53 protein-coding genes and 1 tRNA gene (1 of these 54 only partly in view) are annotated in these 57012 nt (G+C 64.7%); 21 read left to right on the top strand and 33 right to left on the bottom strand.

The genetic code is table 11. The features are described from left to right. From CKO23_RS11465 to CKO23_RS11500, 8 genes are all read right to left on the bottom strand, one after another. Positions 1-348 (bottom strand): helix-turn-helix domain-containing protein (locus tag CKO23_RS11465; protein WP_200331156.1); only part of this gene is annotated, 348 nt, incomplete at its 3' end. A 333-nt stretch (positions 349-681) separates the two neighbouring features. Next, complete coding sequence (locus CKO23_RS11470; RefSeq protein ID WP_200331158.1) at positions 682-1548, bottom strand: hypothetical protein; 867 nt, start codon at positions 1546-1548, stop codon at positions 682-684. 24 nt (positions 1549-1572) lie between these two features. Then, entirely contained in the window at positions 1573-2769 is a 1197-nt protein-coding gene (locus CKO23_RS11475; RefSeq protein WP_200331160.1) for a hypothetical protein, read from the bottom strand. Continuing rightward, the gene (locus tag CKO23_RS11480) at positions 2766-4283 is read right to left on the bottom strand and encodes an FtsK/SpoIIIE domain-containing protein (protein ID WP_200331168.1); all 1518 of its coding nucleotides are present in this window, start codon (positions 4281-4283) and stop codon (positions 2766-2768) included. Before CKO23_RS11480 ends, CKO23_RS11475 begins: the two co-directional genes overlap by 4 nt. Further along, a complete protein-coding gene (gene dndD, locus CKO23_RS11485; protein ID WP_200331170.1) occupies positions 4276-6327 on the bottom strand; it encodes a DNA sulfur modification protein DndD in 2052 nt (683 codons plus the stop codon). Before dndD ends, CKO23_RS11480 begins: the two co-directional genes overlap by 8 nt. Next, positions 6324-6545 carry a hypothetical protein gene (locus CKO23_RS11490; RefSeq protein WP_200331172.1) on the bottom strand — a complete coding sequence of 74 codons (222 nt, stop codon included), beginning with the start codon at positions 6543-6545 and terminating at the stop codon, positions 6324-6326. Before CKO23_RS11490 ends, dndD begins: the two co-directional genes overlap by 4 nt. A 69-nt stretch (positions 6546-6614) precedes the next feature. Continuing rightward, entirely contained in the window at positions 6615-7655 is a 1041-nt protein-coding gene (dndC, locus tag CKO23_RS11495; RefSeq protein ID WP_200331174.1) for a DNA phosphorothioation system sulfurtransferase DndC, read from the bottom strand. A gap of 304 nt (positions 7656-7959) precedes the next feature. Then, positions 7960-8274 carry an FmdB family zinc ribbon protein gene (locus CKO23_RS11500; protein ID WP_200331296.1) on the bottom strand — a complete coding sequence of 105 codons (315 nt, stop codon included), beginning with the start codon at positions 8272-8274 and terminating at the stop codon, positions 7960-7962. Between the two features lie 127 nt (positions 8275-8401). Between CKO23_RS11500 and CKO23_RS11505 the strand changes: the two genes are divergently transcribed. Further along, on the top strand, positions 8402-9268 hold the full coding sequence (locus CKO23_RS11505; protein ID WP_242482375.1) for an SDR family oxidoreductase: 867 nt from the start codon (positions 8402-8404) through the stop codon (positions 9266-9268). A gap of 73 nt (positions 9269-9341) precedes the next feature. Here CKO23_RS11505 and greA read toward each other — a convergent pair whose 3' ends face one another. The 4 genes from greA to trxC form a co-directional block, all read right to left on the bottom strand. Further along, positions 9342-9818 carry a transcription elongation factor GreA gene (gene greA / locus CKO23_RS11510; protein WP_200331176.1) on the bottom strand — a complete coding sequence of 159 codons (477 nt, stop codon included), beginning with the start codon at positions 9816-9818 and terminating at the stop codon, positions 9342-9344. 118 nt (positions 9819-9936) lie between these two features. Continuing rightward, entirely contained in the window at positions 9937-13146 is a 3210-nt protein-coding gene (gene carB, locus CKO23_RS11515; protein WP_200331186.1) for a carbamoyl-phosphate synthase large subunit, read from the bottom strand. A 237-nt stretch (positions 13147-13383) separates the two neighbouring features. Next, positions 13384-14538, bottom strand: a complete 1155-nt coding sequence (carA, locus tag CKO23_RS11520) for a glutamine-hydrolyzing carbamoyl-phosphate synthase small subunit (RefSeq protein WP_242482376.1) — start codon at positions 14536-14538, stop codon at positions 13384-13386. Between the two features lie 159 nt (positions 14539-14697). Next, a complete protein-coding gene (gene trxC / locus CKO23_RS11525) occupies positions 14698-15132 on the bottom strand; it encodes a thioredoxin TrxC (protein WP_200331197.1) in 435 nt (144 codons plus the stop codon). A 171-nt stretch (positions 15133-15303) separates the two neighbouring features. Here trxC and trxA point away from each other — a divergent pair, with 171 nt between their 5' ends. Then, positions 15304-16167, top strand: coding sequence for a thioredoxin (gene trxA, locus CKO23_RS11530; RefSeq protein ID WP_200331199.1), 864 nt, complete (start codon positions 15304-15306; stop codon positions 16165-16167). 34 nt (positions 16168-16201) lie between these two features. Here the strand turns inward: trxA and tilS are convergent, their stop codons facing one another. The 3 genes from tilS to CKO23_RS11545 form a co-directional block, all read right to left on the bottom strand. Further along, a complete protein-coding gene (gene tilS, locus CKO23_RS11535; protein WP_200331207.1) occupies positions 16202-17599 on the bottom strand; it encodes a tRNA lysidine(34) synthetase TilS in 1398 nt (465 codons plus the stop codon). Positions 17600-17626: 27 nt separating this feature from the next. After that, on the bottom strand, positions 17627-18583 hold the full coding sequence (locus CKO23_RS11540; protein WP_200331209.1) for an acetyl-CoA carboxylase carboxyltransferase subunit alpha: 957 nt from the start codon (positions 18581-18583) through the stop codon (positions 17627-17629). Positions 18584-18882: 299 nt separating this feature from the next. Then, a complete protein-coding gene (locus CKO23_RS11545; protein ID WP_200331211.1) occupies positions 18883-19650 on the bottom strand; it encodes a metal-dependent hydrolase in 768 nt (255 codons plus the stop codon). Between the two features lie 322 nt (positions 19651-19972). Between CKO23_RS11545 and CKO23_RS11550 the strand changes: the two genes are divergently transcribed. The 3 genes from CKO23_RS11550 to CKO23_RS11560 all read left to right on the top strand — a co-directional run bounded on the left by CKO23_RS11550 (position 19973) and on the right by CKO23_RS11560 (position 22473). Continuing rightward, positions 19973-20863 (top strand): carbon-nitrogen hydrolase, encoded by an 891-nt coding sequence (locus CKO23_RS11550; protein WP_200331213.1) that lies wholly within the window; start codon positions 19973-19975, stop codon positions 20861-20863. A 159-nt stretch (positions 20864-21022) separates the two neighbouring features. After that, entirely contained in the window at positions 21023-22144 is a 1122-nt protein-coding gene (locus tag CKO23_RS11555) for an anthranilate phosphoribosyltransferase (RefSeq protein WP_200331215.1), read from the top strand. Continuing rightward, complete coding sequence (locus tag CKO23_RS11560; protein WP_200331217.1) at positions 22144-22473, top strand: non-heme iron oxygenase ferredoxin subunit; 330 nt, start codon at positions 22144-22146, stop codon at positions 22471-22473. Before CKO23_RS11555 ends, CKO23_RS11560 begins: the two co-directional genes overlap by 1 nt. A gap of 31 nt (positions 22474-22504) precedes the next feature. Here CKO23_RS11560 and CKO23_RS11565 read toward each other — a convergent pair whose 3' ends face one another. The 3 genes from CKO23_RS11565 to CKO23_RS11575 all read right to left on the bottom strand — a co-directional run bounded on the left by CKO23_RS11565 (position 22505) and on the right by CKO23_RS11575 (position 24723). Next, positions 22505-23302: an FRG domain-containing protein gene (locus CKO23_RS11565; RefSeq protein ID WP_242482377.1), complete on the bottom strand. Its 798-nt coding sequence runs from the start codon at positions 23300-23302 to the stop codon at positions 22505-22507. Between the two features lie 41 nt (positions 23303-23343). Next, entirely contained in the window at positions 23344-24132 is a 789-nt protein-coding gene (locus CKO23_RS11570) for a DUF2726 domain-containing protein (protein WP_200331221.1), read from the bottom strand. A 162-nt stretch (positions 24133-24294) separates the two neighbouring features. Then, a complete protein-coding gene (locus tag CKO23_RS11575) occupies positions 24295-24723 on the bottom strand; it encodes a hypothetical protein (protein WP_200331223.1) in 429 nt (142 codons plus the stop codon). Positions 24724-24938: 215 nt separating this feature from the next. Between CKO23_RS11575 and CKO23_RS11580 the strand changes: the two genes are divergently transcribed. Continuing rightward, entirely contained in the window at positions 24939-27299 is a 2361-nt protein-coding gene (locus CKO23_RS11580) for a hypothetical protein (RefSeq protein WP_200331225.1), read from the top strand. A 92-nt stretch (positions 27300-27391) separates the two neighbouring features. Here the strand turns inward: CKO23_RS11580 and mepA are convergent, their stop codons facing one another. Both mepA and ffh read right to left on the bottom strand, forming a co-directional pair. After that, entirely contained in the window at positions 27392-28267 is an 876-nt protein-coding gene (gene mepA, locus CKO23_RS11585) for a penicillin-insensitive murein endopeptidase (RefSeq protein ID WP_200331227.1), read from the bottom strand. A 171-nt stretch (positions 28268-28438) separates the two neighbouring features. Then, positions 28439-29833, bottom strand: a complete 1395-nt coding sequence (ffh, locus tag CKO23_RS11590) for a signal recognition particle protein (RefSeq protein ID WP_200331229.1) — start codon at positions 29831-29833, stop codon at positions 28439-28441. A 327-nt stretch (positions 29834-30160) separates the two neighbouring features. Here ffh and CKO23_RS11595 point away from each other — a divergent pair, with 327 nt between their 5' ends. From CKO23_RS11595 to CKO23_RS11610, 4 genes are all read left to right on the top strand, one after another. Next, positions 30161-30973, top strand: a complete 813-nt coding sequence (locus tag CKO23_RS11595) for a cytochrome C assembly family protein (RefSeq protein WP_200331238.1) — start codon at positions 30161-30163, stop codon at positions 30971-30973. A 283-nt stretch (positions 30974-31256) separates the two neighbouring features. After that, a tRNA-Ala gene (locus tag CKO23_RS11600) sits at positions 31257-31332 on the top strand. 279 nt (positions 31333-31611) lie between these two features. Continuing rightward, on the top strand, positions 31612-31998 hold the full coding sequence (crcB, locus tag CKO23_RS11605) for a fluoride efflux transporter CrcB (protein WP_200331240.1): 387 nt from the start codon (positions 31612-31614) through the stop codon (positions 31996-31998). Positions 31999-32033: 35 nt separating this feature from the next. Continuing rightward, entirely contained in the window at positions 32034-32360 is a 327-nt protein-coding gene (locus CKO23_RS11610) for a DUF190 domain-containing protein (protein ID WP_200331242.1), read from the top strand. Positions 32361-32408: 48 nt separating this feature from the next. Here the strand turns inward: CKO23_RS11610 and CKO23_RS11615 are convergent, their stop codons facing one another. From CKO23_RS11615 to CKO23_RS11625, 3 genes are read right to left on the bottom strand one after another with little or no spacing between them, the layout of a single operon-like run. Then, entirely contained in the window at positions 32409-33674 is a 1266-nt protein-coding gene (locus CKO23_RS11615; protein WP_200331244.1) for a ribonuclease H-like domain-containing protein, read from the bottom strand. Next, complete coding sequence (locus CKO23_RS11620) at positions 33646-34101, bottom strand: hypothetical protein (RefSeq protein WP_200331246.1); 456 nt, start codon at positions 34099-34101, stop codon at positions 33646-33648. The genes CKO23_RS11615 and CKO23_RS11620 overlap by 29 nt, the downstream gene beginning before the upstream one ends. Before the next feature lie 19 nt (positions 34102-34120). After that, positions 34121-36514 (bottom strand): DEAD/DEAH box helicase, encoded by a 2394-nt coding sequence (locus tag CKO23_RS11625; RefSeq protein ID WP_200331248.1) that lies wholly within the window; start codon positions 36512-36514, stop codon positions 34121-34123. A 259-nt stretch (positions 36515-36773) separates the two neighbouring features. Here CKO23_RS11625 and CKO23_RS11630 point away from each other — a divergent pair, with 259 nt between their 5' ends. The 4 genes from CKO23_RS11630 to tsaB all read left to right on the top strand — a co-directional run bounded on the left by CKO23_RS11630 (position 36774) and on the right by tsaB (position 40926). After that, positions 36774-37763: an adenosine kinase gene (locus CKO23_RS11630; RefSeq protein WP_200331250.1), complete on the top strand. Its 990-nt coding sequence runs from the start codon at positions 36774-36776 to the stop codon at positions 37761-37763. Positions 37764-38088: 325 nt separating this feature from the next. After that, a complete protein-coding gene (locus tag CKO23_RS11635) occupies positions 38089-39018 on the top strand; it encodes a transposase (protein WP_242482378.1) in 930 nt (309 codons plus the stop codon). A 375-nt stretch (positions 39019-39393) separates the two neighbouring features. Next, a complete protein-coding gene (locus tag CKO23_RS11640) occupies positions 39394-40242 on the top strand; it encodes a hypothetical protein (RefSeq protein ID WP_242482379.1) in 849 nt (282 codons plus the stop codon). 6 nt (positions 40243-40248) lie between these two features. Then, complete coding sequence (gene tsaB / locus CKO23_RS11645; protein WP_200331254.1) at positions 40249-40926, top strand: tRNA (adenosine(37)-N6)-threonylcarbamoyltransferase complex dimerization subunit type 1 TsaB; 678 nt, start codon at positions 40249-40251, stop codon at positions 40924-40926. Between the two features lie 62 nt (positions 40927-40988). Here the strand turns inward: tsaB and CKO23_RS11650 are convergent, their stop codons facing one another. Continuing rightward, on the bottom strand, positions 40989-42944 hold the full coding sequence (locus tag CKO23_RS11650) for a choice-of-anchor X domain-containing protein (protein ID WP_200331256.1): 1956 nt from the start codon (positions 42942-42944) through the stop codon (positions 40989-40991). An 86-nt stretch (positions 42945-43030) separates the two neighbouring features. Beyond that, complete coding sequence (locus tag CKO23_RS11655) at positions 43031-43285, bottom strand: hypothetical protein (protein ID WP_200331258.1); 255 nt, start codon at positions 43283-43285, stop codon at positions 43031-43033. Positions 43286-43524: 239 nt separating this feature from the next. Between CKO23_RS11655 and CKO23_RS11660 the strand changes: the two genes are divergently transcribed. Together CKO23_RS11660 and CKO23_RS11665 are read left to right on the top strand one after the other, a co-directional pair. Next, positions 43525-44805, top strand: coding sequence for a glycerate kinase type-2 family protein (locus CKO23_RS11660; RefSeq protein WP_200331260.1), 1281 nt, complete (start codon positions 43525-43527; stop codon positions 44803-44805). Then, positions 44802-45620, top strand: coding sequence for a ferritin-like domain-containing protein (locus CKO23_RS11665; RefSeq protein WP_346014600.1), 819 nt, complete (start codon positions 44802-44804; stop codon positions 45618-45620). Before CKO23_RS11660 ends, CKO23_RS11665 begins: the two co-directional genes overlap by 4 nt. Before the next feature lie 327 nt (positions 45621-45947). Here CKO23_RS11665 and CKO23_RS26370 read toward each other — a convergent pair whose 3' ends face one another. From CKO23_RS26370 to CKO23_RS25620, 5 genes are all read right to left on the bottom strand, one after another. After that, a complete protein-coding gene (locus CKO23_RS26370) occupies positions 45948-46076 on the bottom strand; it encodes a hypothetical protein (RefSeq protein WP_274600210.1) in 129 nt (42 codons plus the stop codon). Positions 46077-46078: 2 nt separating this feature from the next. Next, positions 46079-46369 carry a helix-turn-helix domain-containing protein gene (locus CKO23_RS11670; RefSeq protein WP_164655756.1) on the bottom strand — a complete coding sequence of 97 codons (291 nt, stop codon included), beginning with the start codon at positions 46367-46369 and terminating at the stop codon, positions 46079-46081. After that, complete coding sequence (locus CKO23_RS11675; protein ID WP_164655755.1) at positions 46353-46688, bottom strand: type II toxin-antitoxin system RelE/ParE family toxin; 336 nt, start codon at positions 46686-46688, stop codon at positions 46353-46355. The genes CKO23_RS11670 and CKO23_RS11675 overlap by 17 nt, the downstream gene beginning before the upstream one ends. Positions 46689-47146: 458 nt before the next feature. Next, complete coding sequence (locus CKO23_RS11680) at positions 47147-48064, bottom strand: NAD(P)H-binding protein (RefSeq protein ID WP_200331262.1); 918 nt, start codon at positions 48062-48064, stop codon at positions 47147-47149. 168 nt (positions 48065-48232) lie between these two features. Beyond that, positions 48233-48850, bottom strand: coding sequence for an HPF/RaiA family ribosome-associated protein (locus tag CKO23_RS25620; RefSeq protein WP_242482380.1), 618 nt, complete (start codon positions 48848-48850; stop codon positions 48233-48235). 177 nt (positions 48851-49027) lie between these two features. On the opposite strand from CKO23_RS25620, the gene CKO23_RS11690 reads away from it, so the two are divergent. Next, positions 49028-49984: a DMT family transporter gene (locus CKO23_RS11690; protein WP_346014601.1), complete on the top strand. Its 957-nt coding sequence runs from the start codon at positions 49028-49030 to the stop codon at positions 49982-49984. Here the strand turns inward: CKO23_RS11690 and CKO23_RS11695 are convergent. Beyond that, positions 49963-50517, bottom strand: coding sequence for a hypothetical protein (locus CKO23_RS11695; protein ID WP_200331264.1), 555 nt, complete (start codon positions 50515-50517; stop codon positions 49963-49965). The genes CKO23_RS11690 and CKO23_RS11695 overlap by 22 nt on opposite strands. A 127-nt stretch (positions 50518-50644) precedes the next feature. Here CKO23_RS11695 and CKO23_RS11700 point away from each other — a divergent pair, with 127 nt between their 5' ends. From CKO23_RS11700 to CKO23_RS11715, 4 genes are all read left to right on the top strand, one after another. Further along, positions 50645-51691: an Sfum_1244 family protein gene (locus CKO23_RS11700; RefSeq protein WP_200331266.1), complete on the top strand. Its 1047-nt coding sequence runs from the start codon at positions 50645-50647 to the stop codon at positions 51689-51691. A gap of 54 nt (positions 51692-51745) precedes the next feature. Continuing rightward, positions 51746-52360 carry a 2OG-Fe(II) oxygenase family protein gene (locus CKO23_RS11705; RefSeq protein ID WP_200331268.1) on the top strand — a complete coding sequence of 205 codons (615 nt, stop codon included), beginning with the start codon at positions 51746-51748 and terminating at the stop codon, positions 52358-52360. Beyond that, positions 52357-52752, top strand: coding sequence for a hypothetical protein (locus CKO23_RS11710; protein WP_200331270.1), 396 nt, complete (start codon positions 52357-52359; stop codon positions 52750-52752). Before CKO23_RS11705 ends, CKO23_RS11710 begins: the two co-directional genes overlap by 4 nt. A 273-nt stretch (positions 52753-53025) precedes the next feature. Further along, positions 53026-53475, top strand: a complete 450-nt coding sequence (locus CKO23_RS11715) for a CZB domain-containing protein (RefSeq protein ID WP_200331272.1) — start codon at positions 53026-53028, stop codon at positions 53473-53475. A 126-nt stretch (positions 53476-53601) separates the two neighbouring features. On the opposite strand, the gene CKO23_RS11720 is transcribed toward CKO23_RS11715, so the two are convergent. Further along, positions 53602-53970, bottom strand: coding sequence for a copper-binding protein (locus CKO23_RS11720; RefSeq protein WP_200331274.1), 369 nt, complete (start codon positions 53968-53970; stop codon positions 53602-53604). A 144-nt stretch (positions 53971-54114) separates the two neighbouring features. Continuing rightward, positions 54115-57012 carry the 3' portion of an efflux RND transporter permease subunit gene (locus CKO23_RS11725; RefSeq protein WP_200331276.1) on the bottom strand. 453 nt of this gene lie beyond the right edge of the window, so 2898 of the gene's 3351 nt are visible here — the last part of the coding sequence; its start codon lies off the right edge, out of view; its stop codon occupies positions 54115-54117.

Below are 57012 nucleotides of genomic sequence, written 5' to 3' on the forward strand. Positions count from 1 at the left end.
CAGCTTCACCCCTTCGCGGACCGCAGGCTCGCACGCCAGGGCGATGATGGCGCAGATCTGCTCGGGGGTGAAGGTCGGCGGTGTCCCCGAACGCGGCTCATCGCTCAGACGCTCGAGCACCGGGTGATCCGCGCGCTCGCGCCAGCGGCGGCGCCAGCGTTGGACCAACGAGCGACTGACCTGCAACGTGGCGGCCGTTTCGTGCATCCCCTTGCCGGCGTCGGCGGCGAGAATGATTCGGGCTCGGATCGCCAGTTGCTGCGCCGTGGTGTGCTGACGCACCAACGCCTCCAACTGGGTACGTTCTTTGTCGGTGAGGGAAACGGGAATCGGGGTGCAGCGTGGCATCGTGTCATCAACTCGTCGGCGAAACTCAAGACAGATGAGTAGGATGCCATCGATCGCCCAGAAACAGTATTAGGACTTTCACTCTAGACCACTAGTGCGCGCCCCTGCGCCTGATGGTGCTGACGGAGATACTGCTGCCATGAATAGACGGGCACCTTTGGGAAATGATCCGGCCCGAGACTGACGTGCAGAGGCTTGTCGTCACCGCAACAGTTGAGGGCATCATAACGCTCGGCCCGTGCCGACATGCTGAGAAGAGCCGCGCTAGCTTGGGTCGCACCGCAGACGATATTGAGCAAGGGTTACGCACCGAGTAGCGTCATTCACGCCTCGCTAGGGGCTTATCAGCTGGAAGAAGAAATCGTCCAACACAGCGTTGAGCACTCCGCAGTCTCGCGTCAGCCTTGCCAGATGAAAACGGATGTCTCTGGCCTTGCCGAGCTGATAGTGGTGTATCAGCCAGACCAGGAATCGCTTGCCGTCGATCCCTCGAATCAGATCCAGCCAGTGGGTGGTGCTTCGATCATGGTGCGCGCCGCCGAAGCTAACGATACGCTCGATGCAGATATCCAGCGACTCCGCTGCCTCGGGCGACAACCGAGTCTCGATTTGCTGAGCGACCTGGGCGTGATTGACGAGGAAGGTCTGATTCAGACCATGACCCATGTCGAGCTTGCGCAACCCGTAGGAGGTCAGTAGCAGACTTCCGGCCACCAGAGGGAGCAGATCGCAAAGGATGTCGAACAACTCCCGGTTGACATCCTCTTCTTCTCGCTTGCCTCGGCCTTGCTCGTCGGCGAGAAAGGACTCGACGACCAAGGGGTGCAGCAGATAGTTTTCGATCTCCCAGCAACGCAGCACGTAGATCCGATCCCCGAAGGGAGATCGGTTGGAGCAAGACGCATCGGCCGTATCGAAGAAGGCATCCCAGTGGGATCGAGCCGCCAAGCTGTCCCTGTCGAGAATCCCCACCGCATCGATCCCATTCTCGACATCTTTATCGACCTGAGCGATGACTCGGTTACATCCGCCCCCTAGATCATCTCCAGCGGCCAGGAACTCGACCTTGGCGCCTCGGTCGTTGAACCAACGCTCCGCGAGAATCTGGACGTCCTCCTCGGATTCCAGGTAGACATAGCGCTTTGCGACATAGCGCCGTTCGGCAAGGTCGCCGGATTCGAGATTCTTCAAGCTCGCCACAGTTCCCTCTCAGCCTCTGGAGCGTTAGACGACGCCCGTCTCGATGATGTGTCCACCCTTGCGGAGCCCCTTCTCCGGGATATCGTGGCCGAAGGCGGGGATCAGCTCCCGAGCATGGGTGCTGGCGATGATGGTCAATCCCGGATGATCAACGGCGAGCTGCTTGAAGACGGCAAGCGTTCGATGCTGCCAAATCGAATGCAAATGGATGTCCAGCTCGTCCACCAGCAGCAGGGTATTGCGCGTCATGTGGATACCGGCCCGCAGATAGAGCTGCACCAGACTCTTCTCTCCGCTGCTGAGTCGATCCAGTCGATGCGGATGCTCGCCGTTGACGACCAATGCCTCCGGTGGCTGCTTGCGCACACCTTTTAGGAACTTGGGGCTTTCAGCGAAGACGCGCGCGTTGATCACCTCGATAGCCCGCTCGTAACGACCGTCGTCGAGCCACTTGAGCCAAACCAGCAGATTGTCCAGAGAGTCCTGCCAACCCCGACTCTCGGTGCCGAAGCGGAGCAGGGGACGGTATCCCCAACTCGGGGGCTGCATGACACCACGGTTCCAGTCCTCGATCTTCGAGATGTCCCGATAGGCCGAGAAATGCAGCAGGGTGGGCATGGTCAGCGGATCGTCTTCGAAGGCGATCGGCGCCTGGTCCATGTGCGCGCGCATCGCCGCGAGCAGATCGGCAACGAAGCCGTCGTCGACCAAACCGTCGACCATCATTGAGAGTCCTCGCGGCAACCCGTTACTTACGGTCCTACCACCAACAGGTGACAAGCGACCGCTGGCATGCCGGATGAAGCCGAACAGGCTGCGTGCATAGGCACCGAATTGACCGAGCCTCGTCTCGCCCCAGGGATTGAGCGTCCATGGCTCATCGCGGCCTGCCACCAGTGAAAGCACCCGTGTCTGCTCCCTGCCTTCGCTGTGCGTGCGCACGAGAAAATCCCACTGCGCCCGCCCGGCGCCCGAATCCAGGTCCTCGAAGCCCAGATGCTCGGGGTCTCGCAGCTCGAACAGCCCCATCAAGACCGCCATCAGATCGAGCAAGGTGGTCTTGCCCATTCCGTTCTTGGAGAGCAGCAGATAGAAATTACAGGGCTCGCCATCGGCGTCCGTGAAGTCGAGCTGGAAGGGCTCGGACTGAAAGGGTCCAATGCCCTCGACGGTCAGGAACAGGGGTCTGAAATCGAGCACCAGGAAGTTGTCGTCGATCATTGAGCCCCCCCATTGAACACAGTCACAGCCGCGGCGATATCGTCCGCCATCACGCGCACGCCATGGACCCGCACCGGCTCAGCCTGTCCGGTGGCGACCAGCATGTCGCCCATCCCGGTCAGGCGCTCGGCCCCGGTGCGGTCCAGGATGATCTTGGGTTCGGACGCCTTTTGCACGGTCAGGGCGATACGCGCCGGAATGTTCGAGCGCAAGAGGCCGGAGAAGGTGGCCGCATCCGGCCGCTGCGTGGCGAGCACCAGATGGATTCCGGTGGCTCTGGCCTTTTGTGCGAGCCGGACCAGGGGCTCCTCGGTCGCGCGCGACTGCATCAGAAGATCGGCAAGCTCCTCGACGAAGACGGCGATGTAAGGCAGATCCTTGGCGCCTTTGGCATGGGCCTCGGCGAGATCCCGAGCCCCCAGCTCGGCGAGCCGGGTGATCCGCTCGTCCATCTCGTCGACCAATGCCTGGAGCGTGCATAGGGCGGACTCGGTATCGCTGAAGACCTCACCACCATAGAGCCCCAGCAGACCCTTGTAGGCCTCGAATTCCACCCGTTTAGGGTCGATCAGGCAGAGCTGCAATCGATCGCGGGAGGGGCCGCGCAGCAGGGACACCAGCAGCGCGTGCAGACAGACGCTCTTACCGCTGCCCGTGGTGCCGCCCACAAGCAGGTGCGGGGCACGCGCCAGATCGAGCATGACAGGCTCCCCCAGCACGTCCACCCCCGGCCAGACCGGAAGCACTCCTTCCGAGCCATTGGACGCGATCCATTCGACCAAGCGGCTGCCTGGGATGGTCTCCCAGGTGTCTCGTGGACGCGGTACGTCGAGACCGATGACCTTGGACTCCCTCGTCGGGGCGGTGAAGATCCCCTGCTCCTGGAGCCCCAAGGAGAAGCTCAGTTTTTCCAGTCCGCGCTTGAGCCGGTCCAGGTCGTTGACGTCCGGCAGATGGAGCTGGAAGCGGGTCAGCCTAGGGCCATGAAGTGTCTTCTGGATCTCTCCCCGAACTCCGATCTCCGTCAGCCCTCGCTCCAACTCTTCAGTCAGCGTGAGCTCCTGCGCGAGGGAGCCCTGGTGCTGGGAGAACAGCTCTTGGTAGAGAAAGTCGTGAAAGTCGTGGCCGACTCGCCAGCCGGTGCGAAACTCGCGCAAACCGCGCCGGATATGACGCTGTAGCAGACGCTTATAGACGTTGGTGTCTGCGAACAGATCCGTCTCATGGTAGACGCTTAGCAGGGCGCGAATGGCAGCATCGTAATCTTGTCTAGGCTCGTGATCGGCACCCGAACCGAGTCCGCGCCCGGTCACCTGCTCCAGGTGGTACTCGGAGCCGTTTTTTCGGTCTTCGATGCGGTCCAGGGAATCGCTCGGTGGCGTCGCGATATGCAGGGAGTGAGCAAGTGCAAGCCGCAGCACGCTCCACTTGGGCACATTGCGCACGGCCAAGCCCTTTTCCAGCACAAGCCGGATGGTCTCTTCGTCATCGCCTCCGGTGTAGATGTCAGCCATTGGCGACCGTCCCCAGCGCCCCGTACATGGGCGCTTCTTCTAGTCTGGTATCCACCCCCGTTGGGTTGTTTAGTCTGTACTCTCGATAGAGGTGCGGCTCGATCAGGGCGTACTTCTCTCTGTCGATCTCGGCGTCCGTTGGCAGCACGATCACCTGCTCCGCGACCTGGGGATAGTAGCGGCGCAAGAGGTTGTCCTGATGCTCCCGATCGATTCGTGCCAGAGGCGTATCCACGATCAGCGGCACCTCTTTTCCGGAGACCTCCTTCAGCGCCCAGAGCAGCGCGGTTGCCGCCAATTGCTTCATGCCCGCGGACAGGCTCCCCATTGCGATGGGTGTTCCATCCCGATCCAGGTAATGGATGCCGAAGTGGTCGTCCACCTGGATTCGATCGATCAGTCCATGAGAGGTCATTAGCTCCTTGAACCTGCGGTTCACGGCATTCTCGACCGCCCCTCGCTTTCGCCGCTTGAGCTCTTCCTTGTAGGCGATGAAGAGATCTCTGGTCTCCTGAGCAAGCCGCAAGCGACGCTCCGCCTGGGCACTCAGTGTCACCTGCTTCTCCTGCGAGCGAATCTCCTTCTCCTTGGCTTCGAGAGCCCCCCTCTGATCGTCGCGTTGCTTCACAGCCTGACGCGATTCGACATCGATGGCCCCGATTCGCTGGCGACGCTCATCGTTTTCGGCCTTTCTGCGTCGATACTCATCCTGCTCGTCGGCGGGCAGATTGCTCAGGTTCTCCAATCGATCTTCGACCTCGGCAAGACTGCGCTTGCTTCGGCTGATGCTCTTGAGACGCTCACCCTGTCCTCTGCGCTCTTCGTCCGACAGCGCGAAGTGTCCTAGGAGCGTACGGAGTTCGTGTGCCTCGCTGCGGTCCAGATGAAACAAGCCGTTCCCTAAATCCTCTGGTGCAGGGATGAAGGCGCGCAACAGCAAATCGAGCCGTCCCTTGTAGAAGCGTGCCTGCCCCTCGGTCAGTCGCGGCTGCGGAAAGGGCGGCTTGTCGAACAGATCCTGCGGCAGACTGGCAAGCACCTCCCTAAGCGCATCCGCCTGGACTCCAGCCTCGCTCTCCAGCAGCTTCTTGAGCTCATCCATCGTCTGGCGAACCAAGCCTGGATTGACCAACAGGGGGGCCACTAGGGGTAGCGTATCGGCCAGCCAGGACTGCTCGTGCTCCAGTTGCTCGGTCAGGCGCTTGCGCTCGCCCGAGAGATGGGCCTCGTTTTGCGCCAGATTGGCGACCCGCCGCCTTTCCAGATAGGCATCTTCCTCTCGGACCAGACGCTCGAGGTCCCGCCGTTCCGTCGCAAGCGCCTCAATCGTCTCGTCGGCGGCAAGCAACATCGCCTCGATGTGGGCCTGATCCTTTTCTAGCTTTGCCAACTCCGCACGTGCGGCCCCTGGCATGGCTTCCTTGCGCCAGCCTTTACTGACTTGAGCCAACTGATCGATGAGGGTCTCGACGTGGGAGATATTGAGCAAACGCTCGATGTGCCGACTCGAACGGGTCCGGTTGGCCTCCGACAGATGCTGAAGTTGCTCGCCGTCGAAGAAAAAAAACGGGATATAGTCCTCGGGCAAGCGCTCATTCAGAAACCGCTGGGCCTCGTCCCCCTCCAAGTGACGGGAAGCGTCCCCTCGCAGATCGACCTGCAGGCGCTCCTGGTATCCGTCCCCCTCGATTTGCCAGCTGCGTACGGCCTCTACCTCGCCGATCGGCTCATCCCAGGTGATAGCGACGCGGGCATCCCGTTCACCTGCGGCCCGAGCCACCCGATTGAAGATGCCCATCCAGTCCTCGCCGACACCCAGGACATACTGCTTAGGCCGCAGCTCGCTTCCTTGCTGTACGGCGGAGCACATGTCCTTATTCGGACCGACGAAGAGTAGCTTGACCGCATTGATGAAGCTGGTCTTACCGTACCCGTTGCGACCACTGATCAGCGCGATGTTTCGCCCGGGGACGGCGCCCTCAAGATCGATCCGCGTATCCCGATAGGAGAAGAGGTTCTTGAGATGGATGCGGCGGAACCTCACTGGCTCGTCTCCGCAGCCTCGGCGTTCGTCGCCGACGCTTGAATTGCCTGCTCGATATCGTGCTGCAGTGCTGTCTTGCTTCCCCAGATGCGAAGATCCGGGTATTCATGCAGCACCAGGCCCAAGAGCTTATCGACCAGCTCTGGGTCCAGATCGCGCTCGGCCAGCAGGCCCTCCAATACCTCCTGCTCCAGCGGGGGTAGATCGATGTTCGGCATGGGGTCGACCCTTCTTCCGTATGAGGACGCAATTTCCAATGCGCTCTCCTTCAGGTCGGAGTCGGCGCTCTATTGAGCCTGAATATACGCAATTTCCTCGTCCGAGATCAGCGCTTCGCCGACCTTACGCTCCAATGCCAAGAGGTCTCCGAGCAGACGCTGCCGGACCTCTGGCCGAAAGGGGCCTGGCCCCTTGGATCCGCCCTTCCGGTGAACCATGCGCTGCCCGTTGTCCTCGCGGATCGCCTTTAGCTCGTCTCGAAACCGCTTCAGCGGCTCGAAACGCTCCTCGCCGGACGCGATGAAGCCTTGCATCGATTTGTCCTCCTTGACGACGGTGCAGGTCCAGCACCCGAAACGACTGCCGCCACAGGATGGCGTCGAGAGATCGAAGACCACCGGACACTCACCACCAGACGCCTGGCGATAAAGATTCAGAAGGAAGTCGTGATTGCCATCCCAGGGGGGCGGATTGTGGGCGATCAGATACTCCCAGACGTCGTCCGTGGTCCAGTCGACGATCGGCGTGGCCACCAGGGCGTTCGGGATCTCGTGATGGGGATTGAGGCCGCGCGCGGTTTGCTCGCGCGCATTGATACGTCGCCCGCGCTCGGCGCTCTCCTCGATGCGCGTACCCAGCAGGAGGACCACACTGCCGTGCCGTCGCGTGATGCCTTCGATCAGCCGGCGACTCGGCTTGATCTTCATGTTGGTCGTGCACCAACGGAACCATCGTGTCGGCGATGGATAACCCTGACCGATGAGCTTGCTCCAGAAGGTCTGATCGACCTCGGGCTTGACCAGATGCACGGTCAGGTTCGGCAGCGCATCGCGCGCGCTGGCTCGAATCGCTGTCAGGGCGTCAGCCAGATAAGCGCTGACATTGGGAGCCTCGACTCCTGTATCGGAAGCGATAACGAAAACTGGCTTCGCCTCCTCGTCCTTGAGTTCTAAGAGCAGGGAGTAGACGAGCTGAAGCAGAACAGTGGAGTCCTTCCCCCCGGAAAACGCCACGACCCAAGGTCGACGGTCTTGTCGATAGAGACTTCTCAGGCGGGCATAGGCGCGTTGCTCAGGCGAGGACGCCACGACTTCTGGATCAGCGTTCAATGACCTTCCCTGCGTGGCTGTGTTGCAAAGGGGAGACGGCTACTTTGATCATGGGAAATCTGTCCACGACTGCGGCGAGCGAGGCAAAGCAGACCGACAGAAGAGGCCCGAAAAAACTGCGCACGCCTTGACATCTTAATCTTGCGTCCATTCGACACTTTTTAGTCCGAGACGGCCCGTCCGATTCCCCACTGCGAACAACCCGCGGAACCGCGAAAACTGCGCCTGTAGCCACCCCTTGAGTGGCTAAACCATGGAGAGGCGCGAGAGCCTGCCCATACCCGCCGAGCACGGGACTCAGCCGTCAGGCCGCCGTCTTTGCCGCAGGCTTGGAATCGGCCGGCTTGTCGCCGCCGCTCTTGGTGTCCTTGCCGCCGGAGCCTTCGGACTTGGCGGATTCCTTCTTCTCGCCACCGTCGTGCAGGTTTTTCTTGTTGCCCTTCTTGAAGTCGGTTTCGTACCAGCCGCCACCCTTGAGGCGGAAACCCGCGGCGGAAATCAGCTTCTTCAGCGCCGGCTTGCCGCACTCGGGACAGTCGATCAGCGGGGCATCGCTGATCTTCTGCATCTTTTCGAGTTCATGACCACATTCGTCGCAACGATATTCATAGATCGGCATCGTAGATTCCTCACAATCACAGGAGTTGAGCAATGGGATGTCCAGGGAGACACCCCCATCGAAGGCAAATCGGGTTGCAGCCGTCAGCGGGATCCGCGTTAATGGCGCCCATGTCACCGAGCCGCCCATGTCCGATCCCATGACCACGCAGACGGCACCCAGCGTTCTCATCACCGGCTGCTCCAGCGGCATCGGTCATCACTGCGCACATGCGCTCGCCAGGCGCGGCTGGAACGTCATCGCCTCCGCGCGCAAGCAGGCGGATGTCGATCGGCTCGCGGGGGAAGGGCTCACCGCGATCGCCTTGGATCTGGATCGCTCGGAGACCATCCGGGATGCGGTCGACCAGACGTTGGCGCTGACCGGCGGGCGCCTCGATGCACTCTTCAACAACGGCGCCTATGGTCAGCCGGGAGCGGTCGAGGATCTTAGCCGTCATGTGCTGCGCGCGCAGCTGGAAACCAACCTGCTGGGCTGGCATGAGCTGACCTGCAAGGTCATTCCGATCATGCGCCGACAGGGCCATGGACGCATCGTCCAGAACAGCTCCATTCTGGGCTTCATGCCGCTGCCCTTTCGGGGCGCCTATGTCGCGAGCAAGTACGCCCTGGAGGGGCTGACGGATACCCTACGGCTGGAGCTGCGCGATACCGGTATTCATGTCTCGCTCATCGAGCCCGGCCCCATCGCCAGCCAGTTTCGCAAGAATGCCCACCAAGCGTTCCAGGCCAACATCGACGTCGAGCAGAGCCCGCATCGGGAGGCCTATCGCCACGCCGAGGACCGCCTGAGCAAGGAGGGCGCCGCGCAGCCCTTCACGCTCCCGCCCGAGGCCGTGCTCAAGAAACTGGTGCACGCCTTGGAGAGCCCGCGCCCGCACCCGCGCTACTACGTCACCGTCCCGACGCATGTCATCGGCAGCCTCAAGCGCCTGCTCTCCACGCGCGCCCTGGATCGGCTGCTCGTGAAGATCTCCCGCGGCGGCGCGGGCTGAGCGGCCCCCAGGGTCGAACGCCGACCCAGCAGCGCGCCCGTCCGGCCCCTATCCCCGGGCAGGCGGACCTCTCTCAGACGTACTGGACTTCCAGAATCTCGAACTCGCGAACGCCGCCGGGGGCCGCAACGGAGGCGATGTCGCCCTCGGTCTTGCCGATGAGGCAGCGGGCAATGGGCGAGCCGACCGAAATCATGCCCTGTTTCAGATCCGCCTCGTCCTCGCCGACGATCTGGTAGCAGAGTTCTTCATCCTTCTCCAGCTCGAGCACGCGAACCGTCGCGCCGAAGACGACACGGCCATCGGCCGCCAGCGTGGTCACGTCGATGATCTGCGCGTTCGAGAGCTTGCCCTCGATGTCTTTGATGCGCCCCTCGACGAAGCCCTGCTGCTCGCGCGCGGCATGGTACTCGGCATTCTCCTTGAGATCGCCGTGGGCGCGCGCCTCGGCGATCGCCTCGATGATTTTCGGTCGCTCGATCCTCTTGAGCCGATCGAGTTCTTCGCGCAATTTCTCAGCGCCTCTGGCGGTGAGAGGTACCTTGCTCATGGGTGATTCCCTCGGTTGGAGACGCCGCGGACAAGCGACTCGTCACGCGGCGTTGCAAGCCCGTTGCGGGCCCGTCACTAAAAACTGCGGGCGCAAGGAAGCGCCCGTAAGTCCTACATCAGTAAAGGTCTTGTAACCGATTCACGCTGACGATGTCCAGCTGTTTCAACGCCAGGCAGGTCGCCTCCGCACCCGCGATGGTGGTTGTGTAGGTCACCTTGTGCTGGAGCGCCGCGCGGCGGATCGCGGCGGAGTCCGTGATCGCCTTGGTCCCTTCCGTGGTGTTGACGATGAAGCCGATCTCGTTGTTCTTGATCATGTCCACGATATGCGGCCTGCCCTCGGCGACTTTGTTGACCCCGATACAGTCGAGACCGGCCTCGCGGAGCGCCGCCGCCGTGCCGTGTGTGGCGTAGAGGGTGAAGCCGAACTCGGCCAGGTCGTGCGCGACGCGGATGAGTCTCGCCTTGTCGGCGGGCTTCACGCTGAGCATCGCCTTGCCGCCCTTGCGCGGCAGCAGACTGCCCGACCCTTCCTGCGCCTTGGCGTAAGCCTCGCCAAAACTCTCGCCAACCCCCATCACCTCCCCGGTCGATTTCATCTCCGGGCCCAGAACGGTATCGACGCCCGGGAACTTGATGAAGGGGAAGACGGCTTCCTTGACGAAGTAATGCTTGGGCTTGACCTCGCGGTTGACTCCCTGATCCTGCAGGGATCTTCCGGCCATGCAGCGCGCGGCGACCTTGGCCAGCGGAACCCCGATGGCCTTGGAGACGAAGGGCACGGTACGCGAGGCACGCGGATTCACCTCGAGGATGAAGATCTCGTCGCCCTGGATGGCGAACTGGGCGTTCATGAGGCCGACGACATTCAGCGCGCGGGCCATCTTGACCATCTGCTCGCGCATGCGGTCCTGGATCATCGGGGGCAATGTATACGGCGGCAATGAGCAGGCCGAATCGCCCGAGTGCACGCCGGCCTGCTCGATGTGCTCCATGATGCCGCCGATGAGCACGTCCCTGCCGTCGCAGATGGCATCGACGTCGACCTCGATGGCGTCGTCCAGGAAGCGATCGAGCAGCACGGGCGACTCGTTGGACACCCGGACGGCTTCACGCATGTAGCGGTTGAGTTCGGTCTCGTCGTAGACGATCTCCATGGCCCGGCCGCCCAGCACGTAGGATGGACGCACCACGAGCGGATAACCGATGCCCGCCGCCTGAGCGACCGCGTCGGTCTCGCTGCGCGCCGTCGCGTTGGGCGGCTGACGCAGCCCGAGATCCTGGATCAGCTTCTGGAAGCGCTCCCGGTCCTCGGCCAGGTCGATGCTGTCGGGCGTGGTCCCGATGATGGGCACACCGGCGGCCTCGAGATCGCGCGCCAGCTTCAGCGGCGTCTGGCCGCCGTACTGGACGATGACGCCGAACGGCTTCTCCTTGGCGACGATCTCGAGGACATCCTCGAGTGTCAGCGGCTCGAAATAGAGCCGATCGGAGGTGTCGTAGTCGGTCGAAACCGTTTCCGGATTGCAGTTGACCATGATGGTCTCGAAGCCGTCCTCGCGCATCGCAAAGGCGGCATGAACACAGCAGTAGTCGAACTCGATGCCCTGCCCGATGCGGTTAGGCCCGCCGCCGAGGACCATGATCTTCCGCCGATCCGAGGGTGCGGCCTCGCACTCCTCCTCATAGGTGGAGTACATGTAGGCCGTGCTAGAGGCAAACTCCGCGGCGCAGGTATCCACCCGCTTGTAGACCGGGTGCAGTTCCCAGTCATGGCGCAGCGCCCGGATCTCGGACTCCTTCGCGCCAACCAGGCGTGCGATGCGGCGATCGGAGAAGCCCTTGCGCTTGAGGCCGAACAGGACATCGCGCGTGAGTCCGCCGCGACCGCCCTCGCGGAGTTCGCGCTCACAGCGGACCAGATCCTCGATCTGCGCCAGGAACCAGGGGTCGATCCGGCTGAGACGATGGATCTCCTCCAGACTCATACCGACGCGGAAGGCATCGGCGACATAGAAGATGCGCTCGGCGCCGGTCTGACGGACCTCGAGCCGGATCTTCTGCTCAGCCTCCGGATCGGCGAGGTCCACCACTTCATCGAGACCGTAGCGGTCGATCTCCAGGCCGCGCAGCGCCTTCTGCAGCGACTCCTGGAAGGTGCGTCCGATCGCCATCACCTCGCCGACCGATTTCATCTGGGTCGTCAGGCGCGCGTCGGCCTGAGGGAACTTCTCGAAGGCGAAGCGCGGGATCTTGGTCACGACATAGTCGATCGTCGGCTCGAAGGAAGCCGGGGTCGCGCCGCCCGTGATCTCGTTGCGCAGCTCATCGAGCGTATAGCCCACCGCCAACTTGGCGGCGACCTTGGCGATGGGAAAGCCGGTCGCCTTGGACGCCAGGGCCGATGAGCGCGAAACCCGCGGATTCATCTCGATGACGATCATCCGCCCGGTGTCCGGATCGATGGCGAACTGGACGTTGGACCCGCCGGTATCCACGCCGATCTCGCGCAGCACCGCGATGGCGGCGTTACGCATGATCTGGTACTCCTTGTCGGTCAGCGTCTGAGACGGCGCGACCGTGATGGAGTCGCCCGTGTGCACGCCCATGGGATCGAAGTTCTCGATGGAGCAGATGATGATGCAGTTGTCCGCGCGGTCGCGGACCACCTCCATCTCGTACTCCTTCCAGCCGAGCACGGACTCCTCGATCAGCAGCTCTTTCGTTGGGGATAGATCGAGTCCGCGCCGGCAGATTTCCTCGAATTCTTCCTGGTTGTAGGCGATGCCGCCGCCGCTGCCGCCCATGGTGAAGGACGGACGGATGATGGCTGGGAACCCGATCGAGGCCTGGACCTGGACCGCCTCCTCCAGGCTGTGCGCGATGGCGGAACGCGGCATATCGAGCCCGATCTTGCGCATCGCCTGACGGAAGAGATCGCGATCCTCCGCCTTGTCGATGGCCTCGCGCGAGGCACCGATCAGTTCCACCCCGTACTGCTGCAGCACGCCCTCGCGCACCAGATCGAGCGCGCAATTGAGCGCGGTCTGACCGCCCATGGTCGGCAACAGGGCGTCCGGCCGCTCTTTCTCGATGATGGTGGCCAAGGCGCGCCAGGTCACGGGCTCGATGTAGGTCGCGTCCGCCATCTCCGGGTCCGTCATGATGGTCGCCGGATTGGAGTTGACCAGGATGACCCGGTAGCCCTCTTCGCGTAGCGCCTTGCAGGCCTGAGCGCCCGAGTAGTCGAACTCGCACGCCTGACCGATGACGATCGGTCCGGAGCCAATGATGAGAATGCTGTGGATGTCAGTACGCTTGGGCATTGGGTATCACGTGATGATTCAGGGTGCGCTCGACCGTCTGCGACGAGGCAGATGGCGACAGGGCCGGGTCAGAGACGGTGATCGGTCGTCATCCGAGGAATTCGACCAACTCGAAGCGGGCGAGCTACCGCTGCCTGGCTTCTCTATATTCGATCGACAATATTCAATCGACAATATTCAATCGACAGAGGCCGCCGGGAGGCGGCGACATCGCCATCTGCCGCGGCAGGCGCTGGCTCAAGCGGCATCGCCCTTGCGCTGACGCATCAGATCGATGAAGTGATCGAAGACGGGCGCGACATCGTGCGGCCCCGGGCTCGCCTCTGGATGCCCCTGGAAGCTGAAGGCCGGACGCTCGCGGTGGTGGATGCCTTGCAGCGAACCATCGAAGAGCGAACGGTGTGTCGGTTCCAGGTCTGCCGGCAGATCCGTCTCGTCGACAGCGAAGCCGTGGTTTTGACTGCTGATCATGACGGCGCCGGTCTTGAGATCCTGAACCGGGTGGTTCGCCCCATGGTGGCCGAACTTCATCTTCAGCGTCTTCGCCCCGCAGGCCAGGCCGAGCAGCTGGTGGCCGAGACAGATGCCGAAAATCGGTATATCGGTCTCGAGCAGCGCGCGGATGGCCGTGATCGCATAATCGCAGGGCTGCGGATCCCCCGGACCATTGGAGAGGAAGACGCCATCCGGCTCCAGAGCCAGCACGGTCGCCGCGGGCATGTGCGCCGGCACGACCGTCACGTGACAGCCGCGATCGACGAGCATGCGCAGGATGTTGCGCTTGATCCCGTAATCATAGGCGACGACGTGATAGGCGAGCCGATCGCCGACCGGCATCAACGCCTCCCGCAACCCGCCCTCCAGCGTCCAGGTGCCTTGGGTCCAGGGATAGGCCTCCCGGGTGGAGGCGTGCTGCGCCAGATCCATGCCCTTGAGCCCAGGGAAGGCGCGTGCCTCGGCGAGGGCGGCATCGACGTCGATCGCCTCGCCGGCCTGGATACAGCCGCTCTGCGCACCCTTCTCGCGCAGGATGCGGGTCAGGCGGCGGGTATCGATGTCGGAAATGCCGACGATGCCTTGGCGCTTCAGGTAGGCGTCGAGCGGCTCCTGCATGCGGAAATTGCTTGGCAGGATCGGCAAGTCGCGAATGATGAGTCCGGCGGCCTGAATCGCACCGGATTCCTCGTCCTCGGCATTCACGCCGACGTTGCCAATATGCGGATAGGTCAGGGTGACCAGCTGTCTCAGGTAGGAGGGATCCGTGAGAATCTCCTGGTAACCGGACATTGCAGTATTAAAAACGACTTCACCGACGCTCGTCCCATCGGCGCCAATCGACGTTCCGCGGAAGACCGAGCCGTCTTCCAGAACCAGAACTGCAGGTTTTCTCAAGGGTATCTCCGAATCCGGGCGAGGGCGTGCAGATGCCGCAACGGGCATTTGAGACAGCGACACCGGCACGCAACAAGGTTGGATCGCGCAGGACGCACCGATCCTCCGGCATTCTAAAGAAGGGGCGGCGGACTGTCCATGTAAGCCGCCGAGCGGGATTCAGAGATAGGACCGCGCCCAGGCGACGATGCCGCCAGCGTCCATGGCGCCGGCCTGGCGCGCGACCTCCTTGCCAGCGCGAAAGAGCATCAAGGTCGGGATGCTGCGGATCCCCAGACGTCCGGCGAGCGCCTGAGCCTCCTCCGTATTGACCTTGAGCAGGCGCGCCGAGGGCTCGAGCCGCGCGGCGGCCGACTCGAAGGCCGGGGCCATCATCCGGCAAGGTCCGCACCAGGGCGCCCAAAAGTCGACGAGCAGGGGCAGATCGCTGCGCGCCAGGTGGCGCGCGAAACGCGCCTCATCGAGCGCCAACGGCTGCCCCAGAAAGAGCGGCCCGTGGCATTTGCCACATTTGGGTGCCGCCGACAGCCGGCTGCTTGGGAGGCGATTGACCGCGTCACAGCTTGGGCAGACAACATGAAGATCGTGGGACATCGAAGCTCACTCCCCGCGAAAAGCTTGAACAAAGCGAAGGGATCGGGTCCAAAACCGCGAAATCATCCCAGAGCGCGCTCGTCATCGACAAGACCCAGGCTTGAATCGCCCCGCCAGCATGGCTATTTTGGCGCGCAACTGCTGTTATCGCTGAGACACTTTACGACGACTATGAGCCAATCACCCAACGTCATCACCGTCACCGCGGCAAACTTTCAATCCGTCGTCCTCGAAGGCTCCTTCGAGCGTCCGGTCCTGGTGGACTTCTGGGCGGACTGGTGCGCCCCCTGCCGGATGCTGATGCCGATGCTCGCGCAGCTCGCGCAGGACTATGGCGGAAGCTTTCTGCTCGCCAAGGTGAACACCGAGGAAGAGCAGGCACTCGCCGCGCAATTCGGCATCCGCAGCCTGCCGACGGTCCAGCTGTTCAAGTCCGGCAAGGCGGTGGATCAATTCATGGGGGCACTGCCGGAGTCACAGGTTCGCGAGTTCCTGGACCGCCACATCCCGCGCGCCTCAGACGGACTCCTCGCCCGGGCGCAGGGCCTGATGGCGAGTGGCGACCTCGCCGCGGCGCGCGATCTCCTCGAGCAGGCCAGAGCCGAGGACCCGTCCAATGCCCGATTGAGCCTCGCGCAGGTGCAGTTGACAGCGGCGCAAGGCGACATCGCCCAGGCCATGACGGACCTGGATAGCCTGCCGATCGAGCTCGCGAACGACCCCGAGGTCACCGCCCTGCGCGGGCGCCTGCGCTTCGCGAGCACCGCCGAAGGGGCGCCACCGCAATCCGCGCTCGAGACCCGGCTGGCGTCCGATCCGAAGGACAACCAAGCCCGCTACCAACTCGCGGCCCTCGCGGTCCTGCAGGGCGATTACGCGAGCGCACTCGAGCACCTCTTCGAGCTGATGAAGCGCGATCGTTCGTTTGAGGACGACGCCGGCCGCAAAGGCATGCTCGCGGTCTTCGACCTGCTCGGCGGTAGCCACGACCTGGTCGCCCGTTATCGCGCCAAGATGATGACGGCGCTGTACTGATCACTCGGCACCGCACCCACCCCAGGCAGCGAGCTCAGCCCGGCAGCCGCATGTGGATGGGTGTTCGCAGGATGGCTCCGATCTGAGCCTGCTGCTGGCCCTTCCAAAGGAGCGCACCGCCGAGCCCCCGCTCCCGCGGGTGCGCGCAGCCACAGACGCCCGCAATGGCGATGAGTCCGTCAGCGCAGAACACTAGGGGGACATAGGGTCTGAGCCAACTCGGCACGCCGGCCGTCTGGAAAAGATCCTTCAAGCGTCGCGCATGGATCTCAGTCGCCGGCGTGCAAACATGCCCCACCTGAGCGAAGCGGACATGCAGCTCTAAGACCGCCCGCCCACGCCCCCCATCCATGGCTTCGGCAACAGCGGGCTGCCACTCCAGAACACCCAGACCGCTTGGCAGCTCCAGGCTCGACGGCATGCGCCCGATCCGCCAAGGCAGATCGACTGTCCTCGCGGGCGGCGCGGGCAGGGGCACCAGGCAGAAAAGATCGCCGCGGTAGCGTCGCACCTCGCAGCCTTTCCAGGCGACGAGCGGATTGGCATCGGCACGCGCGGCCACGACCTCGTCGAGCACGCGCTCAAGGCGACTGGTATCCGGCAGCCCGAAGCCGTGCTGCTCGAGCCAGGCACGCAGCACCGCCTTCTGCAGCGGCCGATCGAGCTGCTCCAGCATCTCGATCGAGAGGGTACCGGGATGATCACCGAAGAGCTGCGGCAGGGTCGCGAGCGCCAACCCCTCGACCAGCTGGGCGGCCTCGGCGCAGTGCCGCGCGCTGCGCGAGAGCGTCGTGGAGACGGCCGGCCAGCGTGTGCGCAAGCGGGGCAGGATCTGGTGACGCAGAAAATTGCGATCCAGCGTGAGGTGGGCGTTACTGGGGTCCTCGATCCAACCCAGGCCGCGCGCGCGCGCGTAGCGAAGGAGCTCCTCACGGTGGCTCGCCAGCAGTGGCCGGACCAGATACCCGCGACCGAGACGCGCCTCCACGGGCATGGCGGCCAGGCCACGCGCGCCACTGCCACGCAGGAGCGCCAGCAGCAGGGTCTCCGCCTGATCGTCTTCGTGGTGTGCGGTCAGCAGCAGATCGCCCCGGCCAAGCAGTCCGGCGAAGACGGCGTACCTGGCCTCGCGGGCCAGGGCCTCAAGGCTTTCGCCCTGCCGGGCTGCGAGCTGAAGATGCTCAGTCGTCAGGGGAATGGCGCGAAGGCGGCAGAACTCGGCGCAATGCGCCGCCCAGAGAGCGGAATCCGGGTGCAGCCCATGATCGACATGAATGGCATGGAGCGCTCCGGGGAGTGACTCGCGCACCTCGGTGGCGGCCGCGAGGAGCACGGAGGAATCCATGCCGCCACTAAAGGCGACCCAGATCCTAGACGCCGACTCGAACGGCTCTAGCAGCCCGATCAGATGCGCGGGATCGAAAGCGGACATGCGCCTCCCCCATGCTCGGCCTCGCCATCACTCCTTGAAGCGGCCGTATGCCATGAGCCGCTGGTAGCGCGCGGCAATGAGGGCATTCAGATCGACGCCATCGAAGGCGGCCAAGCGCTCCAGCAGGGCCTCTTTCAGACGCGCGGCCATGGCATCCGGATCGCGATGCGCACCGCCGAGAGGCTCCTTGATGACCTGATCCACCAGCCCTTGCTCCAAGAGCTTCTGCGAGGTGATGGCCATGGCCTCTGCCGCAAGCTGGGCCTTGTCGGCGCTCTTCCAGAGAATCGAGGCGCATCCCTCGGGCGAGATGACGGAGTAGGTGCCGAACTCCAGCATCCCGAGCCAATCACCCACGCCGATGGCCAATGCGCCGCCGGAGCCGCCCTCCCCCACCACGGTGCTCAGAATGGGCGTGCGCAGACGCGACATCTCGCGCAGATTGCGCGCGATCGCCTCGCTCTGACCGCGCTCCTCCGCGCCGACTCCGGGATAGGCGCCCGGGGTATCGATGAAGGTGAGGATGGGCATGCGAAAGCGCTCGGCCATCTCCATCAAGCGCAGGGCCTTGCGGTAGCCCTCGGGACGCGGCATCCCGAAGTTGCGTATGATTTTCTCCTTGGTATCGCGGCCCTTCTGGTGGCCAATCACCATCACCGGCCGGCCGTCGATGCGCGCCAAGCCGCCGACGATGGCGCGATCGTCAGCGAAGGCGCGGTCGCCGTGAAGCTCGTGGAACTCATCGAAGAGACGCCGCACGTAGTCGAGCAGATAGGGGCGCTGCGGGTGACGCGAGAGCTGAGAGATCTGCCAGGGCGTGAGCGAGGAGAAGATCGACTCGGTGAGCGCGATGCACTTGTTCTGCAGGCGCTCGATCTCTTCTTGGATATTGAGCTCGTTGTCGTGCCCAACCAAGCGCAGCTCTTCGATCTTCGCCTCGAGCTCAGCGATGGGCTGTTCAAAATCGAGAAAGTTAAGGTCCATAACCCCAAGTATTTCTTTACTAGAGCGGAGGCAGCGACCTTGGCGACATGGAGCCCCGAGTGCGATCGCGCACCTCGGCGAGCCTCACCGTCCCGAGCCAGCCTCACGCAAGCGCCCCCACGTCGCAGGCGGCCGCGGGGCTGAGAGTGCCAGGGTGCTGGCGAATCCTGGCCCTTGCCCTCGCGCTGGGCGGGGACTGCCATCGATCCGCGACGCGAACCCTTTGGCACACGGGCAAAGGCTCGCCAATCTAGCGCACCAGACCTCGCGAGTACAGCCCGAAGATCGCCACGCGCGCCTCAGCCAAGGTCGAGCAGACGCGACAACTGCGACCACCAGTCGGTCATCTGAGCGACCGCCCAATGCACACTGCTCTCCACGCGGGCGCTGAGGGCATCGACCTGGAACAGTTGGTCCGCATCGACGCGGGCAATCAAGCCCTGGGGAGAGGGCGCCATCCAGGCCAGACCGGCGACCACGCAGAGCATCGCGAGACTGCTCCAGGGTGACGACAGGCTCAAGGGCTTGAGCGCGGTTCCAAAGGAGCGTTTGACCTTGGCGTTGAAGAGGTCGACGCTGGAAAGCTCGTCGAGAAGCAGATGGGTCAGGTAGCCGATGCCGACGATCAATCCAGCGACCCAGGCGGGGTCTGGGGACTGTCCCCACATCCAATAGGCCAGATTCGTCGTCGCGAGCGCGGTGCCGGCAATCCCAAGCCAAGAGTGCCAGAGACCGCGATGGACGGTGAAGCGGGCAAAGATCTCGAAGAAACCGTATCGCACACAGAGATAGACACCGACCCAGATGCCCGCCAACTCCAAGGGCAAGAACTGGCCCTTCAAGGGGAGCGTCATGGCGAAGGCGAGACCCGCGCCGAGCACGCTGAACAGGGCATTGACCGGCTTGGAGGTATCCGAATCGATATCGGGCAGGAGACTGCCGATCACCCCGAGGGCGAAGAGCGGGAAGGTATGGCCGCTCTCGATCAAGCCAGCCATGTGCAGCGAGAGCGTCGTTGCGGCGCTGACGACGATGCCGCCGTTGAGGTGCGTCTGAAAATTGGCCATGCGGGGGCCTCGCGGTCGATCGACTCGGACACTGCAGGGTCCAATGGGGACCGTGCGCACTGCGATATCTTACAGCAAATGCGACGCACTCTCGTCATCCAGTGCTGACCGACGGCCGAGACCGCCCCAGAAGCGACGCTGCCCATTGGGCGCTGAATCGGTGGATAATCTTCGATTCGGCGGTTGGAGGGCCTTCACCCGGCAGGCGATTCAGCGGGAAGCCGCCATCGTCATGGCGATGGATGCGCGGCATGAAGCACGCAGCGATCGACGGCCGGATCTAGGATAATGCGACAGGCTGCAACCCGGAGACTCCACACCCATGGCCCGCTCATCCCTGACGCTGGCGCTCGTCCAGCAGTCCGACCAAGGCAACACCGCCGCCAATCTCGACGACTGCGAGGCCGCCATCCGCGCGGCCTCGATCCGCGGCTGCTCCTTGGTGCTGCTGCAGGAGCTTCATAACGGTCCCTATTTCTGCCAAACGGAAGATCCGAGCCTCTTCGACATGGCAGAGTCCATTCCCGGCCCCACGACGGAGCGCCTCAGCAGTCTCGCGCGCGAGCTCGAGCTGGTCATCGTCGGCTCACTCTTCGAGCGGCGCGCGCCTGGCCTTTATCACAACACCGCCGTGGTCCTGGACGCGGACGGCTCGCTGGCCGGGATCTACCGCAAGATGCACATCCCGGATGACCCAGGCTACTACGAGAAGTTCTACTTCACGCCGGGGGACCTGGGCTTCAATCCGGTGGATACGGCCGTCGGGCGACTCGGCGTCCTGATCTGCTGGGACCAATGGTTTCCGGAGGCCGCGCGTTCCATGGCACTGGCGGGCGCACAGATCCTGCTCTACCCGTCGGCGATCGGCTGGAATCCCGACGACACGACCGAGGAGCAGCAACGTCAGCTCCAAGCATGGGAAACCATCCAGCGCGCCCACGCCATCGCCAACGGGCTGCCGGTCGGCGCCTGCAACCGCGTCGGCTACGAGGCCGATCCGAGCGGCGTGACCTCGGGGGCCCGTTTCTGGGGCAGCTCCTTCGTCTGCGGCCCTCAGGGCGAGATCATCGCGCAGGCGGACGATCAGTCCCCCAAGCTCCTGGTGGCCGAGGTCGATCTGGGCCGCACCGAGCAGGTTCGACGCGTCTGGCCCTTCCTGCGGGACCGCCGCATCGATGCCTATGGCGACCTGAATCAACGCTATCGCGATTGACCCCCCCCGGACTCACGCCCCGTGCGCGAGGAGACCGGGCCAAGCCCGTCGGATCTACAGGCAACATGCCCTGCTCAACGCGGGCAATCCCCTGGCCCGCCGCATCGTCAGGAGCGGACAGCGGCCCGTCACCCATTCTTGAGCTCTCGGAGGACAGCCATGAGCAGCACCACGACCGCGTCTGACGACGTCAAGCTTCAGATGCGCTCCATCATCCAGCGCGTTGCCACCGGCCCGGAATTATCCAAGGACATCTCCGTCGAGGAGGCCCGCGCGGCGATGGCCGCCATCCTCGACAACAAGGTCGACCCCGTGCAAGCCGGTGTCTTCCTGATCGCACTGCGCATGAAGCGCGAAACGGACGACGAATTCAAAGGCATCCTGGACGCCATCCGCGAGGCGACGGGCCATGTGGTCGCCAACGTCGACGACGTCGTCGACATCGCCGACCCCTATGATGGCTACAACCGCTGCCTCCCGGCGGCGCCTTTCTTGATGCCAGTGCTCGCCGAGTGCGGGGTACCCGCGATCAGTCACGGCGCGCATTCGGTCGGACCCAAATTCGGCGTGACCCACCGCCACGTGCTGGACGCCGCTGGCGTGCCCGTCGATCTGAGCCCGGTCGAGGCGGCCGAGCGGCTCTCCGACCCCGCCATCGGCTGGAGCTACATTGACCAGCGCTCCTTCTGCGCCCCGCTGCACAACCTGGTGGACCTGCGTACCACCATCGTCAAGCGGCAGGCCATCACCACCACCGAGGTGCTGGCTCGGCCGATCCACGGCCGCAAACACACGCACCTCGTGACCGGCTACGTGCACAAGCCCTATCCGCGCATCTATGCCCTACTCGCGCGCCACGCGGGATTCGACTCGGCGTTGCTGATCCGTGGCACCGAGGGCGGCGTCATCCCCTCATTGCGTCAAAAGGGCACCTGCTTCAGCTATCAGCACCTGTCCGAGGAGCAGCCATTCGACATCGATCCGAGCGAGCTGGCGATCGCGCAATCCGTCCGCGCCGTCCCGCTCCCGGACGACCTGCCGCAGACCAGCCGACCGGGCGACGAGATCGCGGTCGCCGTCGACGTGCCGGCCACGGCGCGAGCGACCGCCCAGGCAGGCATGCAAGCGCTGGAGGGTGATAAAGGACCGACCTACGACAGCCTGGTCTTCACCGGCGCACTCATCCTCTGGCACCTGGGACGCGCGACATCGCGCGCCGAAGCGGCAAACCAGATCCGGGACGTGCTGGATTCGGGGCGTGCCGCGCAGAGGGTCCGCTGATGTCGGAGGCAGCCTTCATCGCCGTCGCATCGGCGGACGCCGTGCCCGAGGGCAGGTTCATCAAGGTCGTCATCGACGAGCGGCCCTTCATCCTTGCTCAGGTCGATGGCCGCTTCTACGCCGTCGAGGACAACTGCAGCCATGAGGACTATCCGCTCTCCTACGGGTGCCTCGATGGGGACCGCATCAAGTGCTCCTTGCACGGCAGCCGCTTCAGCCTGGTGACCGGCGAGCCGCTGGACGAACCGGCCGAGGAGCCGATTCGCACCCACGCGGTCAAGGTCGCGGACGGCCGGATCTGGATCGACCCGACGCGACCCGCCGATTGACGCCCTCGCCGGCATCCGTCGCGGCGCCGGCTCAGCACCGCGGACTGTAGTGGCGTGTCAGCCAGGCGGTGAGCCCCTCCAAACCCGGAAAGAAGACACGCTCGGTCACATTGGACTGATCGAGCTTGTCGCGAATCTCCCACTTGAGCTCGGCGGGGATGATGATGCGTCGCCAGATGTCGGGAAACTCGGCCAGCCAGCGGTCGATCATCAGGGCCGGATCCGAACTCATGGAAAAGAGCGCGAACTGATTGACGATGCGGTCGTCGATCGAGGGCGGCTCGAAGAAGAGCGTGAAGGGTTGCTCGCACAGCCGATCCAGCTCGGGGAGCGAGGTGATGCTCTCCGAGAGCATCTCGACGGTGAAGACATTGGCCCCCTCCAGCTCGAGCCGCGAGCGCAGCACGTCCGGCACCATGCGGTGGGCATCCATGTAGTTGACGCCCCAGATGGCGGCATCCCGGTCGTACTTGTCGATATGGGCCGTCGCAAAGTGCAAGGCGACAAAGGGCGAATAGGTCCAATCGAGCAGGCGCGTCGGCAAGCCATAGTGCTGGGCGACCGCGAGCCAATGCCAAACGGAATCCCGCTCGACAACCCGGCGGTGGGCGTACTTGCGGAAGTTGCGCAGCAGATGCCGCTCGAGCTGGGCGTAGCTGCCGCCGAGGCGCATCAAGGTGGTCTCCAGCGGGTAGCTGGCATCGGAGAGCCCGCGGAAGGCATAGCGCGAGCGGTAGCGGCCGATCTCGGGGACCCAGCTATCCGCAAAGAGGGCGTCGAGCAGATCGGCCCAGGAGGAGATTCGTATATCGGCGTTGGAGTGAGTCATACACGTCGAGCGGTGCGCCTCTGGCGGTGTTCGTGACAGCATTACAGCCGGTGTGATCGCACCGGGCGCTCGTCCTCGAGATCACCGTCGATCTTGAAGGTCGGCTCCTCATCGAGGACATGATGGTCCTGGATGACAGGGTCGCGCCGACGCACCGGCTTCGGCGGTCGAGGCCGTTGCGCCGAATCGGCTTGGCGTGGCGGCGTCACGCTGGGGGCAGACCTCGGTCGGGGCCTCACAGGCTCGGGGCGGCGCTCTGCCTCGATGACCGAGGAGAGGCCATGGAGCACAGACGCCGCCTCATCCGCCGGGATCTCGTCGATCCGGGGTCTGATCCCGCGCGCCTGCATGGCGGCAAAGATCTGCTCCTCGATATCGACGACGGAGTAGGCATCGCTCTCGCGAAACCGCACGAAGGGCAACCGCGCGGCGGCGCAAATGCGATCCAGGGCGTCCTTCGGCGGCAGCTTGCGCAGCCGCGAGCGTGGCGCCAGCTTCACCGCGCAGAGGATGGCGGTCGACTCTCGGCTGCAGACCAGGAAGTCGAAGCACCGCTCGCCCAGGCGCTCCAAGGCACGTTCCCGCTCACGCCGCGAGAGGCGTGGCCGAGGCCCGATGACGTCGATCGCGCGCACCCGGCCGTAGACCAGGAATTCCTTTCCAACCGCGCGCTCCAGCACGCCCTTGAAGGCGCGTTCAGGCGCGGTGAACAGGGTCTCGTCAGCGACATAGGGAAAGCGCAGACGGCGCTTCATGCTGTTCCTGAGACTCAGGAGGAAGGCGAGCGAGACGACGATACCAAGACCGATCAGAACGTAGAAATGCCCCATGACCTCAACCTCCTCACCCAGCGGGCATGCTTCAGCTGCTGGCTCTCATGACCTCTGACGGATACCCATTCCAGCGCGCGCGGGAACCGGCCAGGTCGGCAATGGCGCTTGCCACCACGGCCTTGAGCCCAGCGCGGCGCCTTGAGACGTGGCCGCGCGACGTCATCCGCCAAGTGGCATGCCATGGCGGTGATACCAGGCTTTGTCCAGCGACCAAAGCACGGATTCGACGTCCGGTTGTTCGAGCATGACCTGGATGGCGCGCATCTCGACCTCGCGGAACTTCCGCTCCGCCTCGACCATTTCCGGCGCATCCGGGGCCTTGCCCGCCAAGCTGGGATCCACCTTCACCAGGAAGGTCTGGACAGGCACCTCGGAGGCGTCGGGGCTCGTCAGCGTTACGACGCCACTCAGGAAGAGCAGAACACGAAAGTCGTAGGGATAACTCGCCAGGATCGGATCCTCTTTCAACACTTCGTTCAGCTGCCAGACGCGCGGTCGCAACTCGTAATTGCCCGCGGCCAACGAGATGACCAAGAGGACGAAGAGAATGACGGAGATGATGATGGAGTTTCGCGTCAAGCGATCCATGGGGTTCTATACCTCGTGAGAGAATCCAGGTCAGCGCCAAGCGCGGCCCGCGCTGAACAATGCGACGCCGCGCCGAGCGGCCAAATAGCACATGATGCTCGGGCGAACCCCAGGGGCGCAAGCCATCCTCACGCCTCGACGCCCGCACGGAATGCCGCCCGAGACTCGCGCTAGAATGAAGCAACCGAGCGAAGTCAAACCAGGAATCCTCGACAATGGACCTCAAAGCGCGCATCCCGCTGTCGAAAACGCCGTCGCTGGACGCCCTGCGCCTGCGTCCCTACGGTGCAAGTCTGCTGACGCCGGCGGTCGAAACCTGGCTGGGATTCGCCTGGTCCGTGATCCTACTGATGGCGAGCATCGAGGGCATCGTCTGGGGTCTGGTCGGCGCCACCATGATACCGCGGGACCACGCATGGCTCGGACCGATCGCGGGCCTCTTCATGTTCGCGCTCATGTTCGCCATCATCTGGATCGTCGATGCCTCGCTCATCATGTCGGAGCGCCCCGTACTGCGCGCGCGGCGCTGGAGCCAGGGTCCGAACCAGGGCGTGGGGGCCGTCGTGCGCTGGGGCCTCGGGATCTTGGTGCGACTGGCCATCGTCGCGATCTCGCTCTACGTCACCGCACCCTTTCTCGCCAAGCTGATCCGTGCCGATGACATCGCGGCCTATCACCAGCGCCAGGTCGAGCGCTACTTCAACGAGCGCGATCAGCAGCTCCAGGCGCTCATCGCGGCGCGCGGCGCACAGATCGAGACCAGCTATCGCGAGCGGATTGGACCGCTGCAAGCCGATATCGAGCGGCTGACGCAGACATTGGCGCTCGAGCGGCAGAGGCGCTCGGAGATCGAGGCCGAGGACGCACCGGAAATTGCCATTCTGCGCAACGACCTGACGGCGGCTCGACAGCGCGTTGGAGATGAAATCCTGGGACGTGGCGGCCGTCCCGAGGGCCGCGGTCCGGAGGCACGCAAGTGGGAGACCAATGTCAACCTGCTCGCGGCCGAGCTCGCAGCCAAGGAATCCCAGATGCAGGCGAGAGTCGCGGAGGTCGCCCAGCGCATCAAGACCCTTGAGGCAACGCTGAGGACGCAGACGCAGAACCTGCAGCAGCTGGGACAGGCGCACCAGACACGCATCGATCAGATCGTCCGCGAGCTGGAGGCCGAGCAGGTCGACGCGGTCGCGCCGAAGCTCTCCTTCGCGGCGCGCTCCAAGGCGCTGCAGGCGCTGCGTGAGAGTCCGGAGGAGGCCGGCGTCCCGCATTTCGAGACGGTCGAAGGCTTCGCCCAGGCGGCCTTGGGCGTGCTCTTCTTCTCGCTGATCGCGCTCAAGCTGTTCGAGCCCCCCGCCGTGCGCGCCTATTTCAGCGAAACGATCCAGATGCAGTACCGCAAATATCTGGCGGGCGGCCTGGGCGACATCCCGGGTTTCGAGCTCCCGAAGGATCCCACGCAGCGCTGCAATCCACCTGAGTTCGCCCGCCTCTGGCAGGCCTACGAGAAGGATCCAGCCGGCTTTTATGCCGACCGCAAGACGCTCGTCGAGGTCCGCGAGCCCTTGACGCGGTACCTCGCGGATCAAGCGCTGGAGCATGACCGACTCGTCCACCGCCGCGAGAACCTTGAGCACGAAATGCTCTTCGCGCGCCGGCGTCGCGAGCATGAACTCATCGCCTTCGAGCGCGAGCTTCACCTGCGCACGGCGCAGCTGCAGGCGCAGCTCGCGAACGAGACGCGCGCGCTCAAGGATCACCGCCGTATCGAGCTCGCCGCGGAGCTACAGCAGGCGCGCGCGGACTGGCGCCAGCGCCAAACCCAGGCGGAAGAGGAGCTGCGCCAGCTCAGAGAGGGATTCGAGCAGGAGCAATCGCGGGCTCAGGGAGCGCTTCGGCTGCGCGAAAAGGAGATCGAGCGGCTGCAAACCCAGAGTCTGGCGGAGATTCGCCAAGCCGAGGTTGCCAGGCAGCTCGCCCACCAGCAGAAGCTTACCGAGGCCGAGGCGAAACGCCGACGCGAGTCCCATAAGACGCGTCTCGCCGGGGTCCGGGAAGAAATCAGCCGGCTGCGCACCCTGGAGACAAGACAGCGGGCGGAGCGTCAGACGCTGCGCGAGACAGGCCGCAAGCAGCAGGAGACCATCGACGCCACCCGATCACGCGTCGAAGACCTGCAGGCTGAGCGCGCGCAGCAGCAGGCCGCGGCGGACGCCCTGTCTCAGGCGCTGGCCGACCATGCAACCCAGGCAGGAGAGACGGGCGACGGACGCAAGACGGGCTTCTGGGCGAAAGCGGAAAAGATCACTGAGGACAAGCGGGTCCGCGATGTGATGCGCGACCTGAAAGCGCTGGAGAAGACCCAGGGCGCGGATGCGGAACGACTCGCAAAACTGCAGGAGGAGTTGCACGCCCTGCGGCTGCGCAAGGCGTCCATCGACGCCGAGATCGCGGAAGCCGATACCCGCATCGCTGCGACGCAGATGCGCATCCAGCTCTACGAGGACGGGCTCAGCGCGTTGCTGGGCCCGGACGACGATGGGAACAAACCGGAGAAAGACGCACCACTCCCTGGTTAGGCGAATTCCCCTGGTTAGGCGAATTCCCGAGATAGAAGACGCGAGGTGGTCGGATAGACACAACCCTCGCGCTGGGATCGAACCATGGTCGATCAGGAATCCTTCAGCACCGCGGCGCAGGCCGCAGGCGTGCTCGGCGTGCTCGGCTTGCCCCCTCCTTTCTTGCTGGGTTTAAGGGCCTCATCGCTGAGCCACCAAGCGAGTTCCTGACCACAGCCGTCCCCCGCGGGCACGGGGCTTTGCGCCTTACACTGCGTGCTTCCGGGCGGACAGACGAGACGGACGTGGAAATGAGCGTCGTGCTTCCACCAGGGGCGCACCTTCCGCAACCAGCTGCGCTCACCTGTCGCGCTCTGACAGAGGGCCTGCTTGATGGCGGCGTTGACGAAGATACGGTCGACCTTGGGGTGACGCGCCGCGCTCTCGATCAAGGCCTGCTGGTCTGGCCCCCAGAAACGGCTGACGCTCCGCCCGCCCGGCGCGACCATGCTCTGCGGGTCGGGCCGGTTACCCATGAGCCGATTGGCTTCGGCCGGCGAGGACGCAAGGGTGAACCAAATGTCCACGTCCAGTCCGTTTTGATGGCTGCGATGGGAGGAGGACATGCGACCACCGCGCGGCTGACTCAGATCCCCCACCATGAGGACGCCATTGCCCCGGCGCGCCTGACTGCGTCCCAGATCGTCGATGAAGCTCAGGAGCTCTGGATGACCATAGTAGCGATTGCGGTAACGGCGCACGCTCACATACCCGGGGCCAGTCGCCGGGAGCGTTTGCGCGCCGGCGATACAACCGTTGGAAGCCCCGCCGATGACCTCCGTCATGCCGCTGGACGGCCGGCGCACCTCGGACCAGGGCGTGGCCGAGACCGAGGTGGCGACTGACAAGGCGACGACGGCGACCAACATCATCGCCCCCGAAATCCGCTGCAAACGACCGCTGGCGAAGGAAAGGCTGCGTCGAGACATCCTGAAACTCCTGGTCCTGGGCTCGCAAAAAAGGGTTTGGCGCGTCACGAAGGCGCGGACAGCTCGAGCCCCAAGCGAGACCCGTCGCCCGCCCGAGATGCAGCCGGACACGCCTGAATCAAGTCACTGCAAACAGGCCGCGGGCTGCGGAACACGCAACCCGGCGGCAAGTCACATCGGAAAACCGCCAGGCGGGAGCCCTCCACCGGGCGGCATGAAGCCCGGCGGCAGCTTGCCCTGCATGGAGCGCATCATCTTCGCCATGTTGCCGCCCTTCATCTTCTTCAGCATCTTCTGCATCTGGGTGAACTGCTTGAGCAGCCGGTTCACGTCCTGCACCTGGGCGCCCGAGCCCGCGGCGATGCGCCGCTTCCTGGAGCCCTTGATGATGGCGGGGAAGCGCCGCTCCTGGAGCGTCATGGAGTTGATGATGGCGACCAGCTTGCCGAGCTCCTTGTCGTTGGCCTTTTCCTTGACGTGATCCGGGATCTGGCTCATGCCGGGCAGCTTGTCCATCATGCTCATGATGCCCCCCATCTTGTTCATCTGGTCGAGCTGCTCCTTGAAATCGACCAGGTCGAAGTCCTTTCCCTTCTTGATCTTCCTGACCAGCTTCTCGGCCTGATCGCGATCGACCTTTTCCTGGACCTGCTCCACCAGCGAGACCACGTCGCCCATGCCGAGAATGCGCGAGGCGACCCGATCGGGATAGAAGGGCTCCAGCGCCGTGGTCTTCTCGCCCGTGCCGAGGAACTTGATCGGCTTGCCGGTGATCTGGCGGATGGACAAGGCGGCGCCGCCGCGCGCATCGCCGTCGGTCTTGGTCAGAATGACGCCGGTGAGCGGCAGAGCCTCGTCGAACGCCTTGGCCGTGTTGGCGGCGTCCTGACCCGTCATGGAGTCCACCACGAAGAGGGTCTCGACGGGTTTGAGGGCGGCATGGATGCACTTGATCTCATCCATCATGGCCGAATCGACGTGCAGGCGGCCCGCCGTATCGACGATGAGGACGTCCTTGAATTGCTTGCGCGCCGTGTCCAGGGCACGCTTGGCGATCGCGACTGGATCCTCATCGCCGCTGCTCGGGCAGAAGGTCGCGCCGACCTCCCCGGCAACCGTCTTGAGCTGCTCGATGGCCGCCGGACGATAGACGTCACAGCTCACCACCATGACCGATTTCTTCTGCTTCTCCTGCAGCCAGCGGGCGAGCTTGGCGACACTGGTGGTCTTGCCCGAGCCCTGCAGACCGGCCATGAGGACGATCGCCGGCGGCTGAGCGGTCAGATCGAGCTGCTCGTTGGCCTCGCCCATGATCGTGATCAGTTCGTCATTGACGATCTTGATCAGCACCTGCCCCGGAGTGAGGCTCTTGGTCACGGCCTCGCCGAGCGCCTTCTCCCGAACATCCTCCACGAACTGCCGCACGACGGGGAGCGCAACATCGGCCTCGATCAGCGCCATGCGCACTTCGCGCATGGTGTCCTTGATGTTCTCTTCGCTGAGTCGACCCTGACCCCGCAGGTTGGTCAAGACCCGTTCGAAGCGGTCCTGGAGATTCTCAAACATGATCCGACCTCGATGGGGCGTCAGGCCCGGCCCCTGTTGTTTCAAGAAAAAACTGTCACCGTCGGTTTACGGCGTAACTTGTGAGTATAATGCAGGGTCAATGTCTGACGATATGACCATGGCGCTCAGCGGAGCTTGGTCGATCGACACTGCAGGGCCTTGCGAACCTCGCCTTGACGCAAAGAACAGGCGTTCGCGGCCGCTGAAATGACAGACGACAACAGGCGCCGAGGTCGACACCTGTTCGATCGCCTCAGGAGTGCAGCCGATCGAATCCACCTGGGCCAGCCGTCACACCAAGAACCGAGCACCATCGAAGTCCAGCGTATGACTCATACCTTCCTCGCCTATGTCGCCACCCTCTGCTACCTCGCGGCCGCCTCCTTCATCGGCATGCGGCTCTTCAGAAAGCAGGGCTGGGTTCCACAGCGCAGCATCGCCCTCGCGGTCGGGTTCGCGGGCCTGCTTCTGCACGCCTGGCTGCTCTGGGACAGCATCTTCAGCAGCGCCGGGATCAACCTGGGCTTCTATCACGCCTTGGCGCTGACCTCATGGACCATCGTTGCGCTGCTGCTGGTGTCCAGCCTGACGAAGCCGGTCGACAACCTCGGACTCATCCTGCTCCCAGCGGCGGCCTTGAGCGTGATCATGGAGACCCACTTCGCGGACGTCGGGTTCATGCGCGCCTCGGCTGGGTGGCCGCTCAAGATCCACGTCTTGCTGTCGATGCTTGCCTACAGCCTGCTGACCCTCGCCGCCGTGCAGGCCATCCTGCTTGCCGTCCAGGATCATCACCTGCGCAACAGGCATCCAGGCGGATTCGTGCGCACGCTTCCGCCGCTCCAGACGATGGAAAGCCTGCTCTTCGAGATGATCACCGCCGGCTTCGTCTTGCTAACCCTGGCGCTGCTGAGTGGATTCGCCTTCCTGGAAAATATGTTCGCCCAGCACCTGGTGCACAAGACAGTGCTCTCTGTCTTGGCCTGGCTGGTCTTCGGCGGCCTGCTGATCGGGCGGTTCCGCAACGGCTGGCGCGGGCGGACGGCCATCGTCTGGACGCTTGGCGGCTTCGTCATGCTGATTCTCGCCTACTTCGGCAGCAAGGCCGTGCTCCAATTCGTCCTGCATCGCGCCGGCTGAAGCTGGCAGCGCGTCACGCGCGAGGGGGCGCCAATCGGGCGCCCCCTCGCGATCAACGGGCGGGGCTAGAAGCCCGGAAATCGCAGCGCTCGGCCCCCGGGCGCCGATTGACGCCGAGCCGCACCCGCCGAGCCGCAAAGATGCGCCCAAGGCGAAGGATCACGTCGCCCTGGGGCTTGTCACCCTGGCACCTTCAGGTGCAGAATCACCCTGCCAGTCAGCGACCATCGCGGCAGCTCCCAAGCCCCGCCAGATCGGTTGAGGATTCGGTCAGTCAAGACTCGGGGCCGTAGCTCAGCTGGGAGAGCGTCGCGTTCGCAATGCGAAGGTCAGGGGTTCGATCCCCCTCGGCTCCACCAATTCAATCGCTACACCAATTCAATCAGGGTGTTACAGCCCTCGCCCAACGACCTTCAGCCTCTCATCGACTCGGTGTCCGAGCAAGCCTGGCGTTCGGTCGTTTTCACGACCGTAGGGCCGCGCATGAACTTCCGTGTTGCGAGCGCCAGCCAGCGGAATGACCGCCAAGCCGCGCAAGCCAGGCTTGAGCCCTGGAGTTTCGAAGTCCTGGGTCCAGGCACGAGCGAGGCCATCGCGATGGGCCATGTCACGACCTACCCATTCCGAGGACTGAATCCTTGCTATCCGTTCTATCGGTCTTCGCCGGCGCCGGTCTAGGTGCTGTATTACGCTGGGTGCTCGGGAGCCGCTTGAACCCGATCTTTCCGACGCTTCCCCTTGGCACGCTCGCGGCGAATCTGCTCGGCGGTCTCTTGATCGGGTTCGCCTTCGCCTGGCTCAATCGCCACCCGGGCGTCGCCCCCGAGATACGCCTGCTGATCATCACCGGATTCCTGGGCGGCCTAACGACCTTCTCGACCTTCTCCGCGGAGGTGGTGAATTTGCTCGGCCGCGGAGAGTTGCTCTGGGGGTTCGGAGCCATCCTGGCCCATGTCTCGGGCTCACTCACCCTGACAGCGGCCGGAATCTGGCTGGCTCACGCCGTGGTTGGCAGGGGCTTCTAGGCTTTCTCAACCTGACCTTGATCGGAACCACAACCATGCAAGGCTGTTTTCTCAAGTTCTATGTCGCGGAGAACCGCCGACATCACCACAAGCTCGCCTACGAATGGCTCCTCGAGGAGGCAAAGCAGCTCGGCCTGCAAGGTGGCTCGGCCTTCCGCGCGCTTGCCGGATTCGGCCGACACGGGCGTTTGCACGAAGAGCACTTCTTCGAACTCGCCGGAGATCTTCCGGTGGAGGTCGGGTTCGTCGTCACGGCGGAAGAAGCGGATCGCCTCATCGCCCATATCGGCGGGCAGGGATTGAACCTGTTCTACCTGCGTGTCCCGGTGGAGTCCGGCTTCACGAACGGTGGGAAGGCCTAGCAGCCCGTCGGCGTGCGCGATTGCGAAACGCCAAGCCGCCGTCACTGCTCAAGCGCCGCGCTTGAGCGCCAACTTGGCCTCTAGACGCTCGCAGCGGCGATCTCGCTCGGGACTGGGCGAGAGCGCGATCGCATAGCCGAGCGCGCGGAGAAGATCGCGGCTCCGATGCTCGTGATACTTCGCCAATGCCGCAAGCGCCGCCTGCTCGCCCGCCGCGGCTAGCGTCTCCCAAATCGCGCAGGCCTCGCCCCACTCCCCCCGCCGCCGATGCAGGCGCGCCAGTTCGAGCAGCCCGGCGGTGCCGAGCCGGTGCCGGTCGGCGCGCAACATCCACAGCGCCCTGTCCGGCTGCCCATGGCCGATGTGGTGCGCGGCCACGGCGTGGGTATCCGCACCCAGCGAAACGGGATCCTCGAAGGCTTCGCCCAACACCGGGACCAGACCGACCAGCGAGAAGAGATCCCAGCGGTTATGGCGCAGCACGGCCGCGAGGCCGGTTGTGTCGCCACGCCGCAGCCAATCGAGCCAAGCCAGTGGCGCCGCGGAACCGGGCATGTCGCCCTCGCGCTCCAATCCGAGGAGTCGGGACTCGGCGGTCGCGAGACGGCAGTCGGGCCAGACGCGCCCGAAGGCTCGACGCACCGGGGCGAGCAGGTCGAGGTGCGGCAGCCGTGCGAATGGATCCGGCTGCTCGCAGAGGCGAAAGCGTGTGGTCAGCAAGGGCACGTCGAACGAACGGCCGTTGTAGCTGACCATGGCTCCAGCGCCCGTGATCGCGCCCCGGACCGCTTCCAGGTATTCGGCCTCGGCGTCCAGCCGGGTGAGGAGGTACTGACGCAGTCGCCAACCCTCCCCATCGGCCGAGACGATCCCAGTCAGAAAGGCCCAGGTCCCACTCCCGCCCGAGAGACCACTCGTCTCGGTATCCAGATAGACCAGAGGGGCCGATGGGGGCTGCGTCGCGACCTTGGGCGCCATCAGCACCCGGAGGCTGCTTGGGAGACGCTCGACGACAGCGCCGTCCGGCTTGAGCACGACCCGCCCGTGCCTCAGTCGCGCGCCCAGCCGACGCTCGATCAGGAGGACCCCGGGCGCAAGCGCCTGAGCGCCAAGCGCCTCCCGCAGCGCGACCTCGTCCGGCACCTTCGAGCGCACAGGCTCCCGACCGACCATGAGACGGCGGACGCGATCGGAGAAGGAGGGCGCGAGGGTCGCGGCCGACCCAGTGTCCGCGGACACCGGCGGCTCGGGCCGTCCAGCCTGGCCGCGCAGCCGCCTCAGCCGATCACCGACGGATGGATCTGGCTTGTCCACCGGCCACTCGCCGCTGCGGCACGGCCGGCTCGGCAAAGAACTGGATCAGCCCGAGGACGAGGCAGGCCAGCGATGCCCCGAGGGCGAACGCCGAATAGACCGCCGTGTGCAAGAGCGACGCCTTGGTCCGATCCCAGTTGTTCAGCCGCACCTTGATGAGATCGGGCGTGACGAAATACGCCATGCCGTCCTGCCCCAAGGCGGTCAGGGAGGAGCGTGCCAAGTGGTCGTCCAGCGGCTCGTCCTCGAGATAGATGCGGAAGCTCGCGCGCGTCTGATCGATGGACAAGGCGGATTCCTTGGGCGTCCACCAGATCTGGTCGTCGCCCCAGATGGCGCGGCCGTAGTCGATGCCGAACAGTGATCCGGCGATCGGTGTGCCAATGAGTCCGACCAGCAGCACCGCATTGATTTTACGTGTCATCATTCACTATTCACTTCAGATGTCATAACAAAAGCTTCAAGACCGCCAGCGCCGCCTGACGTGGCGTCAGGACGTTCGTCTCGTCGCCGAGCAGGACTGGACCAACGCAGGCAGGGCATCCGGCGCTGCAGGCGCAGCCCGCAACCAGGTCACGCGCATCCGCGACGAGCTGCGCCGCCGCGTCGTAGAGAGGCGCGGAAAGTCCGACACCACCGGGGTAGTTGTCGTAGAGAAAGAGCGTTGGCTCGAAGCGATCCCTCGCCCCGGGATCGACCGGGGCGTTGTCCGGGCCGCGCAGCTGACCGCGCCCGTCGCCGCCGACGACGGCGAACCAGGTTCCCTGTCCGTCACCAACGGCGCGGCCCAGATCATGGAGCTCCGCCATGGCGCGCAGCACCGCGACGTGATGCAGCGCATAGGCGGCGCCCAGAAAACCCTCGATCGCCTGCTGTCGATCCGGCAGCGCGGCCTCCAGCGCACTCGGCTCGGCCTGCCACCACACCGCCGTCGTGTGCATCTCCTGATCCGGTAGATCGATGTTGCCATAGCCGACGTTGTCGTGGCTGTAGTAACGAATCTTCTTGTAGCCCGGATAGCGGCGCACCAGATGGACCTCGCCATTGGCCGCGACCCCGCCGCCCACGGCCACGCCCTCGAACCGATCCAGGATCTTGAGCCGGGTGTAGTCGATGGCGTCGGTATAGTAATCGGCACGGGTGCGGGTGACGAAGGCTTTACGCCCGGTCCAATCCAGGCGCTCCACCTGGTAGGGCTGCGACTGGACCATATAGATCGCGCCCTCGTAAATGGTTCCCGGCGCGCTGCTGTAGTCGACCTCGGCGATGATGGTCTGGCCGCCGCCCGTGGTATCGATGACGACGAAATTGCCCTCGGCGACGGAGCGCAACGAGACGCTGTTGGCGGGATAGCTGTCGGCGACCCAGTACCAGCGCTCGCCCTGATGCTGTAGCACGCCTTCATCGCGCAGATAGGCCAGCATCTCCGCCAGGCTCTCGGCGCCGAAACTGTCACCGTCGCGGAAGGGTAGCTCGAAGGCCGCGCAACGCACGTGCTCCAGCAGGATGAGGAGCTGGTCCGGGTGGACGCGGGCGTGCTCCGGCGAGGCGCCGAAGATGAATTCCGGGTGGCGGACCAGGAACTGATCGAGCGGATCGCTGGTCGCGACCAGCACCCCGAGCGAGGGTCGCAGCCGCCGACCCGCCCGTCCGAGCCGCTGCATGGTGGCCGCCACCGTGCCCGGATAGCCGTTGAGTATGGCCACGTCCAGGGCGCCGATGTCGACGCCCAACTCCAGGGCCGAGGTCGCGACCACCAGATCGACCTTGCCGGCACGCATCGCCTGCTCGCCGCGACGGCGCTCGCTCGGCAGATAGCCGCCACGGTAGGCCAGTACGCGCGGCGCGCGGCGCGGGTCATGGTCGAAGACATCCTTCAGGTACTTGGTGATCACCTCGACCATCAGTCGGGAGCGGGCGAAGACGATCGCCTTGAGACCCAGCTTGGCCGCCATGCGAGCGATGCGCGTGGACTGCGACCTGGCCGAGGCGCGGATGCCGAGGTCCGGATTGATGACGGGCGGATTCCAGAGCAGCAGATGCCGCTCGCCCTGAGGCGCCCCGCTCTCCAGGACCGGCGCGACGGAGGCGCCGCACAGCTGTCCGGCCAACTCCGCCGGATTGGCGATGGTGGCCGAGGCGAAGATGAAGGTCGGCTCGACGCCATAGAAACGGCAGACACGCCGCAGTCGGCGAAAGACGTTGGCGACATGCGCGCCGAAAACGCCGCGGTAACTGTGCAGCTCGTCGACGACGACATAGGCCAGTCCCTCGAAGAACTGCGCCCACTTGGTGTGATGCGGCAGGATCGCCTGGTGCAGCATGTCCGGGTTGCTGACGACGATATCGCCGCGCGTGCGAACCGCCTTGCGGGCGTCGCCCGGCGTGTCGCCGTCGAAGGTGAAGGCCTTGATGCCCGGACCACCGGCGTCGCTGAGCGCGCGGCTCAGCTCCATCAGCTCGGCGACCTGGTCTTGGGCGAGCGCCTTGGTCGGAAAGAGATAGAGGGCCTTGCGCCCGCCGGCCAGGACCGACTCCAGCACGGGCAGGTTGTAGCACAGCGTCTTGCCCGAAGCGGTCGGGGTCGCCACCACCAGGTGACGGCCAGCCCGCGCCAGGTCCCAGGCTTCACGCTGATGGCTGTAGAGCCGCTCCAGACCGCGCCCCCGCAGCGCCTGGGCCAGCTGGGGCGAGAGATCCTCCGGCAGATCGCGCCAGCTCGCCGGGCGCGCCGGCAGTGTCTGCCTGGCGGCGATGCGCGCCCGGTACTTGGCGGCGAGGCGGGTCTCCAAGCGAGCGACCGCAAAGCTCTCGAAGGATGGCGGCTGCGGGGATGTCATGCGTGGAAAGTCAGCCTGAAGAGTCGTTGGCATGCGAAGGTCATTCGGACGTGATGACGGGATGCTCGACGCATGGAGGGGACATCCGGCCCATGCGTCGCCAGGCGGTCAGCGCCTGCTCGCGCCGACAGGAAGAGGTCACATCGGCCTCGTCGAAGCTTCGTGGGGCGCTGGCCCGCGTCCGCCCCCAGAAGACAGCCCAACTGTGCCGCCGTGCTCTGTACAATGGCGCATTTAGCGTTCGAGCAAAGGGGCAATCATGTCGAAGTATCACATCTATGGAATCGGTAACGCACTCGTCGACATGGAGTATGAGGTGGACATCGAGGATCTGGGAATCCTCGGCATCGACAAGGGCGTCATGACGCTGGTGGACGAGCACCAGCAGACGAGCATCATGAATCATCTGAAGGATCACCACCACCAGCGCGGCTCTGGCGGATCGGCGGCCAACTCCATCATCGCCTTCAGCCAATTCGGCGGAAAGGGCTACTACTCCTGCAAAGTCGCCGACGACGAGCTGGGGCACTTCTATATGAAGGATCTCATCGAGGGCGGCGTCGATACCAATCATCACACCGACAAAGATCAGGGGCATACCGGCCGTTGCGTGGTGCTGGTCACGCCGGACAGCGACCGCACCATGTGCACCTTCCTCGGCGTCAGCGGCAATCTCTCCACCGACGAACTGGTCGAAGAGGCCCTGCGCGACTCGCAGTGGTTCTACACCGAGGGTTATCTGGTCACCTCCGACACGGCCCGTCATGCCTCCATCGAGGCCAAGCGCATCGCGGATGCCGCTGGCGTCAGGACCGCCATGTCGCTGTCGGATCCGAACATGGTCAAGTTCTTCAAGGACGGCCTGCTCGAGATGATCGGCTCCGGGGTCGACCTCCTCTTCGCAAACGAATTCGAGGCCATGGGCATGGCCGGCAGCGACGACCTGCCCCAGACCGTCGACTACCTCAAGACCCTGAGCAAGACCTTCGCCATCACCCGCGGTCCGCTGGGCGCGCTCGTCTGGGATGGCAACGCCCTGATCGAGATCGACCCGATCAAGGTCGAGGCCGTCGATACGGTCGGGGCCGGCGACATGTTCGCCGGCGCTTTCCTCTACGGTCTCAGCCAGGGCTGGAGCTTCCAGCGCGCCGGGGACCTGGCGGCGGCCGCCTCGGCGAAGCTGGTCACCGCGCTCGGCCCGCGGATCACAGCCGACGAGACGCAGCGCATCCTTAAGACCTTCGCATAGCGCCAGCGATCGCCGCGCGACACAGCGCGGCGCGCAGGGCTCGCGGGCGGCACCAGCGAGACCGGGTGAGTGCTCCGGCCTTGCCACCCATCAGTTTTAAGTAGACAATTTGACTATCGCTATTGACAGATGAGATTGACTCAAATTGGGAACGGTTGCCTCGCTTGCGCGTGAGATCGAACGCGGTCTTCGACAGATTCATCCTGGGCTGCGAAAAACGATCTTGAAGAAACTCCCGCCCACCATCGCCGCAGCGATTCAGACCCAGACGGCCAACACCGCCCAGTGGGCGGCGGTCCTGCCGATCGAGACCGAACGCGACGACATGCGCTTGCAGTGGATTGCCCGTCTGTTGGCCAATCCCTTATTGGACAGTCGAATGATCATGGAGCCGTTGGCGCGGCATCAGTTGGGCGAAGCCGCGCGCCACGGGCAGGTGGTGGTGTTGAGCATGGACCAAACCGACTTGGGCGATCGCTTTGCGATTCTGATGGTGAGTGTGCGCGTCGGGGATCGTGCCTTGCCGCTGTGCTGGACGGTGGAGGCCGGTGCGGCCAATCTGGGCTTCGAGGCGCAACGCGAGGTCCTGGACTGCGTGGCCGGTTGGTTGCCTGCGGGCGCGCCGGTGCTGCTGGCGGGCGATCGTTTTTATCCCTCGGTCGCGTTGTTTCAGTGGTTGCACGCCCAGGGTTGGGGGTATCGGTTGCGGTTGAAGGGCAATCATGTGGTCGATGTCGGGCGTGCGGACATCACCTGCACCGCCGATTTGGCCAAGGGCGTCTCGTTGGGTTTCGCGCCGGGGGCACGTTTGTTTCAGGACGGCGTCGAGACCAACATTGGCATCTGGCATGAAGCCGGGCATGAGGAGGCGTGGATCATTGCCATGGACTGCCAGCCCACGGCGGCTACGATCCGTGATTACGGCTTGCGCTGGAGCATTGAGCCGATGTTCTCGGATTTCAAAACACGTGGGTTCGGTCTGGAAGATACTCAGCTGCGCTACCCCGATCGCGTCGACCATTTGGTGTTGATCCTAAGCCTGGCGATGCATTGGTGCACCGACACCGGCCGTCGCGATGCCTTGGAATCACCGACGCCCCTGGAACAAAAGGCGGCTGAACAAACCGATCCCGACCACTGGATCTTTCGCAAGCTCGCCCGCTCTTGTCTCTCCTGGTTTCAACGGGGACTGAGAAAACTCCTGCGGCTCGCTGAACGTGGGCGCCCCTTGCCCTGCTTTGCGCCCTCTGGGTAAAACTGATAGGTGGTGAGGTGCTCCGGCTTCCGCCATTGTCTGGCGGCCCCGGATGGCAGAGAATGCGCCGACGAACGGCACGGCAAAGTGCGATCGACTCGACACTCCAGCCCTTCCCTTCTCGCTACCATTGCCGTCAACGAGAGGAACTCTGCCCTGATCGGCGTCGTCTCGGCCCGTGGAAGCATGGATCGAGACAGATTCTTGCGCGAGAGACCGTTGCGCGAGACATATAGCTGCGTGAGATAGACAGTTGCGCCGGAATACGGTTGCGCGAGCATACTGGAGGCTGCGTCAATGTTGAGCTTCGATGCACCCTCGTTACCTTCCCCATTGGCGATGCGGGAGTGTACGAGACCTCGCTTCGATGGCAATTTGGAGAAACTGAAGGACTGGGTCGTCGGACTCAAGTCGGCTGGCGTCAGGCAATCCGGCCCGGCGCTGCTGATGGCATTGGAGAATCTTCGCAAGGCAGAGCTCAGTGCCAACAGGCGCCTGTCCATCCTCGCGGCCCTCAAGGTTCCCATTCTCAAGACCTGCGCCGGCCTGCCCAAACCCTACTACGGCGATGGCGACGAGCATGATCGCCCCGGCGGCGTCACGCTTGAGCAGCGCCTGAACCGGCTGATGTTCGTCAACCTGATCCAGGCGATGCGCCAATTCGATCACGAGAATCCGCTCCCCAGCGCCCGCCAGCTGCGCAAGCGCCATTGGGCAGTCCGCAATGTCTTCCGCTTCGCCAACCGCCAGGTCCGCTACGCCGCGCTCTGGAAAACGTCCATGCCCGCTGGCACCTGGCGGGATCTGCACGAGCTCTACCTCGCGCTAACGGCGCGCACGCAGGGGAATGCCTGGAATCAAGACGCGCGTCTTACCTCGATCGGCGATTTCGACCCCATGGTCGAGTACAAGCTGCTGTTGCTGCTCGGCTTCGCGGCGAAGACCAAGGAATCCATCTTGCACAGCGAGTATTTCATGGAGGGTTTGGAAGCTTGGGCCGTGCAGACCAGGCTCGAGGATCCACACAAGATGCTCGGCAGGCTCAGGCTCATCCTGGTCGAGGTTGCGGAGGATGCACCACCACGACAGATCGAGGGCATCCTGGAAACCCCCTTCCGCGGCTGGGTACTACAGCCACCCTACCCCTATATCCATGAAATCGAAGATATCTTTGGTCGCGGCTCCTTCGCGGATCAGAGCCTCAGCCTGGCGATGTCCGCCTAGTCCGGCATGAAACTGCTCGCTATCGACACCTCGGGCGACGCCTGCTCGGCGGCACTCTGGATCGACGCCGACATCCAGCAGAGGATCGAGCACGCCCCACGCCGCCATGGCGAACTCATACTGACCATGATGCAGGGCCTGCTGACGGGCGCTGACCTGCGGCTGCGGGACCTGGATGCCCTCGCCTTCGGCAGAGGACCCGGCTCCTTCACCGGCGTGCGGATCGCCACCTCGGTCATCCAGGGGGCGGCCTTCGCGGCCGATCTGCCCGTCGTTCCCGTCTCCACACTCGCCGCCATGGCCCAAGGGCAATTCCGGCAAGAGGGGCAGCGGCGCCTGCTCACCGCGCTCGACGCCCGCATGGACGAGGTCTATTGGGGCTGTTACCTGGTCGGGGAAGACGATCTCGCCGCGCTTCAGGGCAAGGAATGCGTCTGCCCGCCCGAGCGCGTGCCTCCGCCGACCGGGGCCGAATGGACAGGCGCGGGACCGGGTTGGGACGCCTACGCGGATGCTCTCAAGGCGGTGTTGGGTGACGCCCTCTCTGAGACACGGCCCGCGGCACGCTGCGAGGCCAGGGATGTTGCAGCCATTGGCGCAGGCTTGCTGGCCAGGGGCGAGCAGGTGTCCGCCGCGAACGCGCTGCCCGTGTATCTGAGGGATCGCGTTACCTACGCCAAGTGACGAACTGCCACCGGAGCGCGGGCTCAAGCGCACCCGCTCAGCGGAAGACGGCGCGCTGGACCTCAGAGCCTCAGCTCGGCACAGACGCCTGCATCCACCACCGCCCGGAAGACAGCCCCAGGCTTCACATGAAATCCCCGTGAGAGCCGGATGAAGGTGCCCGCCTCGAACAAGGCCTCGGCCTCTGGCTCCACGGCGACGACGCCCTGGGTGTAGAGGCCCGTTGCCGAGCGGACATGCCCGACCCCCGAGGTCACCGGAGTAGCGACCGCCAGCGGCCCCAGCACACAGGCAGCGTCGGTGATCAACAGACGACTGTCGGTGATGCTGTAGTGACCCTCATCGTCCAGGGCCACGAAGCGCGCGCCCAGATAGGCGGGAAGATCGACCTGCAGGAACCAGGCGTTCCAACCGTCCTCTCTACCCGACTGACGGGTCGCAATCGCATAGAAGGTGAAAACGCCATCCCCTGGCGTGGTATCGCCATGCGTGCCGTCATCGAACAACACCTCATAGCCGACATCGCCGCCAGGCACGCCGCCGGGATAGGCAAGCGGCCCGCGCCCCATGCCCCAATCAGGCGACTCGCGACCCTCGATCAGCGGCAACATGATGACCCGGTCGATACTGGCCACGCCCTGATCGTCGCTCAGAACGACCTCCACACCAATGCGTGCATCCGGGTCATCGAGCAGGGATCGGGCGCTCCAACGGATCTGCGTGACACGCGGCGCGACAGAGGCGACAGCAGGCATCAGATCGACCCGGTAGAGTGAATCGGCATACGCCAGGAAGTAGTGCTGGGCGTCGGCCGTGAGATTGCTCACGGCCACGGCAGCGCTGGGAAGCCGAGCAGACCCCGTATCGCGTTGGCTGAGCTGTTGGAGATCGAACAGGTGCTCGAGATCGAAGAGGGTACGGTAGAGATAACCGCCCAGATCGCCCGACGGCCCGGAGACGAGAACGTAGCGACCATCGCGGCTCATGATCGGATCGAAGCCGCTGAAGCTCCTGTTCCAGGCAAGCGGAAGCTCGCTGCCGGATGCCATATCGACGACGGACAGGGTCACCGGATCGCCCGCGCGGTGGATATATTCATAGAGTGCGCGTCGGCCGTCCGCCGAGCAGAAACCACGCGGGTTCAGGTCACGCTCGACCCAGTTGTGTTGGAGACTGCCCAGTGGCTCGACCGGATGACCCGGTCCGCCGCGATAGAGCGCCCAATTGTCGCTTGCGCCCCAGGCATCATTCCAGGCGAAGAAGACATGATCGCTGGTCGCCGAGCTGCCAACCAGGTTGAGCAGATTCACGGCGCTGGTGGTGTTCGCACAGTCCGCGAGACTGCAGGGCAGATCGACGATGTCGAGATATTGCTGGCGCCCGGCGCCGAGATCCGCGAAGAACAGCCCCATGCGACGGCGCTGCAGCGTCTCGTCCCAGCCCGCGTCATAGGGCGTGAAATAGAGGCGTGCCCCCAGGTCATCGAGGGTCGCGGAGAGGTTGCGGAAGGGATTCTGGGTCGCATCCCCGACCTGACCGCTCGCGGTCTCGTAGACGAGCCAATGATGCTCCCCGGACTGGAGCTGAGCGCGCAGGACGACCAAGGAGGCGTCGTCATTGAGTCTGAGACTGCCCCAACCCCACCAGGTGCTGACGATATCCGGCGGATAGAGAAGGTCCGAGATCTCCTCGACCTGAGCACCTCGATCCGTGGCAAGAAAGATGCGATTCTTCGGCCCCGTGCCAGCCGAGCACCATTCGCAGAGCACGTTGAAGAGGACGTGCGATCCGTCGGCGTTCGACTGAACGCTCGCAAAGTCATGCTCATCGATCGCCGACCCGTCCCAGGCGACGTCGGCGCGGTCGAGGATCTTCACGAGATCCTCGCGAAACTCGATCGGCGAGGGATCGCCGGCAGCCTGAGCCAGATCGACGAGCCCAGCGCAGAGAACGGCGATCACGATCGAGGAGCGAAGGAAGGCGCGCCGCCGTGGATCTCCATCAGAGAGGACGCTCACGAGACACCTCCTGTCACCAGGATTCCGCTACATCAAGTGTAGTTGATGGCTCACCAGGGCGTCGCCAGCCTCAACGCGGAGCGGGTCTATCGGAACGCATGATCCCTGGTCGATTCGACATGCTCTTCGTGACGGCAGTGCCGCCGCAGACAGCTCAGGACATAGTGCAGGAGTGTCGCGCCAACTCCAAGGAAGACCGCGATGGCCACCGCAACGCGCGGCAGCGGCTCCACCATGGAGAGACCCAGGACCAGCCAGGTGATGAAGGCTATGATGCTGGTGATGGCGAAGATCATCACGAAAGGCCAGCGCGAACGGCTGCACTTTGGACAGAGATTCATACGTGGTCTCTTTTTCGGGCTCAGGGGCAGCCCATGGATGCCTTCTTCTAGCGGAAGGCGTTCGGGAGTGGTGACTTGTGCGAGGACGACGCAGCTTCGTCGAGCCGACCTCACACATCAGTGTAGCTTGATCTCTGACGCGAAGACCCTTCATTGACATCGATCAACCGCGCAGGGCGGGCGCCTCGCCGCGCCAACCCAAGGCGCATTGCGACACAGGCGACACCTCGGATCGAGCCATGACCCAGAGCATCGACACCCCACCCCGAGACCCCCGCGGCGGCGACGCCACGCTGGACGCTCGCCAGCACCTCCTCGCGTTACTGGGCGCGGGGCTGGCTGCGGTCGACGGACGCCGATCGACCCGGGAGGCACTGGAGGCTCGCCCGATTCAGGGTTCGACCTGGATCTGCGCGGTTGGCAAGGCGGCCGAGGCCATGGCCTTGGGTGCCTGGGATGCCTTGGGCGAGCGGCCGAGGGGTGGACTGGTCATCACCAAGGCCGGCCATGCGGACGAGCGCCGACTCGGCGCGCTCGGAATCGAGACGCTCATCGGCGGACACCCCATCCCGGACGAGGGCAGCCTGATCGCGGGGCAGAGGCTCCGCACGGCAATCGATCGGACGCCCCCGGAGACGACCCTGCTCATTCTGATCTCGGGCGGCGCTTCCAGCCTCTTGGAGTGCCCGGTCGAGGGCATCGGCCTCCCGGAGCTCGCGCGGCTGAACCAGTGGCTTCTCGCCAGCGGGCTGCCGATTGAGGATATGAATCGGGTCCGCAAGTCGGTGTCGCGGCTCAAGGCGGGCGGCCTCCTGCCTGTGATCGGGGCACGACCGGTGCGGGCGCTGGCGATCTCCGATGTCCCGGACGATCGCATCGCGGTCATCGGCTCCGGCCTCCTCGTCCCTGAGCCGGACCTGCACGACCGGGTGGGACCGCTCGCGCTTCCCGACTGGGCCGCCGCGTGGGTCTCACGCGGCTTGCGCACGCGTGGCACACTGCCACCCGTCGGACCCGAGATCGAACTGATCGCCACGCTCGCCAAGGCCAAGTCGGCCGTGGCCGTCGCGGCAAAGCGACGCGGGCTGAATGTCTGGCTGCATGAAGAGACGATCACGGGCGATGCGGCGGACCTTGGCCGAGCGCTCGCCCAAGCACTCATGGGGAGCGCGCCGGGGCTGCACATCTGGGGCGGCGAGACGACGCTGCGCCTGCCCGCCTCGCCCGGTCGTGGCGGGCGCAACCAGCACCTCGCGCTTGCGGCCGCGATCGAGATCGCCGGTCACGCGGATTGTCTGCTGCTCAGCCTCGGCACCGATGGCACCGATGGCCCGACGGAGGATGCAGGCGCCCTGGTCGACGGACACAGCCTTGAGCGCGCCCAACTCGCCGGATGCGATGCGAGCGCGCACTTGGCGCGCGCCGACGCCGGCACCCTCCTCGAAGCCAGCGGCGACCTCATCCGCACTGGGCCGACGGGAACCAATGTGATGGACCTCATCCTGGGATTGAAGACGTGAACAACTCGCCAACCGCACACCTGTTTTCCGCCGCCGCGCGCTGCCTGAGCGAAAGCGACCCCATCCGCAAGATGGCGCTGACCGATCAAGCGGCCGCCGATTGGCGGGCTGGACACCTCTCGCTCGACGCCGCCGACGCCGATCCCGTGACCGACACAGCCGGTCGCCCGGCAGGCCTGGAGCTCGTCCCGCCTCGCCAACTCCTGAGCCGCAAGCTCAGCACCCGCGAGGGACGCGCGGCCATGATCCACGCCGTCGCCCACATCGAATTCAACGCCATCAACCTGGCCTGGGACGCGGTCCAGCGCTTCCGCGACATGCCGGTCGCCTTCTACGCGGATTGGGTACAGATCGCCGCCGAGGAAGCCGAACACTTCGGCCTCATGTGCGAGCGACTGCGGGATCTCGGACACGACTACGGAGACTTCCCGGCACACAACGGCCTCTGGGAGATGGCCCAACGCACGGCGCACGACCCCTTGATTCGCATGGCCCTGGTGCCGCGCGTGCTGGAGGCGCGGGGCTTGGACGTCACACCGGGCATGATCGAGCGTTTCGCGTCCGCGGGCGATGCCGAGACCGCGAGCCGGCTGGGCGTCATCCTTCGCGAGGAGGTCGGCCACGTGGCCGCGGGCTCACGCTGGTTTCGCAGCCTCTGCCAAGCACGCGACGAGGAGCCGAGCAGCCACTATTTCGCACTACTCGACACCTACATGACAGGTGAGATCCGCTGCCCGCTGAACCTCGCCGACCGCCGCCGCGCCGGCTTCGACGCGGCCGAACTCGAAGGCCTGCAGCAGCGGTGTCAGCGATAGGGGTGTTGTCGGTTGTCGGGTTGTCGGTCACGTTATTCCGCGAATTTTTCTCGGAATAATCCCCTCTAGACCTGCCAGCGTCCGCCACCGCTGTTGCCGAGGCTTGTGAGCCACGACGATGCCTGTCTTGGGCCTTCGTTAGCCGGCGAACCGGCCGCCCGGCCTTGGAGTCTCTGCGACGGGATCACGCGGGAAGCGGGCAGATGGCCCTTGACGTTGACCGGCAAGAAAAGCTCGGAGAGCGGACGCTCAATGAGGTGGCTCAGTGAGCACGAACAGGGCTCCTGCCTGCAGGTTGATGGAAAGGACCGGAAAGTCGATCTCAAGTCAGGTCTTGGGGCAGTCGGGGTCCGAGAAATCGACCGAGGGAAGCTTCAGCTTCCGTCCAGCGCCGACGGCGTCGGTGACCAATTCCGCGGTTTCCTCGGCTCTTGTCTTGCGGGCTTGCTTGGCCATGGCTAGTCCCTGAGATCCACGAAAAGATTCTTGCCGCAAGCGCGGGCATATTTGCGCAAGGTGGCAACGGACGGCGAGTGCTTGCCCGTCGCCAGCGCCCGCTCCAAGCGCGCAACCGCGGGCGCGTGGGTCCCCATGCGCTCGGCGACCTGAGCCTGGGAAAGTCCCGCCTCGTGACGCGCCTTCAGTAACAGGTCGAGCAGGGCGAATTCCTCCCGCTCCAGGCGCTCGACCTCGGCTTGCACACCGGGACGCTGCATCAGCGTCTCGATCAGTTTATCGTGGGTCTGCATGGTGGATCTCCTTCATCCGCGCTTCGGCGAGACGCCGTTCGCGCACGGGTGTCTTGTTGGTCTTCTTCACAAAGCAGTGCAGCATCACGATTCGCTGTCCGACCTGCGTGCAGAAGAAGACACGCCCGATCCCATCGCCGCCTTTCAGGCGTAGCTCGAACAAACCGTTACCGAATGCCTTGGTATGTGGCTCGCCCAGATTCGGACCAAAATCCAGCATGCGCCGAGTCAGGACGATATAGCGTGCAGCCAAGGTGTCGGGCAACGCCGTGATCGCCGTCTGGACGGCCTCGCTGTAGTAGATGATGCTGTAGCTCACGCCGATAATGATAACAAATATGTTAGTGCTTTGCGCCGTAAAGGGTTTGCTGATCTCGATCTAGGGGAAGGCCACCTCCAACAGCGTGAGCCCGTCATGAGCCAGCGTCGGATAGCCGTCCTGGCTCTTCCACTTCTTGCGGCGAGGTTCCAGGGACAGGCTATGGAGCTCGAGACACGAGCCAACGTCCGCTATCTCGGCGACTGAGGACTCCAGCCGACGAAGCTCCCGTGTCCGGAATTGGGACGCAAGAGTCACTGGGCTGGCTCGCCTCAGTGACCGGATTGGGTCGATCCCGATGTTCTCGCTTACCTCTGAGGCGGTGTGGCAATGCTGGCAACATCGCCGGTGGCGAGGCGGGCGAATCTTAGAAATTCGCGACGAAATCGTTTTGGAAACAACAGCCGGGCATGGGATCGCCCGGCCAAAGAATCACGCGGCTAGGGAAGGTCGCTCAGTCAGAGATAGGTCAGCTGGTCCACACCGAAATGGACGGGCGTCAGACCAAGACGCGCGAAGCTGTCGTTCTCCGAGCAGACATTGCCTTCCATCAGCATCTGGATCTGATCGCGCGAGATGGGGAACCAGGCGAAGCGGTCGAAGACGGCAGCGGTCGCCTTGATGGCCATGGCGGGCGCCGGCAGCATCAGCTTGGTCTTACCTGAGGCGGCGGCAATGGTCGTGAGAATCGCCTTCCAGCTCAGCCGCTCGGGACCGCAGAGGCTGTAAGTCTGCGACTCGGTGCGCGGCTCGGTCAGCGCAAGCACGAAGGCGTCGGCCACATCGGACACGCTGACGGGTGCCAGCTCGAAGGCTCCGGCATTGGTCGGCAGGATCCCTTCGTAGAAGAGCGGCGCGGGGATGGGGCTGTCGATGATGTCTTTCTTGAGCTGGGAGCAAAACTCCATGCGGCCCTCCGAGTCACCGAAGACGACCGACGGCCTGAAGATGGTCCAGCGCAGCCCGGAAGCCTTGAGGGCCATCTCAGCCTGGTACTTGGTGCGCTGATAGGGGGTGCCATCCTCGCGGATACCGTTCGCGCTCATGAGCAGAAAGCGCTCCACACCCGTCGACTGCGCCGCCGCGATGGTATCGAGCACGCCCTGGTGCTGGAGCGCCTCGAAAGTCACTCCGCGCGCCGGGCTCTCCCGCAGGATGCCGATGAGGTAGATGACCGCATCCGCGCCGGTCAGACAGTTCTCGATGGCCGCTGGATCCGCGACCTCCCCGTGAACCAGCTCGCAGATGTCGGGAGCCGCAACCTTGTGCTCGCTCCCCGGTCTGACGAGGAGCCGCGGGACATGCCCAGCCGCCACCAAGTGGCGCGTGATGTGTGAGCCGACGAATCCAGTACCGCCAATGATCGCGACCTTCATGAGGGATCTCCTTAAGCGATGAGTACAGAGTCGGGGTAGAGTTTGGTGCCGAACGGCGTCAGTCAAGCCGCATCAAGGCACGAAGCTCGGTGACGGCATGCACGGCGGGATGGACGAGAGCGGGCGGGATTCAGCGGATCTCGAGGCGCGACGAGCGCAACCCGGACTTCAGCGACCTGCGGCTTGAGCGGCATGGGCAACCGGCTGGGATGCAGGGGTCAGGGCGAGGACGTTATGCCGACGCAGGCGCCGAACGTTGCGTCGAGCGGAGGCGAAGACCTCGGCGATGACTTCAGCAGGAATTTTGCGTGCGTCGCGAACCACGACCTGATGACCGGAGGCCAGCTTGGCGCTCAGCTCGCACCGAATTCTGTGGCCGTGAAGTTGATCGAATTCCTCCTGAACGGTGACCTGTGCATCCATGCGCTCGCCCGGGAAACGATCCGCGAGCTTCTTTGCTTCCGACTCGATCTGACGACGGATGTCGGCATCCAGCGCAAGCGTGTCGCCGCCTATCTTTAGGACCATATTTGATATTCTCCAAGCACCCGGTGAAGGCTCGTATTCTTTGCGCGCCGCGAGCACCGGGTGGAATCTGACGAGGGCTGATCGCCTCGATGAATTGACTTCGTCGCAGAGGTGTCTCTGGAAGCGGAGGGGGCGCAATGCGAGACGTGCGGCGGTGAACGGATCATGGCGCCCGAGCGACGGAAATGCAAGACCACCTGATCCTTCCCGTGCGGCGGTTGGCATTCCGGCGCATCGATCGGTGAAATTCAGTCTCATCCGCCTCTCAGCCATGACGCTCCACAGACAGACATCCGACGACATCAGGCGACGCGCCCAGAGGGCGGGGCCGCGGCCGCGCTGGGCGCTGCGCGGGCGCAAGCCCCGCTCGATCCATTGGTGCCCAAGCTGTCGATCCGCCAACACGGCGGCCATCCATCCCGGACGCGAGCCCGCGTGACCCATCGGCACGGTCTCGCCGAGTGGGGCGCGTTGCTCGCGCTGGCTGTCCTCTGGGGCTCGGCCTTTACCCTCACCAAGGTCGCGGTCCAGGGACTCCCGGCCGATCTCGTCGTCGCGGGCCGACTCTGCGTCGCCTGCCTGCTGCTGATCCCCACGGCACTGCTAGTGGCGCGGCGGCCCGTCGCCACGGTCAAGCTCTGGGGCTTCCTGATCCTGATCGCCATCTTCGGCTATGCCCTGCCCTTCTCGCTTGTCTCCTGGGGCCAGCGCTACATCGCTAGCGGGGTCGCGGGTATTCTGATGGCGGTCATGCCGCTCGCCACGCTAGGGCTCGCGCACGTCTTCATTCCAGGGGAGCGCATCACCCGCTATCGCGCCGGCGGATTCGCCTGCGGCTTTGCCGGCGTGGTGACGCTCATGGGACCCTCGGCCTGGCTCGAGCTGGTCAATGGCGACAACCAGCTGCTGCCGATGCTGGCCGTCCTGGGCGGGGCATTCAGCTATGCGGTCTCATCCATCCTCGCCCGGCTGCGACCCCAGAGTGACGCGCTCTTCACGTCCGCGGCGACCATCTCGCTCGCCACGCTGGTCATGGTCCCAACGGCCTTGAGCGACGCCCATCCGCCGGCGTTCTCGAGCGTTGCCGCGCCGCAGCTCATGGCCGTGGGCGCGCTCGGCGTCTTTTCGACCGCGCTCGCCGCCATCCTCTACTTCAAGCTGGTCAAGAGCGCGGGGCCGTCCTTCGTCGCCCAGCTGAACTACCTCATCCCGCTGTGGGCCGTGGGTAGCGGCATCCTCTTCCTCGGCGAGCGGCCCGAGCCGAACCACCTCTACGCCCTCGCCCTCATCCTGGGCGGCATCCTCGTCACCCAGCTGGAGCGGTTGCGGCAGCGCAGCGCCCAAAGGCCGCCGCCGCGAACGGATGGACGTCACTCGAAGAGGTCGCGGTAGGCCTTGGAGAACGCCTTGTAGGCATCCCACCCGTCCTTGTCCATGACCTGATCGATGACCCAGCGGTTCTCCTCCTTGTCGCCCATCAGGGTCTGGATCTCGTACCCCAGGTGGCGCAGAAAGGCGTAGCTGGGTCCGTCGTCGGCCAGCTGATACTCGGCATACTCGCCCGAACGCCCGTTGAGCAGGGCGATGAAGGGACTGCCGTAGTCGCCCGGACCGAGCAGATCCTGGCTGTTGTCCTGGACATGGGCGAAGACGTTCTTCGCCAGCTCGGTGATGAGCACCCGACGGTCCTGGTCGTCCAGATCGCCGTGGGAGAGCCGGTCGGCGACCTGGATGAGAAACACCAGGTATTCCTGGATCACGGCGAGACGCTGCGCGTCATCGCGATAGACGAAGCGCTGGCAATGCAGATTGATCGCCTTTTCCATCGCGATGCGCCAGGCGATGTACGCCAGGGCGCTGGCGATGTCCGGGAGCGATCGCTCCCGATCCTCATCCTTCCAATGGCTTTTGATTCGTAAGGCCACACTATCCTCCAAGCGGCGAGCAGCCGCGCGTCGTCGCTTCACCGCCTACGACCGCGCTGCTCGGGTTGAATACCAAAAAATCGTCGGACGATCCGCGGATCCGACCACGAAGGCGCGAGGTTCCTCGATGTTGGACGCAACCCTCACTGATCTGGCCGAGACGGTGCAATACAACTGCGACATCTCGGATGCCCGCCATGGCGCCGACGACTCGCTCTGCGTCTATCTCATGAAAATGCGCGAGTATTTCCGCTGGGAGAGACGCCTGCCCTTTGGCGCGCCACTCGAGCGCCAGCAGGTCGGCGACTGGCTGCAGGCACGCGAGCAGCTCTGGGAGACGCTGGAGCAGGCGCCGCTGCGCCCCATCGAGATCCGCGGCCAATCCTACGACCCCTTCGACGCCGACGCCATCAATGGGCAGCTCGGCGCGCACGGCCTGGCGTATAGCGGCGGGCTCGGCAGGCAGGCCAAACCGCACTTCGTCCTGGGCGACCTGGAGCGACGGCAAGACAGCGCGGGCTGCACCGTCTTCATCCTCGCCAAGGAATATGCCCGCGACCTCACGGCGCCGCCGGCGATGACCCTCGGCCAGAGCATCTTCGTGCGCCGCGAGTCGCTGCGGCGCCTGCTCTGGGAGAAGCTGGAAAGCTGGCGCTGGAGTCGCCCCGACAATGCACTGGGCCGCGCCTTCGCCTGCTACGACTTCGAGCACGCCCTGGACGCCTCCCTGGACGCCATGACCGACCACGAGATCCGCACACTGCTGCTGCACGAGCAAGGCGAGCAGCTGGCCGGAGAGCACCTGGGCGAGGCCTGGAACGCCATGCTGATGGATCTCAGCCGCACGCCCGCCGAGATCATGGCGCGCGCCGTGCGGGACCACCTCGCCGACTGTCTGGTGACGCTTCCCGCGCTCGCCGAGTCGCAGGAGACCGCCTCCCTGCATTTCTTCGTTGGTCAGTTGACCAGCATGCGCAAGGAGATCTTCCCGAGCCTGCGGCGCACCTACGAGCAGTGGCTGGAGAACCACGACACGACCGGGCTCGCCGCGCTTTCGGCATGCGGAAGAGACCATTGGCAAGAGGTCGCATCCGGCATGCTGGACCTGCATCGCCGGCATGGCGAAGAGGCCGCCGAGGCCATTCGCGGGTTGGTCGACACCGCACGGCTCTAAAGGGAGAATGGCACACACCCTATCCGCGCTCCCGCATCAGGCATGAACAGTGTCATGAATCCAGCCCCGAGTTCACTGAACACGAGCTCACTGACCACCATTCAGGAAGTCAAAGCCGGCAGCTTCATCTTCGCGCGCCCGCTTGCCTTGCCACCGGCCTTCTGCGCGGCCGTCATCGAGCGCTTCGAGGCCCATCCCGAGCACCAATACGCCGGACGCATCGGGCAGCTGCGCACGGAGAATCCCGGCATCAAGCGCACGACGGACCTGGTCGTCAGCAACAAACCGGACTGGAAGGATGTCGATGAGATGTTCTTCCGATCCCTGGCGGCGGCCATCAAGGAATTCCGCGAGGCCTTCCCCTACTTCAAAGGCCCCTTCAAGGACGAAGGCTATCAGGTCCAGCGCTACCAGCCGGGCGAGTATTACCACTGGCACATCGACAGCGGCAGCCATGAGCTGAGTCAGCGCCAGCTGGTCGCGCTCTGGTATCTGAACGACGTTACGGGACCCGGCGGCGAGACGGAGTTCCTGCATCAAGGCGTCAGCGTGCGACCCGAGGCCGGCAAGCTGGTGCTCTTCCCGCCCTTCTGGACGCACGAACACCGCGCCGTCGTCGTCCAAGAAGGCAACAAGTACATTGCAACCACCTGGGTGGTCTTCGCGTGACCACGGCGCACACCGCCGAGCCGCCCCGCCTGCTCGCCATCGTCGAGCTGGGCGGCTATCCGAATCTGACGCCGCTCTATCGGTCGCTCGGCTTCGAGGTGGAGGTGGTCGGCTCGCAGCGCAGGGCACAAGCCGCGCTCAAGCGCCAGATTCCGGACATCATCGTTGCCGAATACAACTTCCAGTCCGATTTTCGGGACAGGACGAGCAACTTGGAGACACTCATGGCCGGTTTGCAGAGGCACCCTCGCGTCAAGGTGATCTGCTTCTACCAGACCGAGCATCAGCAGAAGTTCGCGGGGCTCGCCGAGCGCTTCCCCATCTTCGCGGCGATCCCCTTCCCGGTTGACGCCCAGCAGGTCGAATTGGCGCTGCGGCGCGCCCTTGCATGACTGCCCGCCGCGCAGGCGTCGGTATCGAGACCGGAACGCGACATCGTGCCCTTGCGCAAGGATGCCGCGTCTGTCGCTCCGAGGCGGCGATAGCCGACTCCAAGTGCCCCTGATCCGCTTGCGAATCGGCTACCCTGCAGTCGAAGCGCCGGGCAACCGAACCGCCCGCCTTCAGAGCGCAAGTGTTCGCGGGCTGTGATTGCGATCCACCGAGGCCAGCCGGGCGCTGTCGGCCCGTCCCATCTCCACGTGACACAGAAGAAGGGTGCATCCATGACACGAGAAGACATCCTGGACCAGCTCCGAACCGCCAAGACGGCGCATACGCAGTGGCTCTCCGACGCACTGGCGCTCATTGCCGGACTCGCCGCCGGGAAGGACCATGTTCCCGTCTCACACAGACACTGTGAATTCGGCCAGTGGTACTACGGCCGCGGACATGGTCTCGCCTCACTCAGCGCCTATGCCGCGATCGAGGCGCCTCACGAAGCCCTTCACGGCCTCTACGCCCAGGTCTTCGACATCCTCTCCGCACCGCGCAATCGTCCCCTCCTCGCCAAGGTCTTCACCCCCAAGGGCCATCTCGGCAAGCGACAGCAGGACGAGGCCAAGGCGTTGATGCAAGAGATGCTATCGGCTTCCAGGAGACTCCTCGAAGCCATCGCCCTGCTGGAGCAGCACCTCATGGAGATGTCCGAACAGGAGTTGCAGGGGCTCTTCTAGAGCAGCCATGCCGGACCCCGAAAAACGGGGCCACGGCCAGTCGAATCAGGGTGCAAACGCCGCCCCTCCAGGCAAGGCTTGCGGACTTGCGCGAGCGCTCGCGCCGGCTATGGGCGAGTCCGCGCCTCAATCCGGCCGCTTCAGCTCGGTGATCCGATAGACGTTGTCGCTCCCGAGGATAATGGCGAAGTCGACCCTGTCGCCCGCGCTGACGCCGCTCAGATCGACCGCATCCGTGACCGGAAGGTCCATGGTCATGGCCGGCCAGCTCAGTGCCGGAATCGGCTCATGCGTGATGTTGACGGAGCCGCCCTCGGCATCCACGGAATTGATCACCCCCGTCCCATGGGTGGCCTCGGTCGCTTGGCCCTGCGCCATGGCGCCCTTGCCGCCATGCCCCATCATCTGGTCGTGCTCCATGGCCAGCACCTGGGTCTGAAAGCTGCATGCCGCGCTGGCGGCCAGTACCGCCGTGAGTAGAGTCAGCTTCTTCATGCGGATCCTCGTTCGTGGTGTCGTTCGACGGATTGACGCCCTGCCTTGAGGCAGGACCCTGGCGATGAGATGCGGCCCGGACAGGAAGGCTCAACGGCAAGCGCTCCGGCATCGGGTCGCATCGCTCTAAATGCCCGGCACAGGCTAGCCGCTGTCGCCGGCCGGTTCGGCACTCGGTTCCGCGCTGGGGGCCGATCGCGGCTCCAGCTCTCGCCGCCGCCACACCAGATAGATGGCCGGGATGACGAAGAGGCTGAGCAGCGGCGCGGTCAGCATCCCGCCAACCATGGGCGCGGCGATGCGGCGCATGACCTCGGAGCCCGTCCCATGGCCGACCATGATCGGCAGCAGACCGGCGATGATCACCGCCACCGTCATCGCCTTTGGCCGCACCCGCAGCACCGCGCCTTCCATGATGGCGGCCTTGAGGTCGCCCAGGTCACGTAGCGCCCGTCGCTCGCGCCGCTCCTTGAGCGCGTTGTCCAGGTAGACCAGCATGATGACCCCGAACTCGGTCGCCACCCCGGCCAGGGCAATGAAACCGACCGCAACCGCGACCGAGAGGTGATAGCCCAGGAGCGCGATCAGCCAGAAGCCGCCCACCAGGGCGAAGGGCAGCGAGAGCATGACCAGCCACACCTGGCCGAGCTGGCGGAACACCAGATAGAGCAGCACGAAGATGATGATCAGCGTGAAGGGGACGACCTGGATCAGCCGCTCCTTGACCCGCAGCATGTATTCGTACTGACCCGACCAGGTGATGGAATAGCCCGGCGGGAGCCGGACCTGCTCGCGGACCCGTGCCTGGGCGGCGGCGACATAGCTCCCCACATCCACACCGCGGATGTCGACGAAGGTCCAGCCGTTCAGCCGCGCGTTCTCGCTCTTGAGCATGGGCGGGCCGTCGACGATCTCGACCACGGCGATCTGATCCAGCGCGACCTGAGCGCCGGTCGGCGTCACGATCGGCAACGCGCGGAGCTTCTGCACGTCATCGCGCTCCTCGCGCGGGAAGCGCAGATTGACCGGGTAGCGTTCCAGCCCCTCGACGGTCTGGGTGACGTTGACGCCCCCCACCGCCGCCGCGACCACAGCGTTGATGTCCGAGATGTTGAGCCCGACCCGCGCCGCCGCGACGCGATCCGGGCGGATCTCGATATAGCGTCCGCCGGCGACCCGCTCGGAGAAGGCCGAGGCGGTGCCCGGAACCTCCCGCACCACGCGCTCGATTGCCTGGCCGATGCGCTCGATCTCCTTGAGATCCGGCCCCGCCACCTTGATCCCGACCGGGGTCTTGATGCCGGTGGCGAGCATGTCGATGCGGGTCTTGATCGGCATCACCCAGGCGTTGGTCACGCCGGGGATATCCAGTTTCGCGTCCAGCTCATCAATCAGCCCTTCCAGCGTCAAGCCGGGCCGCCAGTCATCGCGCGGCTTGAGCTGGATGACCGTCTCGATCATGGTCAGGGGCGCCGGATCCGTGGCCGTGTCGGCCCGACCGATCTTGCCGAAGACCCGCGTGACCTCGGGAACCGAGGCGATCATCCGGTCGGTCTGCTGCAGGAGCTCTTGCGCCTTGCCGATAGAGAGCCCCGGCAAGGTCGTCGGCATGTACAGCAAGTCGCCCTCGTCGAGCTCGGGCATGAACTCGGAGCCGAGCCCCGCGCCCAGCCGCTGGAGCCAGGGGACGCCTCCCGTCAGGCGACGCCAGCTGTCCGTCAGATCCCCTTGCCAGCCATCGATGCGGTCCAGGACGCTCGCCGTCGCCGTGCCTTCGCGCACCAGATCGACCGCCTGGAAGGGCCACTTCAGGGGCGCGAGCAGACCGCCGACACCGTACAGCGGCACCAGCAGACTGAGCACGATGGCCAGCGACGCCAGGATGGTCGTGCGCGGCGCCGCCAGCACGCCGCGCAGCAGCGGGCGGTAGACCCAGATCAGCGCCCGGCTCAGGGGATTCTTCTCCTCGCTCGGGATGCGCCCACGGATGAAATAGCCCATGAGCACCGGCACCAGGGTGACCGACAGCCCGGCCGCGGCGGCCATGGCATAGGTCTTGGTGAAGGCGAGCGGCGCGAACAGCCGCCCTTCCTGCGCCTCCAGGGCGAAGACGGGCAGGAAACTCAGGGTGATGATGAGCAACGAGAAGAAGAGCGCCGGCCCCACCTCGGTCGCAGCCTGGGCGATGACGCGCCAGTGTGCCTCGCCGCGTGGGGTCTCGCCTTGGGTGTGGCGATAGCGCTCCAGGTGCTTGTGGGCGTTCTCGATCATGACGATGGCGGCGTCCACCATGGCCCCAATGGCGATGGCGATCCCACCCAGCGACATGATGTTGGCGTTGATCCCCTGGTGCTGCATGACGATGAAGGCGGCCAGGATCCCGAGCGGCAGACTGACGATGGCGACGAAGGCGGAGCGAAGGTGGAAGAGGAAGAGCAGGCACACCAGGGCGACGACGGCGAATTCCTCCAGCAGCTTGCCCTTGAGGTTGTCCACCGCCCGCAGGATGAGCGCCGAGCGGTCATAGGTCGGGACGATCTCCACACCCTCGGGCAACCCCTGGGCGAGCTGGTCCAGCCTGGTCTTGACCGCCGCGATGGTGCTGAGCGCGTTCTCCCCGTAGCGCATCACGACGATGCCGCCCGCGACCTCGCCCTCGCCGTCCAGATCCGCGACCGCACGGCGCATCTCCGGGCCGATCTGGACCCGCGCCAGGTCGCGCAGCAGGATCGGCGTGCCCTCTGGCGTCACCGCGACCGGGATGGTCTCGATATCGGCGACCGAGCGGAGATAGCCACGGCTGCGGATCATGTACTCGGCCTCCGCCAGCTCCACGACCGATCCGCCGACCTCCTGGTTGGCGTTGCGGATGGCGCTGGAGAGCTTGGCCAGGGGGATGCCGTAGGCGCGCAGCCTCGAAGGATCGGCCACCACCTGGTACTGGCGCACCATGCCGCCGACCGAGGCGACCTCCGCGACGCCCGGAACGGTCTGCAGCTCGAACTTGAGGAACCAGTCCTGGAGACTGCGCAGCTGGGCCAG

It is taken from the genome of Thiocystis violacea (genome assembly GCF_016583565.1).
In the GTDB taxonomy this organism is placed as follows: Bacteria; Pseudomonadota; Gammaproteobacteria; order Chromatiales; family Chromatiaceae; genus Thiorhodococcus; species Thiorhodococcus violaceus_A.

Coding starts and splice junctions, on each gene's coding strand:
- CKO23_RS11475 (WP_200331160.1), bottom strand. CDS start 2,769: ATGATCGACGACAACTTCCTGGTGCTCGATTTCAGACCCCTGTTCCTG.
- CKO23_RS11480 (WP_200331168.1), bottom strand. CDS start 4,283: ATGGCTGACATCTACACCGGAGGCGATGACGAAGAGACCATCCGGCTT.
- CKO23_RS11490 (WP_200331172.1), bottom strand. CDS start 6,545: ATGCCGAACATCGATCTACCCCCGCTGGAGCAGGAGGTATTGGAGGGC.
- CKO23_RS11500 (WP_200331296.1), bottom strand. CDS start 8,274: ATGCCGATCTATGAATATCGTTGCGACGAATGTGGTCATGAACTCGAA.
- CKO23_RS11505 (WP_242482375.1), top strand. CDS start 8,402: ATGTCCGATCCCATGACCACGCAGACGGCACCCAGCGTTCTCATCACC.
- greA (WP_200331176.1), bottom strand. CDS start 9,818: ATGAGCAAGGTACCTCTCACCGCCAGAGGCGCTGAGAAATTGCGCGAA.
- carB (WP_200331186.1), bottom strand. CDS start 13,146: ATGCCCAAGCGTACTGACATCCACAGCATTCTCATCATTGGCTCCGGA.
- trxC (WP_200331197.1), bottom strand. CDS start 15,132: ATGTCCCACGATCTTCATGTTGTCTGCCCAAGCTGTGACGCGGTCAAT.
- trxA (WP_200331199.1), top strand. CDS start 15,304: ATGAGCCAATCACCCAACGTCATCACCGTCACCGCGGCAAACTTTCAA.
- tilS (WP_200331207.1), bottom strand. CDS start 17,599: ATGTCCGCTTTCGATCCCGCGCATCTGATCGGGCTGCTAGAGCCGTTC.
- CKO23_RS11540 (WP_200331209.1), bottom strand. CDS start 18,583: ATGGACCTTAACTTTCTCGATTTTGAACAGCCCATCGCTGAGCTCGAG.
- CKO23_RS11545 (WP_200331211.1), bottom strand. CDS start 19,650: ATGGCCAATTTTCAGACGCACCTCAACGGCGGCATCGTCGTCAGCGCC.
- CKO23_RS11550 (WP_200331213.1), top strand. CDS start 19,973: ATGGCCCGCTCATCCCTGACGCTGGCGCTCGTCCAGCAGTCCGACCAA.
- CKO23_RS11555 (WP_200331215.1), top strand. CDS start 21,023: ATGAGCAGCACCACGACCGCGTCTGACGACGTCAAGCTTCAGATGCGC.
- CKO23_RS11560 (WP_200331217.1), top strand. CDS start 22,144: ATGTCGGAGGCAGCCTTCATCGCCGTCGCATCGGCGGACGCCGTGCCC.
- CKO23_RS11565 (WP_242482377.1), bottom strand. CDS start 23,302: ATGACTCACTCCAACGCCGATATACGAATCTCCTCCTGGGCCGATCTG.
- CKO23_RS11570 (WP_200331221.1), bottom strand. CDS start 24,132: ATGGGGCATTTCTACGTTCTGATCGGTCTTGGTATCGTCGTCTCGCTC.
- CKO23_RS11575 (WP_200331223.1), bottom strand. CDS start 24,723: ATGGATCGCTTGACGCGAAACTCCATCATCATCTCCGTCATTCTCTTC.
- CKO23_RS11580 (WP_200331225.1), top strand. CDS start 24,939: ATGGACCTCAAAGCGCGCATCCCGCTGTCGAAAACGCCGTCGCTGGAC.
- mepA (WP_200331227.1), bottom strand. CDS start 28,267: ATGTCTCGACGCAGCCTTTCCTTCGCCAGCGGTCGTTTGCAGCGGATT.
- ffh (WP_200331229.1), bottom strand. CDS start 29,833: ATGTTTGAGAATCTCCAGGACCGCTTCGAACGGGTCTTGACCAACCTG.
- CKO23_RS11595 (WP_200331238.1), top strand. CDS start 30,161: ATGACTCATACCTTCCTCGCCTATGTCGCCACCCTCTGCTACCTCGCG.
- CKO23_RS11610 (WP_200331242.1), top strand. CDS start 32,034: ATGCAAGGCTGTTTTCTCAAGTTCTATGTCGCGGAGAACCGCCGACAT.
- CKO23_RS11620 (WP_200331246.1), bottom strand. CDS start 34,101: ATGATGACACGTAAAATCAATGCGGTGCTGCTGGTCGGACTCATTGGC.
- CKO23_RS11625 (WP_200331248.1), bottom strand. CDS start 36,514: ATGACATCCCCGCAGCCGCCATCCTTCGAGAGCTTTGCGGTCGCTCGC.
- CKO23_RS11630 (WP_200331250.1), top strand. CDS start 36,774: ATGTCGAAGTATCACATCTATGGAATCGGTAACGCACTCGTCGACATG.
- CKO23_RS11635 (WP_242482378.1), top strand. CDS start 38,089: ATGCGCTTGCAGTGGATTGCCCGTCTGTTGGCCAATCCCTTATTGGAC.
- tsaB (WP_200331254.1), top strand. CDS start 40,249: ATGAAACTGCTCGCTATCGACACCTCGGGCGACGCCTGCTCGGCGGCA.
- CKO23_RS11655 (WP_200331258.1), bottom strand. CDS start 43,285: ATGAATCTCTGTCCAAAGTGCAGCCGTTCGCGCTGGCCTTTCGTGATG.
- CKO23_RS11660 (WP_200331260.1), top strand. CDS start 43,525: ATGACCCAGAGCATCGACACCCCACCCCGAGACCCCCGCGGCGGCGAC.
- CKO23_RS26370 (WP_274600210.1), bottom strand. CDS start 46,076: ATGGCCAAGCAAGCCCGCAAGACAAGAGCCGAGGAAACCGCGGAATTG.
- CKO23_RS11670 (WP_164655756.1), bottom strand. CDS start 46,369: ATGCAGACCCACGATAAACTGATCGAGACGCTGATGCAGCGTCCCGGT.
- CKO23_RS11680 (WP_200331262.1), bottom strand. CDS start 48,064: ATGAAGGTCGCGATCATTGGCGGTACTGGATTCGTCGGCTCACACATC.
- CKO23_RS25620 (WP_242482380.1), bottom strand. CDS start 48,850: ATGAGACTGAATTTCACCGATCGATGCGCCGGAATGCCAACCGCCGCA.
- CKO23_RS11700 (WP_200331266.1), top strand. CDS start 50,645: ATGTTGGACGCAACCCTCACTGATCTGGCCGAGACGGTGCAATACAAC.
- CKO23_RS11705 (WP_200331268.1), top strand. CDS start 51,746: ATGAATCCAGCCCCGAGTTCACTGAACACGAGCTCACTGACCACCATT.
- CKO23_RS11715 (WP_200331272.1), top strand. CDS start 53,026: ATGACACGAGAAGACATCCTGGACCAGCTCCGAACCGCCAAGACGGCG.
- CKO23_RS11720 (WP_200331274.1), bottom strand. CDS start 53,970: ATGAAGAAGCTGACTCTACTCACGGCGGTACTGGCCGCCAGCGCGGCA.